The sequence below is a fragment of the Streptosporangium oxazolinicum genome, assembly GCF_039537505.1.
In the GTDB taxonomy this organism is placed as follows: domain Bacteria; phylum Actinomycetota; class Actinomycetes; order Streptosporangiales; family Streptosporangiaceae; genus Streptosporangium; species Streptosporangium oxazolinicum.
Map to the genome: position 1 here is coordinate 1 of NZ_BAABAQ010000011.1, position 57028 is coordinate 57028.

Below are 57028 nucleotides of genomic sequence, written 5' to 3' on the forward strand. Positions count from 1 at the left end.
GTTATGGCGAAGGGGAAACACCCGGTTACATTCCGAACCCGGAAGTTAAGCTCTTCAGCGCCGATGGTACTGCACCGGGGACGGTGTGGGAGAGTAGGTCACCGCCGGACAATCGTTTATGAAGGGCCTCCACCGTTGGTGGGGGCCCTTCATGCTTTTTGCATTACCGGGGTTCGCTGAGCGGCCTTCGGCTCCCCTGGCATCTCAAGGCAATATGTTCGCCGACGAGTCAGATGACTCCGCCGTTCTCTCAGAATCGTCCACGAAGGGTCCGGCGGGATAGCCTTGATCATTTGTGGGTGCCGGGGGAAGGGCGTATGGACTTTCAGAGGCTTGCTAGGCTGGAGAGGCCGGGCCATCCCACCAGCGGGTGGCCTTCGTCGCGCCAGACCACGATAGGGCGGGGCAGCGATAGCGAACGGGGCGCACCCCGCGGCCGGAGACCGCCCGTATAGCGAACGTCCCATCCGATCGAGGAGATGGGGCGTGCTCGCAGAGTGAGCCAACGAAATGGACCAGAAGTGAACAGTGACAACGGGCCTGAGGGCGCGGGCCGACGCGAAGAGGGCGAAAACCGCGGATCTGGTGGCCAGGGAGGCCACCGTAGCGATCGCGCAGGTGGTGACAGGGGACGTCCGGGCGACGGTCCCCGATACGGTGAGCGCCGAGAGGGGCGCTCGAGTGGTTCTTACGGCTCTCGTGATCGTGGCGACCGACCGTCCTACAACCGTGACGACCGTGGGTCCGGCCGTCCCCCGTTCAACCGCGACGACCGTCCACGGAGCGGGCAGAGGCCCTCAGGGCCGCGTGGCGAGGGTCAGCGTCCTTACGGTGACCGTGACCAGTCCCGCGGTGGTTCCTACGGAGCCCGTGATCGTGGCGATCGGCCGTCCTACAACCGTGACGACCGTGGGTCCGGTCGTCCGTCGTTCAACCGTGACGACCGTGGTGAGCGCAGGTCGTTCAACCGGGACGACCGTCCCGGCGGTGGGTATCGCGGTGATCGTCCGTCCTTCAATCGTGACGATCGTGGTGGGGACCGTCCGCCGTTCAACCGTGATGACCGCGGTGGGGAGCGTCGTTCGTACGGTGACCGTGACCAGGCTCGTGGCCGCTATGGGGCGCGTCCCGATGGGGAACGCAGGCCCTTCAACCGCGATGACCGTCCCGGCGGGGGGCGTCCTCCGTTCAATCGCGATGACCGTGGCGGGGACCGGCCGTCGTTCAACCGTGATGATCGCGGGTCCGGCCGTCCGTCGTTCAACCGTGACGACCGTGGGGAGCGCAGGCCGTTTAACCGTGACGACCGTCCTGGTGGGGGGCGCCCTCCGTTCAATCGCGACGATCGTCCCGGGGGTGGGTATCGGGGCGACCGTCCCGCCTCCAACCGTGACGATCGCGGCGGGGACCGTCCGCCGTTCAACCGCGATGACCGTGGTTCGGGTCGTCCGTCGTTCAACCGTGATGACCGGTCGTCGTTCGGCCGTGATGATCGTGGTGGGGATCGTCGTTCGTACGGTGACCGTGACCAGGCTCGTGGCCGCTATGGGTCGCGTCCCGATGGGGAGCGCAGGCCGTTCAATCGCGATGACCGTCCCGGCGGTGGGTACCGAGGCGACCGCGGTGATCGTCCCGCCTTCAACCGTGACGATCGCGGGTCCGGCCGTCCGTCGTTCAATCGCGACGACCGTGGGGAGCGCAGGCCGTTTAACCGTGACGACCGTCCTGGTGGGGGGCGCCCTCCGTTCAATCGCGACGATCGTCCCGGGGGTGGGTATCGGGGCGACCGTCCCGCCTCCAACCGTGACGATCGCGGCGGGGACCGTCCGCCGTTCAACCGCGATGACCGTGGTTCGGGTCGTCCGTCGTTCAACCGTGATGACCGGTCGTCGTTCGGCCGTGATGATCGTGGTGGGGATCGTCGTTCGTACGGTGACCGTGACCAGGCTCGTGGCCGCTATGGGTCGCGTCCCGATGGGGAGCGCAGGCCGTTCAATCGCGATGACCGTCCCGGCGGTGGGTACCGAGGCGACCGCGGTGATCGTCCCGCCTTCAACCGTGACGATCGCGGGTCCGGCCGTCCGTCGTTCAATCGCGACGACCGTGGGGAGCGCAGGCCGTTTAACCGTGACGACCGTCCCGGGGGAGGGCGTCCTTTCGGGAACCGCGACCGTGACGCTGAGGGGTCCCGCACCCGCTATGGCCGGGATGACCGGTCCGGCGGCGGCGAGGCTCCCAGCGGCCAGCGTGAGGAGTTGCCCGAGCTCGCCCCGGACATCACCGCGGAGGAGCTCGACAAGGAGATCCGCGAAGAACTGCGTTCCCTCCCGCTTGACCTCGCGGATCTGATCTCCCGCCACCTCGTGGCGGCCGAGAGGGCCCTTGGCGAGGACGACGCGGAGCGGGCGTACGAGCACACGAAGGTCGCCCGCCGCTTCGCGGCCAGGATCGGAGTGATCCGCGAGGCCGTCGGCATCGCGGCTTACCGGGCCGGTCACTTCTCCGAGGCGCTCAGCGATCTGCGCGCGGCTCGCCGGATGACGGGTTCCGATTCGTTCCTCCCGATCATGGCTGACTGCGAGCGCGGTCTTGGCCGTCCCGAGCGCGCCCTTGACCTGGTCCGCTCCAAGGAGGCCGAGCGGCTCGACCGCATCGGCAAGATCGAGCTCGCCATCGTGGAATCCGGTGCCCGGAGGGATCTCGGCCAGAACGACGCCGCGGTCATCACCCTCCAGCGTCTTCCTGAGCTGCGTGACACCCGTCCCCAGCCCTGGTCGGCCCGCCTCGCCTTCGCCTACGCCGACGCGCTGTCCGCGGCGGGTCACGAGGGGCCGGCCACGGAGTGGTTCGGCCGGGCGATGGCCTTCGACGAGGACGGCGAGACCGACGCGGCCGAGCGCTACGCGGAGCTGACGGGCGCTGTCATCGAGGATCTCGAAGAGGACGACGACGAGGACGGGGAATTTGCCGACGGCGACACCCGCCCTCGCGACGACGCCGGTGCCGAGGGCGATGACGACACCGGTGACGATGACGCCGACATCGACGACGTCGCGGCTCTGGACGCGGAGATCGAGGCCGAAGATGATCTCTTCGACGACGAGTTGAGTGCGAACCGGCCCGCTGCCGGTGATGCTCCGGACAACGGCTCCTCCGGCGAAGGGGGCTCTTCCGGGAATTCCGGGGACTCCGGGGATTCCGGGAACGAGACGGTCGATGTAGAGCGGAAGGCGGAGGAAAAGCCCGGCAAGGTGGAGCGCGCTGTCGGTCCGGCCTTCATCGAGCCTGACTTCGGCGACATTCTCAGTGACGCCTCCGATGTCGGCTCCGATGGAGACGACGAGCTGGACGAGGACGATGAGCAGGGCCGGGGCAAGGCCGAGAAGAAGTAGTCCCGGGGACCTTCACCGCATTCCGGGTGGACGAGCTGTCCACCCGGAATGCGGGAGGTACCTCCATGGCGGTCCCGGACTTCATGGGACGCGTCGTTACGGCTGGATCCGGTCCAGCCAGTGCAGGATTCCCGCCACATTGGACGAGGCGCCGCTCAGTAGTTCGAACTGCTCGGCGGTCGCCTCGTCCGCATGCAGGGCCGCGTAACGCTCGCGGGTGCGCTCCCTGACCATGGCAGCCGCGTGGTCCAGGTCCATGCCCTCCGTACGGGCTTGACGGGTCAGGTCGACCCAGACGCGAAGCTCCTCGGCGGAGCGTCCCAGGATCTCCTCCACCTCCGCGACCGGTCCGTAGTGACTGAAGAGCAGCCTTTGCGGGCCCAGCGCTTTGAACAGGGCGATCGAGTCCAGCGCGGTTCCCAGGTCGAAGTCCGGCGGGGGTGTGGCAGGACGCAGGTCGTTCGTCTCCGGAAGGTAGACCCCGGCCGCGTCGCCGACGTAGAGGTCTCCGGTGCCGGAGTCGATGAGTCCCACGTGATGTCTGGCGTGCCCCGGTGAGTAGTGGCTGTTCAGGGTACGGCCGTTGCCGAGGTCGATCGTGTCGGTGTCGCCGAGCGCGCGAATCCGTGAGGCTTCCGTGGGGGAGAGCTCGCCGAACAGGATGTCCAGCTTGTCGCCCCAGACCATTCGCGCGCTGGCCATCAGCCTGGATGGGTCGGCGAGATGCCGGGCGCCCTTCTCGTGAACCACGATCTCCGCGTCCGGGTAGAAACCGGCGATGTCGCCGACCCCGCCCGCGTGATCCAGGTGGATGTGCGTGACGACGACCGTGGCGAGATCTCTCGGGCCGACGCCCAGCGAGGTGAGGGCGTCGCGCACCACGGGAGCGGAGGTGGAGGTACCGGTCTCCACCAGGCAGGGGCGGTCTCCAAGGATCAGGTATCCGGCCGTGATGCTGGAGTACCCGGCCATCCTCGTGTCGATCTCATAGACGTCCCCGCCGAGGGCGGTGATGTTGTCCACAGGCCACCTCATAACTGGAACCGGTATCCACAGAACGGTATTCGGCCACTTCCGGCGCAGCTCACATCGTAGAGAGTCGTCCTCGACCGGCAGGATCGAGGGAGGATCGCATGGATCGTAACGAGGTCATTCTCGTTGGCCGTCTACCTGAGGTGGCCCACATCAGGTCGTTGCGGAGCGGGAGCACGCTCGGCACCTGGCGGCTGATCGTCCGGCGGCAGCATCGCGGGCGTGGCGCCCGGGTCGACACCATTCCGTGCGCGTCGTTCGAGACCGAGGTCATCGAGGCCGTGGCCGGTTGGCTGCCCGATGACATCGTCGAGGTGACGGGTTCGCTACGCCGCCGCTGGTGGGGAAATGAAGGGGCCAAATCGTCCGGTTACGAGGTCGAGGTGCGTTCCGTGAGACGCCTCGAGCGCAAGGTCACCATGATTTTGACCGGTGACGAGGGGGATCCCGTGGCCGCCCCGCTCCGGTCGGTGCACTCACTTCTGCACGCGAGGAAGGTGGCTGAGGGTCTCCAGACGAGGGAGGAGACCACGGGGCAGGCGGGGGCGGGGAGCGCGGGGCAGACAGGGGAGGAGATCACGGGACAGGCGGGCGAGGGGAGTGCGAGACAGACGGGGGAGGAGGGCGCGGGGCAGGGTGGGGAGTCGCGGATCACCCCGGCCAGACCCGGCCTCACCTCGGTGCCGGACCCCACCATCTCGACCGGGCCTGACCCCGCCACTTCGACCGGCCCGGACCCCACCCCGGTTGGTCTGGATCTCGCCCGGCCGGACTCCGGTTCCTTTGCTCCTCAGGACTCGGTGGTTCTCAGGACTCGGGCTTCTCGAAGGGCGGGTTCTTCCCGGGGGATGTCTGTCCCGGGGTGAGCAGGCGCAGAACGAAGCCGGTCCTGGGCTTCGGGCCGAAGGAGGTGGACTTGCGAGGCACCCGTTCCCCGTGAGCCGCGATCGCGAGCACATCGTCGACCGCCAGTGGGCGCAGCAGCACCGCGGTCCCGCCGGAGGCCTGTGCGAGCCGTACGGCGGCCTCCGGGTCGTGGTGGACGACGCGCACCGACAGTTCGTCGTCCTGTATCCCCCACACCTTCGGCAGGAGAAACTCCGCGAGGATCGAGGTGTTCAGCGCTCGCCACCCGGCCGAGCGCTCGGACGGCATGGCGTGTTCGAGCTGGTCGGGGTCAGGGTTGGTGAGAAGGTGGGTGGACCCGCCGGCGGACAGCAGGTAAGCCGGTCCGCTGGTCTCCTCCAGCGCGGCCAGGCCGTCGGTCAGATCCGCATGGTCGTGCACCTGCCACGAGCCCTTGGCCTTGGCCAGTGCCTCCTCAAGCGGTAGTTCGGGAATGACCCGATGGATGGCCTTCAGGTCCGGTGGGTAGGCGCTGGAGTCCACCAGGAGCGCAAGGCCGAAATCCCACGGCCCAGGTTTCACGGAGCTCACCGGAGCCACCGCTTCCACGGCTGTCACGGGTTCTACGGGCGTGACCGCTTCTAGGGGTTCTACAGGTTCTACGGGTGCGACTGCTTCTGGGGGCTTCACGGGCGTGACCGCTTCTCGGGCTGTCACGGGTTCCACGGATGCCACAGGCGTCACTGTTTCCACATGTTCCACAGGCGTGACCGCTTCAGGTTCCACGGGCGCCACGGGGGTGACCGCTTCCAGGGCTGTCACGTGTTCTACGGGCATGGCTGTCGCGGCATCACTCGTGGTGGAGGCACGGAGTTCCCGCTGGAGCGCGAGGTAGGTGGCGTAGCGGTGGTGCCCGTCGGCGATGAGGGCCTGGCGGGGGCGGAGGTCGGCGTCGATGGAGGCGAGCTCCCCGGTGTCGGTGACGGCCCACAGCCGGTGCCTGACCCCGTCTCCGGTCTCCGCCTCCACCAGCGGGGGCCGGGACGCGGCGATGTGGTCGACGAGGTGGGTGGTGGCGCCGTCCGCGCCGTCGTAGAGCAGGAAGATGGGTTCCAGGTTGGCTTCCGTGGTGCGCATCAGCGCCAGCCGGTCGGCGACAGGTCCGGGCATCACGTTCTCGTGCGGCAGGACGATCCGCAGCTCCGGGTCGGCCAGGCCCACGTCGCCGATGATCCCGCGCTGCAGGACCCCGGGGCCCGACTGCTCGTAGACGTAGACCGCCGGCGTCTCGTCGGCGGCCAGCACCCCGGAGGAGAGCCATCGGTGAAGCGTCTCTCGTGCCTCGACGTATCTGTGGTGGTCGGTGCCGGGAAGGATCAAACGCACCACGTTGTTGGGGTGGGTGTCGAGAAGCTTTCGCACGCCGACCTCGTCGATGAGGTCGTAAGGCGGTGAGGTGACCCCGGCCAGATCGTCGACCGTGAACCGTACGCCCCGGAACGGGCGCAGCACCAGCCCGCCGGGTATCGGCAGTTCAGGATTCGCCATAGAGGGCATGCTGCCATAAAGGCCTGAAACGGCCGGGGGCCGCTTCGAGTCTGCGGTGGTGCCCGGTCCGTCAGGGAATCGGCCAGATCTGTCGTCTGTCGATGAAGGAGGCCTCACATAATGGTCCAAGGACGTGGCGGTCCGTCTGATTCCCCCAGCCCCGAGACGGGCGCTCCGGCCGGGGACGTCTACGAATGGTTTCAACGAGGGATGAGGCTGCTGGCCGAGGGCAGTCCGGCGGCGGCCGCCGCGCTGCTGGAGCGGGCGGCCGACGCGGAGCCGGAGTCGAGGAGCATCCGGGAGGCCCTCGCCCGAGCGCAGTTCAACTCCCGGCAGTACGCCGACGCCGTCGACAGTTTCCGCTGGATCATCGACGCCAATCCGGCCGAGGATTACGCGTATTTCGGCCTCGGGCTCGCCCTGTGGCGTACCGGGGACATGGAGGGGGCTCAGGAACCGCTGGCCATCGCCGTCGCGATGCGGCCGGACCTGCGGCACTACGTTTCCGCGCTGAAAAGCGTTCGCGCCACGTTGCGCGCCCGCAGGATGTGATTGATCCGTACTGACCTGTTGCTGGGATCCCGTATGCCCGCAAGGTGTGACGCGTGCTGTTCCGCCGGATTCCGTGCGTCTGTGAGGTGTGTTTTGTGCGGGTTAGCCGGATTCCGTGCGCTTGCGGGGTGTGCCCCGTACAAGTTCTTAGTGTGATTCCATGCGCCCAGGATGATCCATGCCAACCTGCCGGTGTGGCGCGCAGGGCGCTCGTCGCGGTTCCGCCGGATGTGATCACTGCGGGTGATGGAACGTGGGTGATGAAATAGGCCGGTGGACACGAATACGCTGATCGACCCGTATGACACTCTTCTCCTCGACCTCGACGGGGTGGTGTATCTCGGACGCGACCCCGTACCGGCGGCTCCCGAGGCCCTGAGCCGGGCGGCGGAGCGTGGTGTGCGCCTCGCCTACGTCACCAACAACGCCTCACGCACCCCCGCCGCCATCGCCCAGCACCTGCGCGCGCTGGGCGCCCCCGCGGCCGCCGAGGACGTCGTGACCTCCTCCCAGGCCGCCGCGAGGCTCGTGGCCGAGCGGGTCGAACCGGGCGCCGCGGTGCTGGTGGTCGGCGGGATGGGGTTGCGCACCGCGCTGCGCGCCCACGGGCTGCGCCCGGTCAGCACCGCCCTGGACGGCCCGGTCGCGGTCGTCCAGGGCATCGCTCCCGATCTCTCCTACGGTCTGCTGGCCGAGGGGACACTCGCCGTGAGAGGGGGAGCCCTCTTCGTCGCCGCGAACGCCGACTCGACCATGCCGACCGGCAGGGGAGAGCTTCCCGGCAACGGCTCGATGATCAGGGTCATCGCCACGGCGACAGGGGTGTCGCCGATCGTCGCGGGAAAGCCCGAGCCGCCCCTGCACCGCGAGTCGATGCTCCGTACCGGATCGCAGCGGCCCCTGGTGGTCGGCGACAGGCTCGACACCGACATCGAGGGGGCGACCAACGCGGGGGTGGACAGTCTGCTGGTCCTGACCGGGGTGGCGAGCCCGCTCGACGTGCTGACCGCCGCCCCCCGGCACCGGCCCACCTACGTCGCCGCCGATCTGTCCGACCTGCACCGGCCCTATCCCGAGGTACGGCGGATCGGGGACGGGTGGACCTGCGAGGGGTGGACGGCCCGCTGGGAGGAGGGCGCCCTCACCCTCGAAGGCGGGGGTGAGCCGATCGACGGGCTCCGCGCCGCTTCCGCCGCGACCTGGGAGGCCGCGGGCGAGGGCCGGGCGGACGAGGACGCGGTGAAGGCGGCGCTCGACTCCGCGCTCTCGCCGCGAACCTCGCGCTCCGGCTGAGACGGCGGCCTCAGCCCCCGTGCCCCCGCCACGTGACCCCATGTGATCTCACGTGCCCCCCTGATGCCGAGCCGGACGTCGGTCTCCGGGGCCCTCCGCCCGCGTGATCCCGCCCTCGGGCGGGATCCTCAGAGGAGCTTGCGCAGGCGGAGAAGGTCGCCGAAGCTGGCGTCGACCTTGACCCGGCCGCCGAAAACGGCCCGTCCCATGTCGAGATCCCCGTTGACCAGCGAGACGAGATCGTCGCTGCCGATGGTCAGTTTCACTTCGGCCTGCCTGTCGTCGTCCGGGGACAGATCCTCGAAGGGGCCGAGGCCGCCGTGGTGGATGTGGCCGTAGAAGGTGACGCCGAGATCCTTGACGTGGCAGCTGATGCTGCGCTCGACCACGTGCTTGGCGCGGCTCTCCTGATCAACCTCGTCGAACTGCTCGCCGAGTTTGCGCAGTGCCACCCGGCACTCGTCGACGGTCGCCATCGCGTGGCGCTCCCTTCTCTCCCTGACCGATCCGAATCCCTTTCAGGTACGGACGGTAGCGTTCCACATGGGCACGGCATGCAATCCGGCGCGGGGGTGTGCCGGAGAAAGAGGCTTCTGCCATGGCGTCCGAAACGTCGCGAGACTATGTGTTGGCGGTCGCCGACCTTAATGGAATGACAACGAGCGAGGTCCCCGTGATAGTTCACGGTTTACCCATCTTTGGAGAATCCCTTCCCTCCTCGCCCGTGCTGGACCCGCCCGCGTTGGATTGGCCGGTGCTGGACCGGTCCGTGCTGGGCGGTTCGGCGTCGGAAAGGACAGCGGTGGCCGGGTTCGTGGTGTGGCCCGGGAAAAGGCCATAGAAGCGGGGCGTCCGCGAGTACGGGCACGGGAGGGCAGGAAAGACGGGAAAGCCCGCCGGGGCGACGAGGGGCGCGGGTTCCGATACGGTCGGGGAATTCACCGGCGCGGCGCCGACGAGCGTCGTGCTCGTACGGCGGCGAGGGCCGCGGAGACGGCCATGACGGCCAGGCGGCCAGGAGCGGTTCCGGAGGGGGCGTATGACGGACCTGCTGGAGGAGACGGGCGAGACGGGCGACGAGCGGGCGGACGCCGCGCTGGGCGGGCTCACCCGTCTCGGCGCCCTGCCCGTCTCCGCGCACGCGGACGTCTTCGAGGAGGTGTTCACCGGGCTGGAACAGGCGCTCGCCGCGGTGAACGGCGCCACGGCGCGGGAATCCGCCGTGGCCGACGACATCCCGGGACGGGTGACCGCCTCGCCGGACGATGCCTCAGGGCGGTCCATCGCCCCGGCGCACGGCACCCCAGGGCGGGAAACAGCCTCACCGCACGATGTTCCGGGGCAGGGGGACGACTCGGTGGACGGCCCCTGGGACCGGCGCCCGTGAGCCGCCGGTCACGCCTCGACAGCGAGCTCGTCCGCCGGAAACTGGCGCGGTCCCGGGAACAGGCGGCCCAGCTCATCGAGGCCGGTCGGGTCAGCGTCGGCGGCCAGGTGGCCGCCAAGCCCGCGACCCAGGTCGACACGGCCTCGGCGATCGTGGTCGTGGAGGCGGCGGAGGGCCCCGACTACGTCTCGCGGGGCGCGCACAAGCTCCTCGGCGCACTGGAGGCCTTCGGCCCCCTCGGCCTCACCGTCGAGGGGCGTCGCTGCCTGGACGCGGGGGCCTCGACCGGGGGCTTCACCGACGTGCTGCTGCGCGCCGGAGCGGCCCACGTCCTCGCCGTCGACGTCGGGTACGGCCAGCTCGCGTGGTCGCTGCGGACCGACGACAGGGTCACGGTCATGGAACGGGTCAACGTCAGGGACCTGAAACCCGACATGGTCGGCGAGGCGCCCACGCTGATCGTCGGTGACCTCTCCTTCATCTCCCTGCGCCTGGTGTTGCCGGCCCTGGCCCTGTGCGCCGCGGAGCGGGCCGACTTCGCGATGCTGGTCAAACCCCAGTTCGAGGTCGGCAGGGAGCGAGTCGGCGCGGGCGGGGTCGTCCGCGACCCGGAGCTCCGCGCCGGGGCCGTACGGGACGTGGCCGAAGCCGCGCGGACGCTCGGCCTGACCGTGCGGGGGGTCACCGCGAGCCCGCTGCCTGGTCCGTCCGGCAACGTCGAGTACGTCATCTGGCTGGGCAAGGGAGAGGGTGCTCCGCCGGTCTCCGATCTTGACGCGGAGATCGAGCGAGCGGTGGCGGAAGGCCCTCGATAGGTGGGACTCCCCGGCCCTCCGGCCCTCCGGCCCTCCTGGCCCCGGATCACCTGGTCACCCGAGTCCCTGGACGGTCGCCCGGCCCCGGATGGTCACCCGGCTCCGGACCACCCCAGTCCCGGATACCTGGTCACCCGCCCCCGATGACCCGAGGTCCCCGTAGACCCGAGAAAGTGGAGACTTGACATCCTCCCTTCCCTGGACGGAGGGGATCCCCACGATCACCCCTGAGAGTTCCCGATTCACCACCGGTCGCCCGCCAGGAGAAATCCCTTGAGGTCCCGCACCAGATCCACAGGCGTTTCATCTCTCCATCGGTCCGTCGGCGAGGACATCCCCGGTCGCAGTCGTGGCGGCGGAGATGTCGCCGGTTACGCTCGTGGCGGCGAGGACATCGCCGGTCGCGCTCGTGGCGGCACGGTCGTCGCCGCCGGGGACGGTACCGAACCGCGCGGCGCCGCGCCGCGTTTCCTCCCCCGCCCCGGGGCGGGGGTTTCCACGCTCAAGGAGAGTCGATGACTGCCAAGCGCACCGTGCTGGTCACCGCGCACACCGGGCGGGCGGCGGCCGTCGACAGCGCCCGGATGGTGATCCAGCGGTTCGTGGACGCCGGGTTGATCGTGCGCGTCCTCAACGCCGAGGCCGACGAGATCGCCTGCGCGGGCACCGACGTGGTACCCGCGGGTTCGGCGGCGGTCGACGCCGCCGAGATGATAATCGTGCTCGGCGGCGACGGCAGCCTCCTGCGGGCGGCCGAGCTCGCCCGCCCGGCGGGGGTGCCGCTGCTGGGGGTCAACCTCGGTCACGTGGGCTTCCTGGCCGAGGCCGAGGTGGAGGACCTGGCGGAGGCGGTCGACAGTGTGGTGGACGGCCGCTACGACGTCGAGGAGCGGATGACCATCGAGGTCACCGCCCGCCTCAACGGCAACCTGCTGGCCGACAGCTGGGCGCTGAACGAGGTCACCGTCGAGAAGAGCGAGCGGATGCTCGAGGTGGTCGCCGAGATCGACGGGCGCCCGCTGTCGCGCTGGGGATGCGACGGAGTGATCTGCGCCACACCGACCGGCTCGACCGCGTACGCCTTCTCCGCCGGGGGCCCGGTCGTGTGGCCCGAGGTGGAGGCGCTGCTACTGGTCCCCATCAGCGCTCACGCTCTGTTCGCCCGGCCCCTGGTGGTCTCGCCCCGTTCCAAGCTGGCGCTGGAGGTCCAGACGGAGACGGCGGGCGCGGTGCTGTGGTGCGACGGCCGCCGCAGGTTCGACCTGCCCGCCGGGGCGAGGGTGGAGCTCCGGCGGGCCGAACTGCCGGTACGGCTGGCGCGGCTGCACGGCCTGGAGGACACTGGGGCGCCGTTCACCGACAGGCTGGTCGCCAAGTTCGATCTCCCCGTACAGGGTTGGCGAGGTCGTGTGAGGCCCTAGTTCGTCCGGGCGGGCGACGCCTCAAGCGCGTAGGATCGTGCCCGCGCACCGCACTGATGTTCGGTGAATTCGATGTGACGGGAGGGACCAGTGCGACCTGGAGTCGAGGAGGTCCGCATCCAGGGGCTCGGCGTGATCGATGAGGCCGTCCTGGTGCTGGCGCCGGGATTCACCGTGGTCACGGGCGAGACGGGCGCCGGTAAGACGATGGTGGTGACCGGTCTGGGGCTGCTGTTCGGTGGCCGTGCCGACCCCGCCCGTGTCCGTCCCGGCTCAGGCAAGACCACCATCGAGGGCACGCTGATCGTCGACCCGGCGGGGCGGGTCGCCCAGCAGGTGCAGGACGTGGGCGGCGTGGTCGAGGACGGCGAGCTGATCATTTCGCGGTCGGTCTCCGTCGAGGGGCGCAGCCGCGCCTGGCTGGGCGGGCGGACCGTCCCCGTGGGCACGCTCACCTACCTGGCCGAGGACCTGGTGGCCGTGCACGGCCAGATGGACCAGCAGCGGCTGCTGCAGCCCGGCCGCCAGCGGGCCGCCCTCGACCGCTACGCCGGTGAGGAGCTGGTCAAGCCGCTGCGCGCCTACGAGCAGGCCTACAAGCGGCACCGGAAGACCGCGGAGCAGCTGGCCGAGCTGACCACCAGGGCCAGGGAGCGGGCCCAGGAGGCCGACCAGCTCAGGTTCGGGCTCGGCGAGGTCGAGAAGGCCGACCCCAAGCCCGGCGAGGAGATCGAGCTGCGCGAGGAGGAGGAGCGGCTCTCCCACGCCGACTCCCTCAGGGGCGCCGCGGAGACGGCGCACCGGGCGCTGCTCGGCGACCCGTTCGCCGGTGAGCAGGCCATGCCGGACGCCATCGCGCTGGTCGGCGAGGCCCGCGCGGCCGTGGAGGCGGTGCGCGACTTCGACCCCTCGCTCGCCGGGATCGCCGACCGCCTCGCGGAGGCTGGCTATCTGATCTCCGACGTCGCCACCGAGCTGGCCGCGTACGCCGAGTCGGTCGACGCCGACCCGGGCCGGCTCGCGGTCGTGCAGGAGCGGCGGGCCGTGCTCATCCACGTCATCCGCAAATACGGCCAGGACACCGCGGAGGTGCTCGCCTGGGCCGCGCGGGCCGCCGCCCGGGTGGCGGAGCTCGACGGCGACGACGACCGCATCGGCGAGCTCACCCGCGAGCACGAGGAGCTCACCGAGCGCCTCACCGAGCTGGCCGCCGAGCTGACCCGGGTCAGGACGGCGGCCGCGGAGCGGTTCGGGCGGGCCGTGACCGAGGAGCTCACCGCGCTGGCCATGCCGCACGCCAGGGTGGTGGTCGTCATCACCGCCGCCCCCGAGTTCGGTCCGCAGGGCGTCGACGAGGTCGAGCTGCGCATGGCGCCGCATCCGGCCTCCCCGCTCCTGCCGCTGAACAAGGGCGCCTCCGGAGGTGAGCTGAGCCGGGTGATGCTCGCCATCGAGGTGGTGTTCGCCGGTGCCGACCCGGTCCCGACGTTCGTCTTCGACGAGGTCGACGCGGGGGTGGGCGGCAAGGCCGCGGTGGAGATCGGCCGCAGGCTGGCGCGGCTGGCCCGCACCTCCCAGGTGATCGTCGTCACCCACCTCCCGCAGGTCGCGGCCTTCGCCGACCAACACCTCGTGGTGGAGAAGGCCGACGACGGGAGCGTGGTGCGCAGCGGCGTGATCGCCCTCGACAAGGACGGCAGGGCGCGGGAGCTCTCCCGCATGCTCGCCGGGCTCGAGGATTCCGAGCTGGGCCGCGCGCACGCCGAGGAGCTCCTGTCGATCGCCGCCGCCGACAAGGCGTGACCTGGAACAGGCTGAACAAGCCGGATAAAGGAGTGAAGAGAGTACGCGGGGGGCTGAAGGAGTAATTCTCGTGTTTAAGGGGAGCAGGTGCCGGGGGTCTCGGGTGACGTATCTAACACGCTGCCGACTGTTTGGCTCGCCCGGTCGTTCCCTCTGGCAGGATGGGCGTGATGAAGGTGCCGATTGACGGGCTTCAAGACAGGCTCACGAGGTACCTCCGCCACAGGAAGGTCACGGACCTTCCCGGGGTGACGGCAGTGGCGAGAATCGATCGGCGGACCAAGAGGCTGACCAAGCGCCTCAGGGCCGGGGAAATCGCGATTATCGATCACGTTGACGTTGACCGGGTGAGCGCGGAGGCTCTTGTCGCGTGCGGCGCGGCGGGTGTTGTCAACGTCGCCTCCGGCATCAGCGGCCGCTACCCCAACCTGGGCCCGCAGATCATCGTCGACGCCGGGGTGCCGTTCATCGACAACGCCACCCCCGAGCTGTTCGAGCGGATCAAGGACGGCGACCTGGTCAGGCTGCACGAGGGCGTCATCTACCTCGACGACGAGACGGTCGGCAAGGGCGACGTGCAGACGGCCGAGTCCGTCGAGGCCGCGATGAGCGAGGCGCGGGCCGGGCTGACCGTGCAGATCGAGGCGTTCGCGGCCAACACCATGGAGTACGTCCGCCGCGAGCGCGACCTCCTCATCGACGGGATCGGCGTCCCCGACGTCCGGACCGTCATGGAGGGCAGGCACGTCCTCATCGTGGTGCGCGGTTACCACTACAAGGAGGACATCGCGGCCCTCCGCCCCTACATCCGCGAATACCGTCCGATCATGATCGGGGTGGACGGCGGTGCCGACGCGCTGCTGGAGGCCGGATACCTGCCCGACATCATCGTCGGAGACTTCGACTCGGTCTCCACCAAGGCGCTCACCACCGGCGCCGAGCTGGTCGTGCACGCCTACCGCGACGGCAGGGCGCCGGGGCTGGAGCGGGTCCAGCAGCTGGGCCGCACCGCGGTGCTCTTCCCGGCGATCGGCACCAGCGAGGACATCGCCATGCTGCTCGCCGACGACAAGGGCGCCGATCTCATCGTCGCCGTCGGCACCCACGCGACCCTGGTGGAGTTCCTCGACAAGGGCCGCTCCGGCATGGCCAGCACCTTCCTCACCCGCCTGCGGGTGGGCAGCAAACTCGTCGACGCGAAAGGCGTCAGCCGGCTCTACCGCAGCCGGATCTCCACACCGTCCCTGCTCCTGCTCGTCGCGACCACGCTGATCACCATGGGAGTGGCGATCGTCGTCTCCCCGGTGGGCAAGATCTGGCTGGACAGCGTCCGCGATATCTGGAGCGGCTTCATCTTCTGGCTGGTCGGACTCTTCTCGTGATCGATTTCCGCTATCACCTCGTCTCCATCGTCGCGATCTTCCTCGCGCTGTCGGTCGGTATCGTGCTCGGCACCACCCTGCTCGAAGACCCCGTCATCAAGGCGAGCGAGTCGCTGGCCAACCAGCTCCGCGAGGGCAACAACGAGCTCCGCGACCAGGTGGACGCCCTGCAGAGGCGCGAGGCCGCCAACGACGCCTTCGTGATCGGCGACACCTCCCGGCTGGTCCGGGACGCGCTCGTCGGCAAGAGCATTGTGATCGTCGAGGCCCCGGGCAGCACGGCGAGCGTGCGCGAGGCGGCGCAGCAGGTGATCGAGGAGGCCGGGGGGAGCGTGACCGGCCGGATCACCCTCACCGAGCGGTTCACCGATCCCGCCCAGGCGGGCTTCGTCGACAAGCTGGCCGTCGGGGCCAAGGCCGCCGAGACCGTCTTCTCCGTGGAGGACACGGCGTACGACAAGGCGGCCGAGGTGCTCGCCGGCGCCATCCTGACCAGCGACTCCAGCCAGGTGGGCAAGGAACACCCGGCCGGGGCCGGCATCCTCGACGCCTTCCAGCGCGGCGGGCTGCTCACCGTCACCGACGAGCCCGCCAAGCGCGCGGACGCGGCCCTGGTGATCGCCCCGGCGGAGGCGTACACCGGGGAGACCGCGGGCGAGCAGGCGGGCGCGCTCGTGACGCTGGCGCTCGGCCTCGACGACGCGGGCCAGGGCACCGTGCTGGCCGGTACGCAGACCTCCGCCGCGCCCGGCGGGGTGATCACCGCGCTCCGCGAGGACGCGGCCTTCACGGAGAGGGTCTCCAGCGTCGACACCGCCGATATGCCCTCGGGACGGGTCGTAGTGGTCTACGCTCTCCGAGAGCAACTCACCGGGCTGGCCGGCCAGTACGGCATCGGCCCCGGCGTCTCCGGCATCGAGCCCAGCGCGACGCCGACCCCCACGGCCACCACCACGGCCGCCACGGCCACCTCCGGAGGATGACCCGATGGCTCGTCGCGCTTTTCCCCGCGCCCTCGCGGGTGCCCTCGCCAGCGCTTTCCTCGGCGCGGTCGCCGCGCGTGCCGCGTACGCCGCCTTCACCCGCAGGCCCCCGGTCGGCGACGCGGAGACCTGGGCCCGCACGAACCACCGGGGCGAGCCGATCACCCTGCTCGAAGGTCCGGCGTTCGTCGCCGGAGCCGGTGCCGCCGCGGCCGTGCTCCCCGGGCTGCCCGGCGGCGTCCGCGTGGCGGCGCTGCTCGCGGTGGCGGGCGGCGGTGGGCTCGGAGCCTACGACGACCTGTACGGCGCGACCTCGTCCAAGGGGTTCAGGGGGCATCTGAGCGCCCTGGCCAAGGGCGAGGTCACCAGCGGGGCCGTGAAGATCCTCGGCATTGGCGCGACCGGCCTGGCCGCCGCCGCCCTCACCTCCTCGGGCCCCCTCGACGTCGCCGTCAACGGCGTGTTGATCGCCGGGAGCGCCAACCTGGCCAACCTCTTCGACCTGCGGCCAGGGCGTGCCGTCAAGGTGGGCCTGCTCGCCGGCGCGCCCCTGCTCGCCGCCGGGCTGCTCGGTGACGATCCGGTCCCGGCCACCCTGGTCGCGCTCCCCATGGGGGCCGCCGCCGCGCTGCTGCCCGAGGACCTCGGCGAGCGGGCGATGCTCGGCGACGCGGGGGCCAACGCGCTGGGCGCGCTCCTCGGCCTGGCCGCCGCCGTCACCCTGGGCCGACCCGGGCGTCTGGTCGCCCTCGGCACCGTGGTCGCGCTCACCGCCGCCTCGGAGAAGATCAGCTTCACCAAGGTGATCGCGGGCAACTTCGTCCTGAACCGCCTCGACATGCTGGGTCGTCGCCCTGTGGAGCAGGCACCCACCTCCCGATGAGCACGAGGATCGCGCGGGGAGTGGCGGGAGCGGCACTCCTCATCGGAGTCGTGACCGTCCTGGCCCGGCTCGTCGGCTTCGGCCGCTATCTCGTCCAGTCGCAGAGCGTCGGCAACAGCTGCCTGGGCACCGCCTACAACACCGCCAACTACGTGCCCAACATCGTCTTCGAGCTGGTGGCGGGCGGCGTGCTGGCCGGGATGGTGGTGCCGGTGCTGGCCTCGGCGGCCTCCAGGTCGGACGACGACCCCGAGGCCAGGGCGGAGGTGAGCAGGACCACCTCGGCGCTGCTCACCTGGGCGATGCTCGTCCTGGTGCCGCTGACGCTGCTCATCGTCGCGTTCGCCGGGCCGATCGTCGCGCTGCTCGTGGGCGATCCCGCCCCGTGCGACCTGGCCGGCGTCGTCGAGGCCGGCACCGGCATGCTCGTCGTCTTCGCCCCTCGGATGATCTTCTTCGGCCTGGCCGTGGTGCTGTACGGAGTGCTCCAGGCCCACCGGCGGTTCATGGGCCCGGCCCTGGCGCCGCTGGTCTCCAGCCTGCTCATCGTCGGCTCCAACCTGCTGTTCGAGGTGGTCAACGAGGACGCCGCCAAGGACCTGTCGGCTTTGAACGGCGCCGGGCAGCTGTCGCTCTCCCTCGGCGCGACCGTCGCCGCCGCCGCGATGGTGCTCACCGTCGTCGGGCCGGTGTCCCGGCTCGGGCTCCGGCTGCGGCCCGCGCTGACGTTTCCGCCGGGCGTCGCGGCGACGGCGCGGCGGCTCGCCACCGCGGGTCTCGCCGTGCTGATCGCGCAGCAGGTCACGCTGATCGTCGTCATCCGCCTCGCCAACAACCTGGGCGGCGAGGGTGCGATCGCCGCCTACACCTACGCCTGGGCGCTGTACCAGCTGCCGTACGCGGTGCTCGTGATGCCGATCGCCACCAGTTCGTTCCCGGTGCTGTCCACCCGGGCGGCCGAGGGGGACACCCCGGGGTTCGACGCCCTCACCGCCTCCACCACCCGGATCGTCCTCCTGGTGACGGGGCTCGCGGCCGGGGTGATGGCGGCGGTCGCGGTGCCGGTGTCGCAGGTGTTCCTGAAGGGGACCGCGGGCGGCGACCCGGCCGAGATGGCCAGGGGCGTCGCGCTGTTCGCGCCGGGCCTGCTCGGGTACGCGCTCATGCTGCACCTGGCCCGCGTCCTGTACTCCTGCGGGCGGGGCCGGTCGGCGGCCGTCGCCTCGGTGACCGGATGGGCCGTCGCGCTGGTGGCCCAGATCGTGCTCGCCCACACCGCAGGGGATCGGGCCGATGTGGTCGGGCAGCTGGCGCTGGGCAGCACCGTCGGCATGACCGTCGGCGGGGTGCTTCTCACCGTCGCGGTTCTCCGCGCCAGGGGCGCGTCCGCGCTGGCCGGGACGCCGCGCACCCTCCTGGCGACCCTGACCGGCGGCGCCTCGGCCTGGGGGGCGGGGCTCGCCCTGGTCGGCGTCTTCGGCGCGGTCTCCACGTGGGAGTCCGTGGCGGTCGGGCTCGCCGCGGGTGTGGCCGGGGTGGCCGTGTTCGCGGCCGTGGCGATGACGATCGACAGGCAGGACGCCCAGGCGCTGCTGGCGAGGCTCCGCCGGGGGTCCGCGAGGGAGGGGATCCGTTCCGATGAGTGATCAGGGCAGGCGCGTGGCACTCGTGCTGGGGACGAGCACGGGAGGGGTCGGCCGGCACGTGGCCATGCTGGCCGGAGGGCTGGTGCGCGGCGGCCACCGGGTGGTCGTGGCGGGTCCGCCGAGTACGGAGCGCGCCTTCGGCTTCGCCGCCCTCGGCGCGCGTTTCGTGCCCGTGCCGATCTCCGACCGGCCTCGCCCGGCCGACGACCTGCGGGCGGTCCTCGCGCTCCGGGCACTGCGCGGGGCGGACGCCGTGCACGCCCACGGGCTACGGGCCGGGGCCCTGGCGGCGATCGCGCTGGCCGGGACCGGGACCGGCCTGGTGGTGACCCTGCACAACGCCGTCACCTCGGGCGGTGCGATCGGTGCCGTCTACGGTCTCCTGGAACGGATCGTGGCCCGTCGCGCCGACCGGATCCTGGTCGTCTCCCCGGACCTGGGGGAGCGGATGACCCGCCTGGGGGCCGGGCGGGTCGAGGCCGCCGTCGTTCCCGCGCCCCCGCTGCCCCCTTCGGGGCGCGAACCCGGCGACGTACGGCGAGAGCTCGGCACGGGTGATCGGGTGATCTTCTTGACGGTCGCGAGGCTCGCCCAGCAGAAGGGCCTGGAGACCCTGCTCGACGTCGCGAAGGCCCTGCGGGAGGTTCGTGGGGGCGCGGGGGCCGCGTCGGGTTCGGTGGAGGCCGAGCCGGTGCCGGGCCTGACGGAATCCGTGCGCGGACGGGGCTCGCGGGAGCGGGCGCCCGAGGTCGTGTTCCTGGTGGCGGGGGAGGGTCCGCTGCGGGGGGAGCTGCGAGCGCGGATCGACAGGGAGAACCTGCCGGTGCGGCTGCTCGGCGACCGCGCCGACGTGGGGGATCTGCTCGGGGTGGCGAGGGCGTTGGTGGTGCCGAGCCGCTGGGAGGGACAGCCGCTCACCGTGCAGGAGGCCCTGCGGGCGGGCACTGCGGTCGTCGCCACCGCGGTGGGCGGCGTCCCGGGGATGGTGGGCGAGGCCGGGCTGCTGGTGCCGTACGGGGACGTCGCCGCGATGCGCGACGCGGTCGCGAGGGTGCTCGCCGACGACGGCCTCGCGGAGAGACTGGCCGGTGCCGCCGCCCGGCGAGGCCGTGAGCTGCCGGGCGAGCCGGAGGCGCTTGAGGCGGTGCTCGCGGTCTACACGGGACTCTCGGGCTGAGCGCGCGGACGGTGCTCGCGGTCCGGCCGCGCGTGGGGGGGGGTCGCGGTCCGTGCCGTGTGAGGGTGTTCGCGGTTCGTACCGCGTGCTGCGGTTCGTGGTTCGTACCGCGTGCGGGGTGTGGGGTTCGCGTCGCGTGTCGCGTGTGGGGTTCGTGTCGCGCCTTCCCGCGCGATGTCGTCGCCCGAAGGGGACGCGGTTATCGGGGGCGGTCCGTGCTGTGCCCTTCTCGGGGAACGGGGGGGAATTTGCGGCTTATGTCGGTTTCCTTCGGGGAGCTGGGGAAGCGATGCCCGTGCCCTTCCGGGGCTGAAAGAGCGTGAAGGGGCCGGTGACGGGCGATTCCGGGGTTAGGGGGAACAAGCGAGGGTGTCGCAAGGTTGGATTAGGCGACGCCATGCCGGACGCCTATACTGGCGTGGTTAGGGGGGGAGTATCCCTTCGTGACAGTCTCGTCATCACGGTGTTGCCTCGCTCCACGAGGCCCCCGGGGCTGTCGGTCCGTGACCGTCCACCGATTTCACATCGGCGCGGTCTCACGCGGGCGGGAGAGACCTCCGGCAGTCAGTCGTGCGCGCCGCCGGAGGTTTATCAAACGTGAGTGTTCCCGTGTGGGCATGGTTCGCCGTCATCGGCGGCCTCCTCGTCGTCCTCGCCTTCGACCTGTGGATCGTCGACAGGGGCGAACCCCGAGAGTTCTCCTTCAGGCAGGCCGGGTTCTGGGTCGGCTTCTACGTCACGCTCGCTGTGCTCTTCGGCATCATGCTGTTGATCGTCGCCGGTCCCACCCCCGGAGGCCAGTTCTTCGCCGGGTATCTCACCGAGTACAGCCTGAGTATCGACAACCTCTTCGTTTTCTACATCATCATGACCCGCTTCGCGGTGCCGAAGATGTACCAGCACAAGGTGCTCCTGATCGGCATTCTGATGGCGCTGGTCATGCGCGGCATCTTCATCGCGATCGGCGCCGCGGCCCTGGCCAATTTCGGCTGGCTGTTCTACGTCTTCGGCCTGTTCCTGATCTACACCGCGGTGCAGCTCGTCCGCCAGTTCGGCGAGGAGGAGTCGGTCGAGGAGAACGCGGTCCTGCGGTGGGCCCGGCGGGTGCTGCCGCACACCGACAACTACGTGGGCTCCAAGATCATTGTAAAGGTCGACGGCAAGCGGATGGTCACCCCGCTGCTGATCGTCATGATCGCCATCGGCACCACCGACCTGCTGTTCGCGCTCGACTCGATCCCGGCGATCTTCGGCCTGACCACCGACGCCTTCATCGTCTTCACCGCGAACGCGTTCGCCCTCATGGGCCTGCGCCAGCTTTACTTCCTGCTGGGTGGCCTGCTCCAGCGACTGGTCTACCTCAGCTACGGTCTTGCGTTCATCCTTGGTTTCATCGGGGTTAAGCTGATCCTCGAGGCGCTGCACTCCAGCGGTGTCTCCTGGGCCCCCGAGGTGCCGATCTGGTTGTCCCTGTCGGTCATCGTCGTCACGATGATCGTCACCACCGTGATCAGCCTTGCGAAGGCTCGGCGTGACATCCGCGCGGGCAAGGAAAACACCACCCCGGCGAGTGTCGAGCAGGGCTAGCGAATCGGCGTGTGAGGCGCTTTGCTTGTCTCATTGCGCCTTATAAGGGCTAAGAGATGGGTAACATCCTGCCCCAGAGCAGGTAGACATACCGGTCTAATGCCGCAAGACATCACAAAGGTTCCCTGTGTCCCACGATTCAGCAAGCCACAGGCCAGGCCCACTCGGCCTGGCCCGTGGCGTCTCCCCGTGGTTGCTCCCGACCGTCGCCGCCGCCGCCGCGACATCCCTGCTCAGCCGTCGTGACCGGCGCTGGGCACTGGCGGCGGTGCCGCTGACAGCGCTCACCGGTGGGATGCTCTGGTTCTTCCGCGATCCGGATCGCACTCCGGGCACCGGGCGGATCCTGTCGCCCGCGGACGGCGTGGTGCAGAGCATCGACCCGTGGCCGGACGGCCGCACCCGGGTCGCGATCTTCATGAGCCCGCTCGACGTGCACGTCAACCGGGCGCCGCTGGCCGGCACGGTCACCTCGATGGAGCACGTGTCCGGCGGGTACCTCCCCGCGTTCAACAAGGACAGTGACACCAACGAGCGGGTCGTCTGGCACCTGGACACCGCCCTCGGCGACATCGAGATGGTCCAGATCGCCGGCGCGGTCGCGCGCCGCATCGTGCCCTACGTGGCCGAGGGGGCGAAGGTGGCCAAGGCGGAGCGGATCGGCCTGATCAGGCTCGGCTCGCGGGTCGACCTCTACCTCCCCGAGGGAATCGCCCCGGCCGTCTCCGTGGGCCAGAAGACGGTCGCGGGGGTGACGAGTCTTGACCACGGCTGACGCGAGCTGGCCGATGGACGAGACGGACGACGAGCCACGAGGACCCGTGGGCAAGGCGTTCCGCCTGTCGGCCGCGGACTCCCTCTCCCTCGGCAACGCCCTCTGCGGTTTCCTCGCGGTCTGCGTGCTCGCCTGGTCGGCCATCAGCGCGCTGCAGGAGGACAAGCCCTTCGCGGCCGACCCCCGGTTCTTCGGCACCGCCGTGGTGCTCCTGCTGATCGGCGCCACCTGCGACCTGTTCGACGGCCTGGTGGCCAGGAAGTTCCGCGCCTCGGCCATGGGCGCCGAGCTGGACAACCTCGCCGACGTGATCAGCTTCGGCTTCGCGCCCGCCTTCATGGTGGTCATCTGGGCGGGGTTCAATCAGCAGATCCCTTTTCTGCTGGTGATGGCCGCGGCGTCGTCGGTGCTGCTGGCCGGGGTCGTCCGGCTCGCGCGCTTCGCCTGCGTGAAGACCAAGAGCGGCGACTTCATGGGGCTGCCCATCCCGATGGGCGCGATGACCGTGGTCTCGGTCGTGCTGCTGTTCCCCCCGTCGATCTGGACGATCCTGCCCGTCTTCGGGGTGGCGTACCTCATGGTGAGCCGGATCGAGTATCCCAAGCCCAAGGGCAACCTGGCCGCCGCCGTGCTCGCCTGGATGATGATCAACGTTGCCTGCCTGACCATCTGGGTCGCGGGCCTGGCCGGTGGCGACACGTTGATCAAGGTCGGGGCGGTCATGCAGTTGACGATCGTGGCGGCCATCCCGCTGCGGGTCCTGATGTTCAAGCGGGAGAAGCGCAAGGAGCAGCGCAGGGCGTCCGCCGGGGTCGGCTGAGGCCGACCGCCCGGAGCGAGCCCCCGCCGGTTTCCCGATGGGGCGAGGGCGGCCGACGGTCGCGGATAGGCCATGCCGAGATCCGTTCTTGCCCCGGAATGTCCCGCTCCGCTTCCCCTGCCCGGCGCGGCTGCGTTCAATTGCCTCATGGCACCCGAGCCGCATGAGCACACGCGCACCTACTTCCTCGGCATGCTCGCCCGCGAGCTGGAGCTGAGAGGCATGAGCGTGACGCTCAGGCGGAACCCGCCGTCGCTGCGGGTCAGCGATCCGGAGGCGGCGATGTTCAGCGAGACCCTCGACTGCGTGCCGCTGGCCGAGGGCTGGTTCTACCGCTGGTCCTGGGGCGATCTGGTCGAGCGGGTGGAGGATCCGTCCAAGGCCGCGGATCGGATCCTCCGGGTCTTCGGCGGCTGACTCCCGCCTTCTCGCCGCGAGCGGTCACCGGCCGCGTTCGGGCGGTACTTCAGGCGGTACGGGGCCGGTCGCCTGTCACTCCCGCGCCCGGCGGTACCGGGAAAACGATTGCCCGCACCGCCCGTGCCCGGTGGTACCGGGGGCGTGGCGGGCGGTGCGGGGCCGGTCGCCCGCCACCGCCCGGCGGGGTGTCAGTGGCCCGTCACCAGCCGCGTTCGCGCCACTCGGGCAGTGAGGGGCGCTCGGTGCCGAGAGTGGTGTCCTTGCCGTGGCCCGGATAGACCCAGGTGTCGTCCGGCAGCCGGTCGAAGATCCGTTCCGAGACGTCGGCGAAGAGCTGGGCGAACCGCTCGGGATCCTTGTTGGTGTTGCCGACGCCGCCGGGGAAGAGCGAGTCGCCGGTGAACAGGTGGCCCGGGTAGTGCAGGGCGATCGAGCCGGGAGTGTGCCCGCGCAGGTGAATCACCTCCAAGCTGACCACGCCGACGGTGATCCCGTCGCCGTCCTCCACCTCCAGGTCCACCGGCACCGGCAGCGCCCCCGCGTCGAGCGGGTGGGCGATCACCGAGGCGCCGGTCGCCTCGGCGACCTCCTCCAGGGCCTGCCAGTGGTCGCCGTGCTGGTGGGTGGTGACGATCTTGCTGATCGGCTGGTCGCCGATGAGCTCCAGCAGCCGGTCGGGCTCGGCGGCGGCGTCGATGAGCGCGCCGTCGCCGGTCTGGGTGCACCGGATCAGGTAGGCGTTGTTGTCGAACGGGCCGACGGCCAGCTTGGCGATCGTCAGGGCGGGCAGCTCGCGCAGGTCGGCGGGGCCGCCGACCTGTACATCACCGGTGTACGTCACGGATTCTCCTCGGATCGGACGGGGTCGCGGGAAGGCGGGGCGGCGCTCGTCCCGCCCTCGTCACCATCATCATTCCGCCCGGCGGGCGGTGAGGGGCATAAGGGGGGTGTTCACATCGTTGAAACCGTGGGCCACCTGCGATATCCGAGGGGAGTCCGTAGTCTGGAGGGGGCGGGGAAGCGACTCCGGACGCCGGTCCGGAAAATTGTCGGTCCTCCTCGCTAGTCTTCCCGCGACCGCTTCCAACCCTCTACCAACGACGTCGGGACTGCTGTGGCTGACCGCCTCATCGTGCGTGGTGCACGTGAACACAACCTCAAGGACGTCTCGCTGGACCTTCCGCGAGACTCTCTGATCGTCTTCACCGGGCTGTCCGGCTCGGGCAAGTCAAGCCTGGCCTTCGACACGATCTTCGCCGAAGGCCAGCGCCGCTATGTCGAATCGCTGTCGGCGTACGCGCGGCAGTTCCTCGGGCAGATGGACAAGCCCGATGTCGACTTCATCGAGGGGCTCTCGCCCGCGGTGTCGATCGACCAGAAGTCGACGAGCCGCAACCCCCGGTCCACCGTCGGCACGATCACCGAGGTGTACGACTACCTGCGCCTGCTCTGGGCGCGCATCGGCAAGCCGCACTGCCCGCAGTGCGGGCGGGCGATCGCCAGGCAGAGCCCCGAGCAGATCGTCGACCGGGTCATGGAGCTGGAGGAGGGCACCCGCTTCCAGGTGCTCGCCCCGGTGGTCCGCGGCCGCAAGGGCGAGTACGCCGAGTTGTTCAGCCAGCTGCAGGCCAAGGGCTTCGCCCGCGCCCGCGTCGACGGCACCGTGGTCAGGCTGGACGAGCCGCCGACGCTGAAGAAGCAGGAAAAGCACGACATCGAGGTGATCGTCGACCGCCTCTCCGTGAAGGAGGGGGCGAGTAGCCGCCTGACCGGCTCCGTGGAGACCGCCCTGGGCCTGTCGGGCGGGACGATCACCCTGGAGTTCGTCGACCTGCCCGAGGACGACCCCAACCGCGAGCGTTTTTACTCGGAGCACCTCTACTGCCCCTACGACGACCTGTCGTTCGAGGAGCTGGAGCCCCGCTCGTTCTCGTTCAACTCGCCCTTCGGGGCCTGTCCCGAGTGCACGGGCCTGGGGGTGCGCATGGAGGTCGACCCCGACCTGATCGTGCCCGACCCCGAGAGGCCGCTGGGCGAGGGCGCGCTCTCCCCGTGGGCCGGTGGCCATACCAGCGATTACTTCGTCCGTCTGGTCGAGGCGCTCGGCCTGACCATGGGGTTCGGTCTCGACACCCCGTGGGAGCGGCTCCCCAAGAAGGCGCAGAAGGCCCTGTTGTACGGCCACGACGAGCAGGTCCACGTCCGCTACAGCAACCGCTACGGCCGCCAGCGCTCCTACTACACCACGTTCGAGGGGGTCATCCCCTGGGTGCAGCGCCGCCACGGCGAGTCCGACAGCGACGGCATGCGCGAGAAGTACGAAGGCTACATGCGGGAGATCCCGTGCCCGGCCTGCAAGGGGGCGAGGCTCAAGCCGGTCTCGCTCGCCGTCACGGTCGAGGACCGCTCGATCGCCGAGGTCTCGTCGATGTCGATCGGCGACTGCGCGACGTTCCTCGCCGGGCTGAAGCTGTCCGACCGCGACATGCAGATCGCCGAGCGGGTGGTCAAGGAGATCAACGCCCGGATGGGCTTCCTGCTCGACGTGGGCCTCGACTACCTGACCATGGACCGGGCCTCCGGCACCCTCGCCGGTGGCGAGGCGCAGCGCATCCGGCTCGCCACCCAGATCGGCTCGGGCCTGGTCGGGGTGCTGTACGTCCTGGACGAGCCCTCCATCGGCCTGCACCAGCGGGACAACCAGCGGCTGCTGGAGACCCTGATCAGGCTGCGCGACATGGGCAACACGCTCATCGTGGTCGAGCACGACGAGGACACCATCGCCGCCGCCGACTGGGTGGTCGACATCGGCCCCGGGGCCGGGGAGCACGGCGGCCAGGTCGTCGTCTCCGGCACCGTGGCCGACCTGCTGGCCTCGGAAGACTCGATGACCGGCGCCTACCTGTCCGGCCGCAAGACGATCGCGATCCCCGCCGCCCGCCGCAAGCGCGACAAGAAGCGGCAGATCACCGTGAAGGGCGCCCGCGAGCACAACCTCAAGGGCGTCGACGTGGAGTTCCCCCTGGGGCTGCTGACCGCGGTCACCGGCGTCTCGGGGTCGGGCAAGTCCACCCTGGTCAACGACATCCTCTACAACGCGCTGGCCAAGGAGCTGAACGGCGCGCGCACCGTCCCCGGCCGCCACGCGCGGGTCAACGGGATGGACCTGGTCGACAAGGTCGTGCACGTCGACCAGTCGGCGATCGGCCGCACGCCCCGGTCCAACCCGGCGACCTACACCGGCGTCTTCGACAAGGTCCGCGACCTGTTCGCGCAGACCACCGAGGCGAAGGTCCGCGGCTACCAGAAGGGCCGGTTCAGCTTCAACGTCAAGGGCGGCCGGTGCGAGGCCTGCTCGGGAGACGGCACCCTCAAGATCGAGATGAACTTCCTGCCCGACGTCTACGTGCCCTGCGAGGTCTGCCACGGGGCGCGTTACAACCGGGAGACCCTGGAGGTCCACTACAAGGGCAAGACGATCTCCGAGGTGCTCGACATGCCGATCGAGGAGGCCCTGGGCTTCTTCGACTCCATCCCGGCCATCAAGCGCTACCTGAAGACGCTCAACGACGTCGGCCTGGGGTACGTCAGGCTCGGCCAGCCCGCCACGACCCTGTCCGGCGGCGAGGCCCAGCGCGTCAAGCTCGCCTCCGAGCTGCAGCGCCGCTCCACCGGCCGGACGATCTACGTGCTCGACGAGCCCACCACCGGCCTGCACTTCGAGGACATCCGCAGACTGCTCGGCGTCCTGGGCAAGCTCGTCGACGGGGGCAACACGGTCATCGTCATCGAGCACAACCTCGACGTGATCAAGACCGCCGACTGGCTGATCGACATGGGCCCCGAGGGGGGCTCCCGGGGCGGCAGCGTGCTCGCCGTCGGCACGCCCGAGGAGGTCGCGCTGGTCGACGAGAGCCACACCGGCCGCTTTCTGCGCAAGATCCTCGGCAGCTGAGGGCCGGATTCCGGACCGGGTTCCCCCGTCAATACCCTTGACGCGGGAGCCCGGTTCCGCCGGGGATGACATTGCGAGAAGGGCCGCGATGAGCACGCAGGAGACCTCCGCCATGCCCGCGCGCAGGCAGGTGATCGCCGCCGCGGGGGCCGTGGCGTGCGGGGCGGCGCTGGTGGGGTGTGGCGGGGGGGAGTCCGCCGCCGCCGTCGTGCCGCCGGGGATCAAGGGGAAGGCCATCGCGCGGACCGCCGACATCCCGGTGGGCGGCGGCAAGGTGATCGGCAAGTGGAAGATCGTGATCACCCAGCCGACCTCGGGGGTGTTCAGGGCGTTCACGGCGAGCTGCCCGCACCGGGGGTGCGCGGTCGGCAGGATCGGGGACGGCGTCATCCGCTGTCCCTGTCACGGCAGCGAGTTCGCCGTCGACTCGGGGAAGTGCCTCAAGGGCCCGGCGGAGGCGCCGCTGGCCCAGTACGCCCTGAAGGTCGAGGGCGACGAGATCATCATGGTCTGACGGCCCGCGCCGCCTCCTTCCTCCGGGGAGGCGCGGGCTCACCGGGTTCGCCGGGGCCGGTGCGCCGGGTCCGGGCGGGTCCGAAAGCCCGCGACGAGGGTTTCCGGAGGGATTCTCCGGGTGGCCCGGAAAGAGCGCCGAGGGGGTAATTCTTCACAGTCTCCTGACGCGATGTGCGGCATGCTGAACCGTCATCGGGGTGCCAGCCGTACCTGAAGATGATGATTCTGGAGGATATACATGACTGAGACGACGCGTCGTACGGTGATATTGAGCGCCGGTGGGGCCGGGATGGCCGCGGTGCTGACCGCGTGCGCGGGGTACGGGGAGCCCGCGTCGGACGGCGGGGACACGTCCTCGACCGCCTCCTCGCAGGCGCCGGAGGCGGCCGAGACGAGCGCGGGCGCCGACTCGGGCGGCTCCGGGGCGAACGCCCTGGCCAAGACCGCGGACATCCCCGAGGGGGGCGGCAAGGTCTTCAAGGACGAGAAGATCGTGATCGTTCAGCCGGCCGCGGGGGAGTTCAAGGCGTTCAGCTCCGTCTGCACCCACCAGGGGTGCGACGTCGACACGATCGCGGACGGCACCATCGACTGCCCGTGCCACGGCAGCAAGTTCAAGATCGCTGACGGTTCCGTGGCGAACGGCCCGGCCACCAAGCCGCTGGCGGAGAAGGCGATCAAGGTGGACGGCGACTCCATCGTCCTCGCCTGAGGCTCGGCCGCGCGCCCACCGCCGGGAGGAACGTTCCGGCGGGGGCCGCGGGAGGCCGTACGGCGCGCGGGACGGCCCCACGGCGCCGGGCCATCCGGCGGCGGAGCGGCATGGAACGGCACGGAGCGGTACGACCGCCGGGTGGGGCCGTCCCGGCCCCGGGCCGGTGGGAAGGCCGGGTCATCGTGTTCCCGTCCTGGCGTCGGGCCGGAAGGTTCCCGTCCTGGCGTCGGGCCGGAAAGCCGGGCCGCGTGAGGCGCGGAGTCCCGTCGCCTCCCGGCCGCGTGCCGTCCGGGAATCTGTAAGGAAAGCTGTCGGTCCGGGCCGATAGGCTTTTCATGTGGCGAGATCTGTGGGTGGCCCCGCGAGTTTCCGGCCGAAGCCGGGGTCCATCCCCGAGTTCCCAGGCGTCTACCGGTTCAAGGACGCCGACGGCCGGGTCATCTATGTCGGCAAGGCCAAAAGCCTGCGTCAGCGGCTCAACTCCTACTTCGCCGACTTCGCGGGCCTGCATCCGCGCACCCAGACCATGCTCACGACCGCCGTGGGCGTCGACTGGACGGTCGTCGGCACCGAGGTCGAGGCCCTCCAGCTCGAATACTCCTGGATCAAGGAGTACGACCCGCGGTTCAACGTCAAATACCGCGACGACAAGTCCTACCCCTACCTCGCGGTCACCATGGGGGAGGAGTTCCCCAGGGTCCAGGTGCTGCGCGGCGCCAAGCGCAAGGGCACCCGCTACTTCGGCCCCTACTCCCACGCCTGGGCGATCCGGGAGACCGTCGACCTGCTGCTGCGGGTCTTCCCGATCAGGAGCTGCTCGGGCGGGGTGTTCAGGCGGGCCGCGCAGATCGGCCGCCCCTGCCTGCTGGGTTACATCGACAAGTGCTCCGCCCCCTGCGTCGGGCGGGTCACCGCCGAGGAGCACCGGGAGCTGGCCGACGACTTCTGCGAGTTCATGGCGGGCAACACCGGCCGGTTCATCAGGCGGCTGGAGCGCGAGATGCGCGAGGCCGCCGTCGAGCAGGAGTACGAGCGGGCCGCCAGGCTGCGCGACGACATCCAGGCGTTGCAGCGGGCGATGGAGAAGCAGGCCGTGGTCCTCGGCGACAACACCGACTGCGACGTGGTCGCCCTGGCGGAGGATCCGCTGGAGGCCGCCGTCCAGGTGTTCTACGTCCGGAGCGGGCGCATCAGGGGCCAGCGCGGCTGGGTGGTCGACAAGGTCGAGGAGGCCGCGCCGGGCGAGCTGGTCGAGCAGTTCCTCCTGCAGATGTACGGCGACGCGGCCGCCGAGGCGCTGCCCAGGGAGGTGCTGGTGCCCGTCCTGCCCCCCGACGCCGAGGCGGTCACCGAGCTGCTCGGCGAGCAGCGCGGGGCGCGGGTGGAGATCAGGGTCCCCCAGCGCGGCGACAAGAGATCGCTGATGGAGACCGTCGAGCGCAACGCCGTCGAGTCCCTGAAGCAGCACAAGCTGAGGCGGGCCAGCGACCTGACCGCGCGCAGCAGGGCGCTGCAGGAGGTCGCCGACGCCCTCGACCTCGACCAGGTGCCGCTCCGCATCGAGTGCTACGACGTCTCCCACATCCAGGGCACCGACGTGGTGGCCTCCATGGTGGTGTTCGAGGACGGCCTGGCCCGCAAGAGCGAATACCGCAGGTTCTCCGTGCGCTCCACCGAGGGTGACGTCGCCTCCATCCACGAGGTGATCTCCCGCCGGTTCAAGCGCTACCTGGAGGAGCGCTCCGCCACCGGGGAGCTCGACGCGGCCACCGGGATCGAGCTCGAGGAAGAGCCCGCCGAGGGGCCGGATGAGGAGCCGCGGACGCCCGGCGTCGACCCGGAGACCGGCAGGCCGCGCAAGTTCGCCTACCCGCCCAACCTCGTCGTCGTCGACGGCGGTCCCGCGCAGGCCGCGGCGGCCCGCAGGGCGCTCGACGAGCTGGGCGTGGACGACGTCGCGGTGTGCGGCCTGGCCAAGCGGCTGGAGGAGGTCTGGCTGCCCGGCGAGGACCTGCCGGTGATCCTCGCCCGCTCCAGCGAGGCCCTTTACCTTCTTCAGCGGGTGCGCGACGAGGCCCACCGCTTCGCCATCACCTACCATCGATCCAAGCGGTCGAAGAGCGTCAGGGAAAGCGCTCTGGACGAGGTCCCCGGCCTCGGCCCGGCCCGCAGGCAGGCGTTGATCAAGCATTTCGGATCGGTGAAACGGCTGCGGGAGGCGACCGCGGCGCAGATCTGCGAGGTTCCCGGGATCGGCCCCTCGACGGCCGAGACGATCGTGTCGGCCTTGAAGGGGCAGAACCCATGAGCGAAAGAGAGCCCGCGTTCGTCCTCGTCACCGGAATGTCGGGGGCGGGGCGGAGCACCGCCGCCAAGGCCCTGGAGGACCTGGGGTGGTTTGTCATCGACAACCTGCCGCCCGGGTTGCTGTTCGCCATGGCCGAGGAGGCGGGCCGGGTCAAGCTCGCCGCCGACAAGGTGGCCGCGGTGGTCGACGTGCGCAGCCTGGCCTTCACCAGCGACCTCAACAGCGCGATCGAGGAGCTGGAGGGGCGCGGCGTCGCCGTGCGCGTGGTGTTCCTGGAGGCCAGTGACGAGGAGCTGGTCCGCAGGTTCGAGAACGTCCGCCGCCCGCACCCGCTGCAGGGCGACGGCCGCCTGGTCGACGGGATCGCCCGCGAGCGCGGCATCCTGCGCGAGGTCAGGGCCAACGCCGATCTGGTGATCGACACCTCCAACCTCAACGTCCACGAGCTCCGCGGGAAGATCGTCGCCTTCTTCGGCGGGGAGGACCGCCCCGGCCTGCGGGTCAACGTCGTCTCCTTCGGCTACAAGTACGGCCTGCCCGTCGACGCGGACCTGGTCGTCGACTGCCGGTTCCTGCCCAATCCCCACTGGGTTCCCGAACTTCGCCCCATGAACGGACTGGACGCTCCCGTACGGGAGTACGTTCTCAACCAAGCGGGTGCGAAGGAACTCCTCGACGCCTACGAGGAGGTGTTCGCCATCATCGCCTCCGGCTACACCCGCGAGGGCAAGAGCTACGCCACGCTCGCCGTCGGCTGCACCGGCGGCAAGCACCGCAGCGTCGCCATGGCCGAGCAGATCGGCGGCCGGCTGCGCGACAGGGGTGGCATGGAGGTGCAGGTGAGCCATCGGGATGTGGGCCGGGAGTGAATGAGGGTCTCAAGATCGTCGCGCTGGGTGGGGGACACGGGCTGTACGCCTCGCTGTCGGCATTGCGGAGGGTCACCTCCCGGCTGACGGCGGTGGTCACCGTCGCCGACGACGGGGGGTCGAGCGGCCGTCTCCGCCGCGAGCTCGGTGTGCTTCCCCCGGGAGACCTGAGGATGGCCCTGGCCGCGCTGTGCGGTGACGACGAGTGGGGGCGCACCTGGAGCGAGGTCGTCCAGCACCGCTTCCGCAGCGAGGGCGACCTGCACGGCCACGCGATCGGCAACCTGCTGATCGTGGCGCTGTGGGAGCGGCTCGGCGACACGGTCTCCGGGCTCGACTGGCTCGGGCGGCTGCTCGGCGCGCACGGGCGGGTGCTGCCGATGTCCTCGGTGCCGCTCGACATCGCCGCCGAGGTCGAGCTGGACGGCGAGGTGAGCACGGTACGCGGCCAGGTGGCCTGCGCGCTCACTCCCGGGAGGGTCCGGGCCATCTCGCTGCTGCCCGAGGACCCGCCGGCGTGCCCCGAGGCCGTCCAGGCGGTCCTCGACGCCGACTGGGTGGTGTTCGGCCCCGGCTCCTGGTTCACCAGCGTGCTGCCCCACCTGAAGGTGCCCGAGCTGGCCGAGGCGCTGCACGCCACCCGCGCCCGCCGCCTGGTCGCGCTGAACCTCGCCCCGCAGGCGGGGGAGACCGACGGCTTCTCCCCCCAGAAGCACCTGGAGGTGCTGCGCCAGCACGCGCCCTCCCTGGAGATCGACGTCGTCGTCGCCGACACCGGGGTGATCGACGACCGCGACGAGCTGGAGAAGGCCGCGGCCGACCTCGGCGGGAGGCTGGTCCTCGCCTCCGTGGCGGACGAGGACGGCTCCCCGCGACACGATGCACAACGTCTTGCCTCCGTCCTGGACGAGATTTTCCGTGAGAAGCGTTGATCCTGGTCAGCGGTGCTCAGGAGTGCGAGAAACTTCTGTGAGCCCGATTTATCTCGGGCCGCATGGGGTCTGTATGGGGGAGGACGAACGCGCATGGCGATGACAGGTGTGGTCAAGGACGAGCTGAGCAGGCTGCCGGTCCTGAAGCCTTGCTGCCGTAAGGCCGAGGTGTCGACGCTGCTGCGGTTCGCGAGCGGGTTGCACCTGGTGAGCGGCCGGATCGTGATCGAGGCCGAGCTCGACACCAACGTCACCGCCCGACGGTTGATCAAGGACATCGGTGAGGTCTTCGGGCACAAGGCGGAGGTGCTCGTCCTGGCCCCGGCCGGATTGCGCAAGGGTTCGCGCTACCTCGTGCGGGTCTACCGCGACGGGGAGGCGCTCGCCCGCCAGACCGGTCTGATCGACAACCACGGGCGCCCGGTCCGCGGCCTGCCCCGCCAGGTCGTCGCGGGGGCGACCTGCGACGCCGAGGCGGCCTGGCGGGGGGCGTTCCTGGCGCACGGCTCGCTGACCGAGCCGGGCCGTTCGATGTCGCTGGAGGTCACCTGTCCCGGGCCCGAGGCGGCGCTCGCGCTGGTCGGCTCCGCGCGGCGGTTGAAGATCCACGCCAAGGCCAGGGAGGTGCGCGGCGTCGACCGGGTGGTGGTCCGTGACGGTGACGCCATCGGCGCGCTGCTGACCCGGCTGGGCGCCCACGACAGCGTGCTGGCCTGGGAGGAGCGGCGGATGCGCCGCGAGGTCCGTGCGACGGCCAACCGGCTGGCCAACTTCGACGACGCCAACCTGCGCCGTTCGGCCCGCGCCGCGGTCGCCGCGGGGGCCAGGGTCCAGCGGGCCCTGGAGATCCTCGGGGAGGAGGCCCCCGAGCATCTGGTGATCGCCGGTCGCCTGCGGGTGGAGCACAAGCAGGCGTCCCTGGAGGAGCTCGGCCAGCTCGCCGACCCGCCCCTGACCAAGGACGCCATCGCCGGTCGCATCCGCCGCCTGCTGGCCATGGCCGACAAGCGGGCTCAGGACATCGGCATTCCCAACACCGAGGCCAATCTCACCGTCGACATGCTGGCCCCGTAGGTCTCCCCGCCGGAAAAGCCCTCGCTCAGGGCTGCTTCCTGGGCTCGAAGTAGTTCACGCGGTCGGCGGCCTCGTCCGGTTGCGGGACGGACGAGGCGGCGCGGCTGTCGTGGGCTTCGCGGGCGCTCTTGACGCGCCTGTTCACGAAGCTGAAGCCCACGTAGGCGGCCACCACCCAGAACAGCAGCGAGATGGGCTCGCGGCGGAGGTCCTCGGGGAAGGCGTCGAGCGCCTGGACGAAGACGGGACCGTACTCCTCGCCCGACGCCCGAGCCCAGCCGACGGCGGATCCGACGACCTGGCCGAGCGCGGCGCCGACGAGGGAGAGGAGGGCGGCCAGCGGCGGCAGCACCGGGCTGGCCGGCCTGACCGCGATCATGGCGAAGCCGACGAGGAGACCGACGCCGATGGCGGCGAAGCCGATCTCGTACCCGCTGAAGGCGATGAGCGCGCCGTAGCCCGCGGCGCCGGCCACGGTGGCGAGGAGACCGGTGAGAACGCCTGGCAGGAGACCGTTCGCCAGGTGCGGATCGTTGTCTGTCATGGCAGGTCCTCGTGGGGTTGAGGGTGTTTACAGTGACGAGTCGGGCACTTTACTTGAATGGTGCGATACCTGCTCGTGGGTTGGGGAATAACGAAGGCCCCCTCAAGTGGTCTAGGCCAATTTGGGTCCGATAAGGTTCGTGGTTGAGGTTTCAGCCCGCCCCAAGTCGCCGATCCCGAGAGACCGGCGCATCGACGTACGAGGAGATCGGCACCGTGACCATCCGCGTAGGCGTCAACGGATTCGGCCGCATCGGCCGCAACTTCTGGCGCGCGGTCGCTGCCAGCGGCAAGGACATCGAGATCGTCGCGGTCAACGACCTGACCGACAACGCCACGCTCGCCCACCTGCTGAAGTACGACAGCATCCTCGGCCGCCTGCCGTACGAGGTGAAGAGCACCGCCGACGAGATCATCGTGGACGGCAAGACGATCAAGGCGTTCGCCGAGCGCGACCCCGCCAAGCTGCCCTGGGGCGACCTGGGGGTGGACGTCGTCGTCGAGTCGACCGGCTTCTTCACCGACGCCAACAAGGCCCGCGTGCACGCCGAGAACGGCGCCAAGAAGGTCATCATCTCGGCTCCGGCCAAGAACGAGGACGTCACCGTCGTGATGGGCGTCAACCACGACAAGTACGACCCGGCCAGCCACACGGTCATCTCCAACGCCTCCTGCACCACCAACTGCCTGGCGCCGATGGCCAAGGTCCTCAACGACACCTTCGGTATCGAGAAGGGTCTGATGACCACGATCCACGCCTACACGCAGGACCAGAACCTGCAGGACGCCCCGCACGGCGACCTGCGCCGCGCCCGCGCCGCCGCGATCAACATCGTGCCGACCTCGACCGGCGCCGCCAAGGCCATCGGCCTGGTGCTGCCCGAGCTCAAGGGCAAGCTCGACGGCTTCGCGCTGCGCGTGCCGATCCCCACGGGCTCGGCCACCGACCTCACCGTCGAGGTCGGCCGCGAGACCACCGTCGAGGAGGTCAACGCCGCCCTCAAGGCCGCCGCCGAGGGTGAGCTCAAGGGTTACCTCACCTACAACGAGGACCCGATCGTCTCCTCCGACATCGTGACCGACCCGGCGTCCTGCATCTTCGACGCGCCCCTCACCAAGGTGATCGGCAACCAGGTCAAGGTCGTCGGCTGGTACGACAACGAGTGGGGTTACTCCAACCGTCTCGCCGACCTCATCGAGCTGGTCGGCGCCGACCTCTGATGAAGGACATCTCCGAGTTCGACGTGGAGGGTCGGCGCGTCCTGGTGCGCGCCGACCTCAACGTCCCCCTGGAGGGGGACGTCATCACCGACGACGGCCGCATCCGCGCCTCGGTGCCGACGATCAAGGAGCTCGCGGGCAGGGGTGCCCGCGTGGTCGTCGTCGCGCACCTGGGACGCCCCAAGGGCAAGCCGAACCCGGAATACTCCCTGGCCCCCGTCGCGAAGCGGCTGGGTGAGCTCCTGGGCGCCGATGTCGCCTTCGCCACGGACGTGGTCGGCAAGTCCGCCCAGGACGTCGTGGAGGGCCTCCAGGACGGCCAGGTGGCCCTTCTGGAGAACCTGCGCTTCGAGCCGGGCGAGGAGTCCAAGGACGACGAGGAGCGGGCCGCCTTCGCCGCGAAGCTGGCCGCCTTCGCCGACGCCTACGTGGGCGACGGCTTCGGCGCGGTGCACCGCAAGCACGCCAGCGTCTACGACGTGCCCGGCCTGCTGCCGCACGCCGCGGGCCGTCTGGTCGGGGCCGAGGTCGAGGTGCTCAGGAAGCTGACCGACGAGACCGAGCGGCCGTACGTCGTGGTGCTCGGCGGTGCCAAGGTCTCCGACAAGCTCGGCGTCATCGGCAACCTGCTGACCAAGGTCGACCGGCTCCTCATCGGCGGCGGCATGGCCTACACCTTCCTGGCGGCCCAGGGCTACGAGGTCGGAAACTCGCTCCTCCAGGAGGACCAGCTCGACACGGTGCGCGGCTTCCTCGACGAGGCGGGCAGGCGCGGCGTGGAGATCGTCCTGCCGGTCGACGTGCTGGCGGCCGTGGAGTTCGCCGAGGACGCCGAGTACGAGGTGGTCGACGCCACCGCGATCCCGGCCGACCGCGAGGGGCTCGACATCGGCCCGCGCACCCGCGAGCTGTTCGCGGGCAAGCTGGCCGACGCCAGGACCGTGTTCTGGAACGGCCCGATGGGCGTCTTCGAGTTCGAGGCCTTCTCCGGCGGAACTCGCGCGGTCGCCGAGGCGTTGATCGCCTCGGAGGCCTTCACGGTCGTCGGCGGGGGAGACTCGGCCGCCGCCGTGCGCAGGCTCGGCCTGGCGGAGGACGGGTTCTCCCACATCTCCACCGGTGGCGGGGCCAGCCTCGAATACCTGGAGGGCAAGACCCTCCCCGGACTCGTGGCGCTGGAGCGGTAGAAGTGAACCCACGCGGTGAGCGGAGCGGCCGGTCGACGACCGACGCCGTCCGCGCAGTCAACAAGGAGTGGTGAGCGAACGATGAGCACACCTCGTAAGCCGCTCATGGCAGGCAACTGGAAGATGAACCTCAACCACCTCGAGGCCATCGCGCACACCCAGAAGCTCGCCTTCGCGCTGAACGACAAGGACTTCGACAGGGTCGAGGTGGCCGTGCTGCCGCCGTTCACCGACCTGCGCAGTGTGCAGACCCTGGTCGACGGCGACAAGCTGCGGATCGTCTACGGCGCGCAGGACCTGTCGCAGCACGACGGCGGCGCCTACACCGGTGAGATCTCCGGGGCGATGCTCGCCAAGCTCGGCTGCACCTTCGTCCTCGCGGGTCACTCCGAGCGCCGCCAGTACCACCGCGAGGACGACGACGTCGTCAACGCCAAGGTGCAGGCGGCCTACCGGCACTCGCTCACCCCCATCCTGTGCGTGGGGGAGGGCCTGGAGGTGCGCCGGGCCGGTGGCCAGGTGGCCCACAGCGTCGCGCAGCTCGACGGCGCGCTCCGCAAGGTCACCGCCGAGCAGGTCGCGTCCGTCGTGCTCGCCTACGAGCCGGTGTGGGCGATCGGCACCGGCGAGGTGGCCACCCCGGACGACGCGCAGGAGGTCTGCGGGGCACTGCGGACGCGACTCGCCGAGCTGTACGACGCCGAAGTGGCCGCCGGTGTCCGTATCCTTTACGGTGGGTCGGTCAAGTCTGACAACATCGCGGGCATCATGGCGCAGCCTGATGTCGACGGTGCCCTGATCGGTGGCGCGAGCCTCGACCCCGGGGAGTTCGTCAAGATTTGCCGTTTTGGCGAATTGTCGAGCTGACTGAGCCATTCGGTGGGTACGACTTGACAGCACGTCATACCCTCTTAGAGCAAGTTTGAATCGTCACGCCTTCGGCGTACACAAGGGTCGTGCCCGGACGCGGGTCACGCGCACATAGGGAACAGGTCAACGGTGACAATCGGAATCTCCATCGCCCTCATCCTGTCGAGCTTGCTGATGATGCTGCTCGTCCTGCTCCACAAGGGCAAGGGCGGCGGCCTCTCGGATCTGTTCGGTGGCGGTTTCTCGTCGTCGTTCGGAGGCTCCTCCGTGGTGGAGCGCAACCTCGACAGGCTCACCGTCATCACCGGTGTCGTCTGGTTCGTCTGCATCATCGCGCTGGGCCTGCTTCTGCGGCCCTGACCCGGCTTCGACAGGCGTGACAGTGGTTCAGTCCCCGCATCCCCAAGCGGCGGGGCCATCGAGCAAGGAGTTCATCCGTGGGTAGTGGCAACGCGATCCGTGGCAGCCGTGTCGGTGCCGGCCCGATGGGGGAGGCGGAGCGCGGCGAGGCGGCCCCCCGTGTGCGGGTGCCTTTCTGGTGCGCGAACATGCATGAGACGCGCCCCAGTTTCGCCAGTGACGCGGCCGTTCCCGAGTTCTGGGACTGCCCCCGGTGTGGCCTCCCCGCCGGTCAGGACGAGGCCAACCCGCCCGCCCCGCCGCGCAACGAGCCTTACAAGACGCACCTCGCGTACGTGAAGGAACGCCGCAGCGACAAGGACGGCGCGCAGATCCTGGCCGAGGCACTGGAGCGGCTGCGCTCCTCCTCGCGCCCGATCTACTAGCCGGGCTCTCGCGTACGGTCCGGCACGACTGACACGCACGCCTGAAAGGCCCCCGAGGGAGACCCCCGCGGGGGCCTTTCGCGCGCCACGGCCTCGGAACCCGCCGGGACGATCCCTCGCCACCGCGCGATGCCACTCTGACCTAGGGCCTGTGGGGCATGTCCGGCCTGTTGGGCATGTTCGGCATGTCCGACCTGTTGGACGAGTCTCCCCGGTGAGTGACGTCTCTCCTCTGTGACATGCCGGGCATCCTCTTCGAGCCCACCGCCACGGCTCCCAGGCCGAGAAGGAGGATGACGATACCGGTGACGACGTTGTTCCAGATGCTCCCCCTCGTCGCCGAGCCGGTGATCCAGGGCGACACTATGGTCCAGATTCCGATGACCGGTACGACCCAGCTGATCCCGTACGTCCGGCCGTAGGCGGACGCGAGGGCGATGGCCATGGCGGCGACCGCGATGCCGGTGACGATGTTGCTCACGGAGAGCCTGGGCAGGTTGTTGAAGCCGACCACCCAGGGAGAGATCGCCAGGTACAGGCCCGCCAGGAGGCCCAGTCCGTCGATGACCTGGGCTATCGAACTGGAGCCCGCTCGTTCGTACCGTTCCCGCATTTCGATGAGATCGGGATGTTGTTCCAGGCTTGCAGGTCGTGTCATGACCCTTCCCCCTTACCGATTTCATGCAAATTCGATTTCCGGTGAAAGCGAATTTATGCTTGCATACCCGATATAAGCTCCAAACAGCCCAAAGTAGTACAAATCTAGCTAATGAAATCTTCGGGACGTGGAGATCCGGCGTACTCACCCCTCGTCGTGGCCTCTCTCGGGGGCGGTGACCTGCGGTGATCGGTGTGATCGCGCCGGGGTGGTGGGGCGAGCCTTGGGTACAAAACGGGACATACCCCCTCGCGGAAACAGGGAGAGCCGAGGGGAAAACGGGGTTGCCCGGAGGTGACCTTATGGACGAGAAGTCAGGAACGCATGATCACCCGAGGAGCGCGCTGAATCTGCGGCTTTTCCTGGCGAGCTTCGGTCTGGTGGTGTGCGCGGCTCTGGCGATTCTCTCGGCGTGGGCCGGGATCACCGCGCTCGCCGTGAGCCTGGCCGTGCTGGCGGCCGTCGCCGTGGTGGACATCGTGGTGCTCGGGATCCGGATCGCCCGCAGACGGCGGGGTGGTGAACAGCACACCCTGTTCGAATAGTTCGCATAGTTCGAGTGGTTCGAACAGGGCGTGCTCGGCCCTGTCAGGGGGATCCGGCGGCCGGAGACGATCCGGGCGCGCGGGGGAGGGCGGGCGTGACGCGGAGCTTCCGGGAGGGGACGCTCGGGGCGGCAGGCCCAGGCTCAGGCCAGGAAGAAGCGCGTGAGGACGGGGGCGAGGACCTTCGGGTCGACCACGTGCTCGTACACGTCGATGACCAGACGCTCGGCGCCGGGGACGTGGGAGGTGATCACGTCGGCGGCCTGGCCGAAGAAGTCGACCCGCAGCCCGGCCATGTGGGAGGCGAGGCCCGCGCCGGTGGCCACCAGCGTCGGCTGGGTGATCGTCGCCAGCCGGGTGACGGGCGGGGGCCCGTCTCCCAGGCAGACGGCGTCGTAGGCGAGGGTGGGCGCGAGGTCGAGGAGCGGCGGCCACATCGGGGAGGCGCTCGCCGCGGCGATGTCGTCGTCCGACGAGCCCGCCAGCCGCATGAACAGCGAGAGCGCCTCCTCGCGCCGCCCGTCGCCGAGCGCCGCCCGCAGCCGCGTGAGGTAGTCCTGCCAGGTCTGGACGGCGTCGTCACCGATGCTGTAGGGCACGTCGTACACCGCGATCCTGCCGATCGGCAGCCCGGCCGCCGCGGCCTCCAGCGCGAGGGCACCGCCGGAGGAGGCGCCGAACAGGTGCGCGGAACCGCCGACCGCGGCGATCAACGCCGCGAGATCCTCGAACTCGCGTTCCAGCGCGTACGGCGACGTGTCGCCGCTCTTCCCTCGTCCGCGGCGACTGTAGTTGACGATCGTGAAATCCTCCGCCAGCTCCGGGACGAGGGGAGCGTTCTCCGAGCCGTCGTCCAGGCCGCCACCCACCAGGATGACGGCCGGACCGCTGCCGGCCCGCTCGTAGACGATCGGCGTGCCGTCACGCGATATCACCTGTGTCATTCCCTGACCGTAGCTTTACCCACCGACAATATTCCGCGCGCCGAACGGTTCCGTGGTGACGCGATGACGAGGGGCGCGCGGGGTTAGGAAGATCCGTAATATATGGGTTTTCCTGATACGTACGTGACACGGGGGTCACCAGTGACGACAAGCATGACCGGGCTGACACGCCGCCGGCTCCTCCAGGTGGGCGCCGAGGCCGTACCCGCCTTCGCCCTGGGGGCGGGGCCCGCTCGGGCGGATCATCGAGAAGGTCTCCGGCATGGGCTACGAGTCGTACGTCGGCCAGAAACTCCTCGCGCCCGCGCGGTGACCTCGTGGCCGACGGTCGACCTCACCTCGAAGTACTTCTGATCCCGGGCTTCGAGGCTCTCCCGGAGCTTCCCGGGTGAGAGACCGGAACCCCTTTCCCGGCTTCTCATCCGGGGTTCCGCTCCGGCTCTCTCATCGGCGAGGAGCCCGTCTCACCCGGCTCGATCGTCCAGGGCGTAGGACAGGTAGCGGTCGGCGGAGCGGCGGACGGCCTCGGCGCCGTCGGTGTGCACGATCCGCTTCCACCAGCCGCCGTAGACGCGGTCGAAGGAGTACGGCTCCAGCAGCGACAGGGCGCGGTGGATCGTGCCGGGGCGCTCGGGGATGAGGTTGGGGTAGCTGTACATGAAGCTCACCCAGCGGCGGTCCTGGACCACCTGGAGGATGTCGCCGGAGAACAGGGCGCCCCGGCCCTCCTCGCCGTCGCGCCAGTGCAGGACCTGGCCGCCGTCGAAGTGGACGCCCGCGTTGATCAGCGTCAGCCCCTCGCGGATCTCGTGGGTGTCGCCCTCCCAGAACACGACGGAGTCGTCGGGGCGGCCCACCCAGTCGCGGTCGGCCGCGTGGATGTGGATCGGCACGTCGAAGGCGTGCGCCCACTCCACCATCGAGCCGTAGAAGTGCGGGTGGCTGATCGCGATGGCGTCGATCCCGCCGAGCTCGGTGACCTGCCTGATCAGCTCGTCGTCGAGGTGGGTGACCATGTCCCACAGCACGTTGCCGCCGGGGGTGCGGACCAGCAGCGCCCGCTGGCCGATGGCCGTGGCGGGGTCGCTGCCGACCCCGACCACCCCGGCGCCCTCCTCGGCGATCAGCGGCTTGTGCCCTGTCGCGCGCAGCTCGTTCAGGGAGGTCCAGCGCTGCCCCTCCCAGCCGACGTACTGCCGCTCGTCCTCACAGATCGGGCAGTTCTCCCGGGGGGCGGCGTACTGGACCCCGCAGGTGACGCAGATGGGCAGATCGTTCACGGCAGCTCCTCGGATCGCGTTCGTCTCCCACCATAAGATCGCCGACAGCGATTCCCGCCCGGAGCGGTTCCGGACGGTCACGGCTCCCGGAGGAGACGGGCCGAGCGGCGGCCCAGGTGCGGCAGAGGCGGGCAGGTCAGACGGGTGCCCCAGCGGGTGGGGAGGGCGAAGGCGACGGCCTTGGCCGGTGCGTCGGTGGTGAAGGTCGTCGTGGGGTAGGCGCGGCAGTGCCCCCGGGAGAGCTCCCGGACCAGCGGCAGGCCACGGCCGTGCTCCGCGAGCGGGTCCGGCGTGACCTGCGGACGGGAGGTGTCGAGGACCGCGGGAATCCAGCCCAGGTCGGGGTCACCGTCGACGAGCTCGCACCACGCGGGGACCCCCGCCAGGCTGAAGACGCGGATCTCGTACGGCGGACGGGCGTGCCGCTCGCAGTTGGCGGCCAGCTCGGCCGCGACCGCCTCGGCGTCGGCGACGTCGTCGCCGGGCAGGCCCTCGGCCGTCAGCACCTCGCGCACGACGGCGCGGGCCCGGCGGGAGGCCGAACCCGGACGCAGGACGGCCACCAGCAGGCCGACCTCGCCGAGGGCCTCCTCCGGGGCTCCCACGCTGGTGACGGTGATCCCCTCGCGGGGGACGTCCGGTGGGTCCACCGGGCCGTGGAAGGTTGACCGCATGTGCTCACTCCGTCGCTTTCGGTGACTGTTCCAGCAGGAAACGCCACAGGAGGGGCGGCGGCCAGGTTCGGGTGCGGGCATTGCGAAGCTCCGTGCGGGACACGGGAGCGGGGCGTCGCCGCCGTACCCCGCGAGGATCATTCTGTCGGCTGGTCGTTTCCTGGTCGTTTCCGTCGGCGGGCGAGCCGCGCGAGCCGCCCTCATTGACAATGGGTTGATGATTCATCGCTCCGGGTGATGGAGGTTGCCGTGGGTGGTCGCGTAGGTGGTGAGGGACGTCCGGAACTGGTGCGGGCCCGCCGGCGGATGGGCATGAGCCAGGACGCGATCGCGGCGGCGCTGTGGGTGTCGGCGACGACGTGGAGCCGGTGGGAGCGGGGACGTCAGGAGATCCGGCCGGTCTACCGGGCGCGGATGGCCGAGGTGTTCGGGGTGGACCCGGTCGAGGTCGAACGGTGGATCGAGGGCACCGCCCCGGTCGATACGGAAGCCTGGCTGGTGCCGGACTTCAGCGACCTGTCGCTCGGGGCTACCGTCGAGGCGGCCGGACGACTGTGGAGGTGCGACGTGGATCCGGAACGACGACACGTGCTGGCCGCGCTGCCGTTCGTCCCGGCAGCACTGGGCGGATGGCTGTCGGAGTGGAGCTACGGCGCCCCGAACACCTCGGCGGCCTACCAGGGCTCCGGGGCGGCGGTGGGGTTGTCGGACGTCCGGCGAATCGTCGAGGCACGGCAGGCGTTCGGGGAGATGGATCACCGTTTCGGGGCCGGATTGGTACGTCCCGCTGTGGTCGACTATCTGAACACCGCCGTGGCGCCGTTGCTTCGGGGCCGGTACGACGACAAGGTCGGGGCCGAGTTGATGACGGCAGCGGCGGCGATGACTCAGATGGCAGGCTGGACAGCCTTTGATCTCGGTCGTCATGGGCAGGCCCAGCAATACTTCGGTCAGGCGCTCAAACTGGCGAAAGCCGGTGACGACGTGTTGACGGGTGTATGGGTGCTGACCAGTTTGACCCAGCAGGCGATATACCTGGAGCACACCTCCCAGGCGGTGTGGCTCGCTCGCGCTGCGGTGGACGCGGCCCGCCGAGCGCAGGCACCGCCCCAGGTCATGGGGCTGCTGTTGGTCAGAGAGGCATGGGCGACCGCCCTGCAGGCGATGCCGTCCGAGACCCGGGACGCACACCACGCGAAGCGAGTCGAAGAACTGCTCGCCGAAGCCGAACGGGTGTACGCCCAAGGAGGCACCGACCGTGATCCGGCGTGGATCGGATGGCACGACGAACCGGAACTGGGCTCGGAGATAGGGCTCTGCTGGGAACTGCTCGGCAGGTACGAGCGGGCGGCCGACTGCGCAGAGTCGGCGATACGTGCGTTCATGGAGAAGCGTCCCCGTTCAGCCCAGATCAACCGAATGAACGCCGCCGAGGCGTACATCGGCATGGGCGAGGTGGAACAGGCCGTCGAGTCGGCGCGGGCCGCGATTCCGATGGCCAGGTCACTGACATCCGTACGCTCGGTGGAACGCATCAGGAAGTTCTCCGACCGCCTTGAGCCATACGAGACGACCGTCCAGGTCAGGGAGTTCCGCGCCTACCTGGACAGTGAGCTCGCTTCCTGAGGAGGTGCTCCCCGATCCGGAGCGCATCGGCACCCGGAGATTCGCGAGTCCCCGAGGCCGGGCCGCCGTTCCGATTCCGACGCCGCGCCGGGTTCCGCGCTCCAAGCTGGTCGCTCCGGGAGGAGTCGAGAGCGCCGTACTCCAGGCCTCCTACCAGCTCCTTCGACAAGTTCTGGCGCGACGTCGAACGCCTGCTACGGGGCGGTCCGTAGGCGACCGGGCTCGCGGGGTCAGCGACGGTAGACCTCCCGGCCTTCGACGAAGGTCATGGCGACCCTGGTGCGCCAGATGTCGGCGGCGGGTTCGGTGAACGGGTCGCGGTCCAGGACGACGAGGTCGGCGCGGTTGCCGGGGACGATGGTTCCCGCGTCGTCGTCGCGGTTGATCCGGGCCGAGCCCGCGGTGTAGGCGGTCAGCGCGGTGGCCAGGGTGAGGCTCTGGCCGGGCAGGAACGGAGTCTGTGCCGTCGGGTAGCCCGCGTGCACCGAGCCGCCGGGTTCGGTGCGGTTGACGGCCACGTGCATGCCCTGGATCGGGTCGGCGTCGGAGACCGGCCAGTCGCTGCCCGCGCAGAACAGGGTGCCGTGGCGCAGCAGGTCGGCGAACGGGTACTGCCAGGCGGAGCGCTCCTCGCCCAGGAAGGGGAGGGTCAGCTCGTCCATCTGGGCGTGGTGGGTGGCCCAGAGCGGCTGCAGGTTGGCGGTCACGCCGAGCCTGGCGAAGCGCGGCACGTCGGACGGCTCGACGATCTGCAGGTGCGCGATGTGGTGCCGGTTGGCCGGGTCGGTCCCCTCCAGGCTGTCCAGCGTCTCGCGGACGGCCCGCTCGCCGATGGCGTGGAAGTGCACCTGGAAGCCGTGCCGGTCCAGCTCGGCGACGTACCCCTTCAGCAGCGAGGGGTCCACGTACGACAGGCCGGTGCCGCCGCAGCGGCAGTAGGGCTCGATCACCGCGGCGGTGAAGTTCTCGGCGATGCCGTCCTGCATGATCTTCACCGAGGTGGCGCGGAACCGCTCCAGGCCCTCGGCGGAGCGGCGCCGCTCCAGCAGTTCGGGGATCTGCTCGGCGCCGCGCGTCCGGTCCCACCACAGCGCGCCCACCACCCGGGCCCGCAGCGCGCCGGAGGCCGCCGCCGAGACGTACGTGGGCAGCTGGTCGTCGGAGCCCGCGTAGGAGCCGACGATGGCGTCCTGCCAGCCGGTGACGCCGAGGGAGAACAGGTGGTCCTGGGCCTCCATCAGCGCGTCGTGCAGGTCACCGGCCGTGGGGCGAGGGGTGAGCAGGCCGACCAGGTCCATCGCGCCCTCGTGCAGCACGCCGCTCGGCGTGCCGTCGGCGTCGCGCTCGATCCTGCCGTCGGCGGGGTCGGGGGTGTCACGGGTGATCCCGGCCAGTTCCAGGGCCCGGCTGTTCACCCAGGCGGCGTGGTGGTCGCGCTGGATCAGGTAGACCGGGCGGTCGAGGACGTCCAGCTGGGAGCGGTGCGGCAGGCCGCCGGGGAAGGCCGCCATGTCCCAGCCGCCGCCGTCGATCCACTCGTGGCCGGGGTGGGAGGCGGCGTAGGCGGTGATCCGCCCCAGATACTCCGGCAGGCCGTAGACCCCGGACAGGTCGCACTTGGCCCGCTCCAGGCCCGCCAGGACCGGGTGGATGTGCGCGTCGGTGAACCCGGGCGTCAGCAGCCCGCCGTCCAGGTCGACGGTCTCGTGACCGGGGGCGGCCAGCCGTGCGACGTCGGACTCCGCGCCCACGGCGGCGACGCGGCCGCCACGGACCAGCACCGCGTCGGCGAAGGCGTCGGCGGCGAGGAAGACCCTGCCGCCGCGGAAGAGGATGTCGTTCACTCGTTTCCCACTCGGGTGTCGGGCGGGCAGGTCATGGCTCTCCTCGGCGTTCCTGGCGTTCTCGGTGTTCCCGACATTCTCCGTGCTCCCAGCGTTTCCGGCGTTCCCGGGGTACGGCGACGGTCTCAGCGTCCGGTGATGGAGTCGGCGACGCGGGCCAGCACCGAGGTGCGGCCGAGTCCCGCCTTCTCCCTGGCGTCGGCCCGGCGGTAGAGGTCGTACATGGTGTGCACGCCGATCCACCGCAGCGGCTCCACCTCCCAGCCTCGTACCTTGCGGTCCACCCAGGGCAGGGACGCCAGCTCGGTGTCCTCGCGCAGGATCAGGTCGCGCAGGGTACGGCCGGCGAGGTTGGTCGTGGTCACCCCGTGGCCGGTGTAGCCGCCCGCCCAGCCGATGCCGGTGGTGTGGTCGACGTGCACGGTGGCGCACCAGTCGCGGGGCACGCCGAGCACCCCGGACCAGGCGTGCGCCACGCGCGAGGCCCTGATCGCGGGGAACATCCCGGTCAGCAGCTCCCAGAGCGCCTCGATCGTCCACTCGTGGGTGTGGCCCCGGTCGTCCACGCGGGATCCGTACAGGTAGGGCTTGCCGCGCCCGCCGAACGCGATCCGGCCGTCGGCGGTGCGCTGGGCGTACATGTAGTAGTGCGCCATGTCGCCGAGCAGCTCGCGGCCCTCCCAGCCGATCTCGTCCCACAGCCCGCCCAGCGGCTCGGTGACGATCATGGAGCTGTTCATCGGCAGCCACGTCCGGTGGTACTGCCTCAGTTCGGCGGTGAAGCCCTCGGTGGCGCGGATGACGTATTCGGCGCGGACCGTCCCGTACGGCGTGCGGGCCTCGCGCGGGGCGATCTCGGTGACCGGGGTGCGCTCGAAGATCTCCACCCCGAGGTTCCGCACGGTCTCTGCCAGGCCCCGGGCCAGCTTGGCGGGCTGGATCCTGGCGCAGTGCGGGCTCCAGATCGCGCTGACCGCGCCGTCCACCCGCAGGCGCTCCTCGCGCTCGGCGGGGTCGAGCAGCCGCACGTCCTCCTCGGTCCAGCCCCAGTGGCGCTCGTGGGCGAGCAGCCGGTGCAGCCGCCGGTCCTGGGCGGTGTTGGTGGCGACGGTGGTGACGCCGCCCTTGACGATGTCGGCGTCGATGCCCTCGTCCCCGGCGACGGTGACGACCTCGTCGATCGTCTCGAACATCACCCGCTGCAGCCGCCTGGCCGCGTCCGCGCCGTGCGTCCTGGCGTAGCGCTCGGGGGTGCCCGCCAGCTCGCCGACCAGCCAGCCGCCGTTGCGCCCGGAGGCGCCGTACCCGGCGAACTCCTTCTCCAGCACGACGACCCGCAGGCCGGGGCTCGCCTTCTTCAGGTAGTAGGCGGTCCACAGGCCGGTGTATCCGGCGCCGACGACGGCCACGTCGGCGTCGAGGTCGCCGCCGAGGGGGGCGCCGGGCAAGGGGATGCCGAGGGAGCGGTACCAGAAGGAGACATCCCCGTTGACGAAGTCCCCAGCCAGGGGAACACGCGTGCTCATGGCCTCATATCCTGCTATATCCGTCTATAGGGGTGCAGCTGCCAACGGAAATCGTTGTAGAAGCGCCGTACTGCCGCGTAATGAGTGATCTTCCCGGACGTAACGATGGGCTCACTCATGTGTAGCAGTCCCGTAACAGTGTCAGGTAAGGCTATCCCTCGACAGAGGGAGCATTTGATGGGGTTTCTGAGGATTCGTACGACCGTTGACGAGCGGCCCGGACGGCTTGCCTCGCTGGCCGCCGCGCTCGCCGCCAAGGGCGGCAACATCCTGGGCCTGAGCGTGCAGACCGACGTGGACGGCACGGTCGACGAGTTCGTCACGGACATCCCCGCCGGAGCCGAGGCGGTGCGCGAGGCGCTGGAGGCCGCCGGGGGACGCCGGGTCCAGGTCGTCACCGCCACCGCCCACGAACTGACCGACGAGCCCACCCGCATCCTCCTGCTCGCCTCCCGGCTGCGCATGACGCCCTGGCGCCTGCCGGAACTGCTGGGAGAGCTGCTGCGCGCCGACGACTCCCGCTGGGTCTACGGTTCGGAGATGAGCGATCTTCCGGACCCGACCCTGCTGACCGTGCCCGTGGCCCCGCGCCGCGCGATCAGGGTCCGCCGGGCCGAGCTGCCGTTCACCCTGACCGAGGCCGCCCGTGCGGCCTCCTTCGTACGCCTGGCGCAGCCCCCCGTCGAGCAGTCCGGGGCCGACCGCGAGATCACGCTCTCCGACGGCGTCGAGGTCGAGGTCCGCCCGCTCACCCGCCTCTACCGCGAGGCCGTACGCGACCTGCACGACCGCTGCTCGCCCGAGGCCCGCAGGTTCCGCTACTTCACCTCGATGCCGGTGCTGCCGCCGAAGGTCTTCGACCGGCTCTGCGACCGTACCCGGGGTCAGTCGATCGTCGCCGGGTACGACGGCCAGGTCGTCGGCCTCGCCAACCTGATGTTCACCCCCGATCCCGGCATCGCCGAGATGGCGTTCCTCGTCGAGGACCGCTGGCAGGGCAGGGGGCTCGGGACGGCCCTGGCCGGGATGCTCGTCCGCCAGGCCCGCGACCTGGGCTTCGCCGAGGTGAGGGCGACCCTGCTGTCCGACAACGTCCGCATGCGCAGGCTCCTGGTCTCGCTCGGCGCGACCCTGAACTACACCGAGGACCCCGGTGTGGTGGAGGCCAGGCTGGCCGTGGGCGCGATGGCGACGGCGTCTTCGAGCTGACCCCAACACGTGGCCTTCCCGTTTCGAGATCGCTCAGGGATCCCGAAACGGGAAGGTCGCACTCTCGCGCGTTCCCTCAGGAGGTCTGTTCCCCCTGGGGTGGGGACTGCGGGGCGCGGGGCGTTCCGGTGTCGTCGTCCCCGTCGGTGGCCGGGGCGTCGCGGGAGGTGCCGAGGGCGTCCAGTCTGCGCTCGATCCGGTCGAGGCTCTCCTGGACACGGTCCAGCCTGGCCGAGAGCATCGCTCCCATCACGCGGAGGTTCTCCTCCGCCGCCACCGCGCGGTCGGGGACGCGCGGTCCGAGCAGCCCGATCACCTGGGCGCGTACGGCCTCCAGGCGCGCGCCCTGCCGGGTCAGCACCTGGGCGGCCACGCCTTCGCCCTCGCGGAGCAGGCCGAGCAGAATGTGCTCGGTGCCGATGTAGGTGTGGTGCAGGCCGAGTGCCTCGCGCAGGGACAGTTCGAGCACCTTCTTGGCGCGCGGGGTGAACGGGATGTGGCTGCCGGGGACCTCGTCGCCCGTGCCGACGATCTCCTTCACGTCGTCCCTGACGCGCTCGCCGCCGATGCCGAGGGCCCACAGGGCGCGATTGGCGACGCCGTCCCCCTCAAGGATCAGGCCGAGCAGGATGTGCTCGGTGCCGATGTGGTCGTGGCTGAGCCCGCGAGCCTCCTCCTGGGCCAGGACCACGACGCGGCGGGCACGGTCGGTGAAGCGCTCGAACACGGGAAGCCTCCGTGAAGGGTGTCGAGGTGCCTGCCCCCACTATGCGTCAGACGGCCGGTGAGCGGGAGGACATCGTCCCGGGCAATTCCCGATCCGTTCATCGTGGCCGTTCTTCTCTGATCGGTGAAAGCTCACATTTTACTGTCAGCTTCACCGTAAATGCCTTTCGCGTCCGGAGGCGGCGTGCGTAAGGTCCCCGCATGACGATCGACGCCTTCATCGACGCCCTCCCCAAGGTCGAGCTCCACGTCCACCTGATCGGCTCCGCCTCGGTCCCCACCGTGCTGGAGCTCGCCCGCCGCCACCCCGACGGCGGCGTCCCCACGGACGAGGAGGAGCTGCGCGCCTTCTACAGGTTCACCGACTTCCCGCACTTCGCCCGGATCTACCAGGCGGTCAACGCCCTGGTCCGCGAGCCGGAGGACGTGGCGACCCTGGTGCTCGGCCTCGCCGCCGACCTCGCCGGGCAGAACGGCCGCTACGTCGAGCTGACCGTCACGCCATACGCCCACCACGTCGTGGGCATGCCGATGCGGGAGGTCACCGAGGCGCTCGACCTGGCCGCCCGGCGCTCCCGGGAGGAGCACGGGGTGCGGATGGCGTACGTGTTCGACATCCCCGGCGAGTACGGCGTCGAGGGGACCCGGGTCACCCTGGACCACGCGCTGCAGGAACCTCCCCAGGCGCTGGTAGGTTTCGGGCTGGCTGGTATCGAGCAGGAACGCCCGAAATATCGTGACATCTTCGCGGACGCCTTCCGCGCCGCCACCGCCGCCGGGCTGCGCAGCCTGCCGCACGCGGGGGAGATGACCGGCCCCGAGACCATCTGGGAGGCCCTCGACCTCCTGGGCGCCGAGCGGATCGGCCACGGCACCTCCTGCATGCACGACCCCCGCCTGGTCGCCCATCTGCGCGAGACCCGGATCCCCCTGGAGGTCTGCCCCACCTCCAACGTCTGCACCGGCCAGGTCGCCCGCGTCGAGGAGCACCCCCTGCCCCGCATGATCGAGGCGGGCCTGTTCGTCACCCTCAACAGCGACGACCCGCCCATGTTCGCCACCACCCTGAGCCGCGAGTATCGCGTCGCCGCCGACCACCTGGGCCTGGACCGCGCGACCCTCACCACCCTGGCCCGCAACGCCGTCGAGGCCTCCTCCATGGACCCGGAGGGCAAGCGGGAGATCCACGCCGAGATCGACGCCCTCGCCGCCCAGTCCTCCGGGACGACGCTCTGACCGCGCGGTGCGGTCACGACGGTCGAGGCGGGCCGGGCTCAGGGAAGGTTCAGGGGGAGGAGATCCGGCTCAGGGAGGAGGGGATCTTGGAGGCGGCGGCCCTGTCCAGGAGGAAGAGGGTGCGCCGGCTGCCACGGGCCCCGGCGGCGGGGACCTGCATCGTTCCCGAGTCCGACAGCGCCAGCCGCACCGCTCCCGCCTTCTCCTCACCGGCGGCGATCACCCACACCTCGCGGGAGCCCTGGATGACCGGCAGCGTCAGCGAGATACGGGTGGGCGGGGGCTTGGGGGAGCCGTGCACCGCCACCACCGGGCGGGTGTCGTACAGGGCGGGCAGTTCGGGGAAGAGCGAGGCGATGTGGCCGTCAGGGCCCATGCCCAGCATCATGAGGTCGAACGACGGGGCCGGGCCGTGGTCCTCGGGGCGCGCGGCGCGGCGCAGCTCCTCGGCGTACGCCTCGGCCGACTCCTCGGCGGTCATGCCCGAGTCGGGGCCGCGCATCACGTGGACCCGCTCGGGGTCGAGGTCGAGGTGGTCGAGCAGGGCCTTGCGGGCACCGGTCTCGTTGCGCTCGGCGTCACCGTCCGGCAGGAAACGCTCGTCGCCCCACCAGATGTCCACCTTGCGCCAGTCGACGGCGTCCCTGGCGGGAGAGGCGGCGATCTCGGCGAGGGTGGTGATGCCGAGGGTGCCGCCGGTCAGGACCAGGTGAGCCGAGCCCTTGGCGGACTGGGCGTCGACGGCTCGGACGATCACCCGGGCGGCGACGGCCTTGGCGAGCACGTCGGCGTCGCGGTGGGTGATCACAGTGGGAACGCTCACGGGATTTCTCTTTCGAAAGGAGTGCCCCGCGGCCGTGGCCGCGGGGCACCCACGGCTCAGGACTTGTGGGTCCGGGCGAGTTTCTGGATCGCGGACGCGTAGATCTCGTCAGGATCCAGCCGCCGCAGCTCCTCGGCGAGGAGCTCCGACGTCGGGCGCCGGGTCAGGGCGACCCTGCGGTCCGGCTGGCCGGGGCGCGACAGCGTGGCCATCCGGCCGTCACCCCGGGTGATGGTGATGTCTCCGTCGGCCGAGCTCAGCTTGACGGCGGTCAGGCCGGGCCCGGGGGAGTCGGAGACCTTCACGGACGCGCCGAGGCGCTCGCCGAGCCAGGCCGCCAGCAGCAGGGCGCTGGCATGGCCGGGCACGGCCTCCACGGTGCCCCGCTTGACCTTGCCCACCGGCTGGTCGAACGCGGCGGCCAGCAGGCTCCGCCACGTCGTCAGCCGGGTCCAGGCCAGGTCGGTGTCGCCGGGCACGTAACCGCGGCCCCGGCCGGTGATCGCCTTCACCGAGTCGGCCGCCGACCGCGCGTCGATGATGCGGCGCTGGGCCAGCATGCCGATCGGATCCTTGGCCGGGACCTCGGGGCAGTCGCTGGGCCACCAGGCCACCACCGGGGTGTCGGTGAGCAGCAGCGGGCTCACCACCGAGTCGGCGTGCCTGGTCAGCTCCCCGTACAGGCGGAGCAGGATCACCTCGCCCGGGGTCGACTCACCGAACCGGATCTCGGCGTCGAGCCGGTTCGGCTCCTCCGAGTCGCGAGGGATGACGACCAGGATCCGGGAGGGATGCTCCCTGGCCGCCTCGGTCGCGGCCCGGACCGCGTCGTACTGGTCGCTCTCACCGCAGACCACCACGAGGGTGAGCACCATGCCGACCGCCGGGGTGCCCATCTGGTGGCGCAGGTGGGTGAGCTGAGAGGAGATCTTCGAGGCGGTCGTGCCGCTGAGCATGAAGCTGGTCATCTACAGCCGCCTCCAGACGCGCCCGTCGCGGGCCATCATCTCGTCGGCCGAGGCCGGCCCCCACGTGCCCGCGGGATACTCCTCCGGCGGGCCCTGGGAGCTCCAGAAATCCTCGATCGGGTCGAGGATCTTCCACGACAGCTCGACCTCGCGCTGGTGCGGGAAGAGCGGCGGGTCGCCGATCAGCACGTCCAGCAGCAGCCGCTCGTAGGCCTCGGGAGAGGACTCCATGAACGACTCGCCGTAGGCGAAGTCCATCGAGACGTCCCTGACCTCCATCGCGGTGCCCGGCACCTTGGAGCCGAACCGCACCGTGATGCCCTCGTCCGGCTGCACCCGGATGACCAGGGCGTTCTGCCCCAGGATCTCGGTGTCGTCCTTGCTGAACGGCAGGTGCGGCGCCCGCTGGAACACCACGGCCACCTCGGTGACCCGGCGGCCGAGCCGCTTGCCGGTGCGCAGGTAGAACGGCACCCCCGCCCAGCGCCGGTTGGCGATCTCCACCTTGACGGCCGCGTACGTCTCGGTGATGGAGTCGGGCGGGATGCCCTCCTCCTGCGTGTAGCCGATCACCGGCTCGCCGCCCTGCCAGCCCGGCCCGTAGCGGCCGCGCGCGGTGGCCAGCGACAGGTCCGACGGCAGCCGCACCGCCTTGAGGACCTTCTCCTTCTCCCTGCGCAGCGAGTCGGCCCCGAACGACGTCGGGTCCTCCATGCCGACCAGGGCGAGCAGCTGCAGCAGGTGGTTCTGGATCACGTCGCGGGCCGCGCCGATGCCGTCGTAGTAACCCGCCCGGCCGCCGATGCCGATGTCCTCGGCCATCGTGATCTGCACGTGGTCGACGTAACCCCGGTTCCAGATCGGCTCGAACAGGTTGTTGGCGAACCGCAGCGCCAGGATGTTCTGGACGGTCTCCTTGCCCAGGTAGTGGTCGATGCGGAACACCGAGCTCTCCGGGAAGACCGCGCTGGTGATCGCGTTGAGCTCCTGGGCGCTCTTCAGGTCGTGCCCGAAGGGCTTCTCGATCACCACCCGGCGCCACGACCCGGCGGGGGCGTCGGCCAGGTCGGTCCGCTTCAGCTGCTGGACCACGACCGGGAAGAACTTCGGCGGCACCGACAGGTAGAAGCCGTAGTTGCCGCCGGTGCCCCGGGTCTGGTCGATCTCCTTGAGCATCATCGCCAGCGTGTCGAAGGCGCCGTCGTCGGTGAACTCGCCCCGGCAGAAGAAGATGCCCTCCGACAGCTGCTTCCAGACCTCCTCGCGGAACGGCGTCCGCGCGTGCTCCTTGACGGCGTCGTGGGTCAGCTGCGCGAAGTCCTGGTCCCTCCAGTCGCGGCGGGCGAAACCGACCAGGGAGAAGCCCGGGGGCAGCAGCCCGCGGTTGGCCAGGTCGTAGATCGCCGGCAGCAGCTTCTTACGGGCCAGGTCGCCGGTCACGCCGAACAGCACCAGCACGCACGGCCCCGCCACGCGCGGCAGGCGCTTGTCGCGCGGGTCGCGCAGCGGGTTGGCCTCGATCAGGGCCTCGGTGATGCCGGTGGTCGCCGCGGCGGTGGCGGTGGTGACCGTGGGCGTCACCTGCTCCCCCGCGACCGTCGCCGAGGTGGTCGTGGTGCCCTCGGCGGCGTCCGCCTGGACACTCTCCCCGGCGCTCCCCCGGGAGTTCTCCTTGCTCATGCGAACCTCCAGCGGCCCATCAGACCTCCCGTGCGGCGGCGAGCAGGCGCGCGACCCCGGCGGCGCGGTCGGTCAGGTGCAGCCGCACGGCGGGACGCCCGCGGCTGGCCAGCGCGCCCAGGTCGCCCAGTGCCTGGGCGAGCTGGAGGCGGCCCAGGGTGTAGGGCTTGCCGGGCACCTCGACGTCGTCGGTGACGGCCCCGGTGATCTGCAGGAACACCCCGTTCTGCGGGCCGCCCTTGTGGTACTGGCCGGTGGAGTGCAGGAAACGGGGGCCCCAGCCGAAGGTGACCGGGCGCTCGGTGCGGATCGCGAGCATCCCGCGCAGCGTGGCCGGGTCGGCCCCGCTCCACACGTCCGTCATCTCCTCGAACGAGGCGCCCTCGGCGTACGGGGCGTCGAAGGCCGCCTCACGGTCGAGGTAGGCCATCACCGCGAGGTAACCGCGCTCGGGGATCGCCTCCAGCAGCCGGGTGAACACGTCCGACAGGTCCTTGACGTCCTCGGAGCCGGGGAACTCGCCGTACACCTCCACCGGGCCGTCGACCAGGATCGGCGTGCCGACCGGCAGCTCGGCCCGGTCGAGCAGCTGGGCGGTGTTCTCCTTGGACTCGGCCACGTTCGGCTGGTTGAACGGGTCGATGCCGAGGACGCGACCGGCGACGGCCGTGGCGTACTCCCAGACGAGGAACTGCGCGCCCAGCGGGCCGACGACGGTCACCGCGCCGTCGGTGTCGATCCCGGCGAGCAACTCGTCGTCGGCGTCACCCGGGTCGGCGCCCACGACGGGCAGGATGCCCTTGCCGGACTTGCCGGTGGACTCGGCGACCAGCTGCTCGATCCAGTCGGGCAGGCCGTTGATCTCCGACAGACCGTCCTCGATCACGAGCTTGTCGCGCCCGTTCGCCGCGGCGGCGCCCAGGGCGGCACCGAGGTCGAGACCGGGGTTGCCCTCGGTCCGCGACAGCAGCGGCGCCACCTCGGCCGCGTCGTCGAGCAGCCGCTCGACGTCGGCGCCCGCCAGCGCGCTGGGCACCAGGCCGAACGCCGTCAGGGCGCTGTAGCGGCCGCCCACGTTCGGGTCGGCCAGGATCACCTGGTAACCCGCCTCGCGGGCGCTCAGCTCCAGGGGGGAGCCGGGGTCGGTGACGACGACGATCCTGCTCACCGGGTCGATCCCGGCGTCGCGGAAGGCCTTCTCGTAGATCCGCCGGTGGCTGTCGGTCTCGACCGTGCCGCCGCTCTTGCTGGCGACGACCAGGATCGTGCTCTCCAGCCGGTCCTCCAGCGCGCGGCGCACCTGGCCGGGGTCGGTGGTGTCGAGCACGGTCAGGGGCACGTCGGCGGAGGCGGTGATGACCTCGGGGGCGAGGGAGGAGCCGCCCATGCCCGCCAGGACCACGTGGTCCAGGCCCTCGGCGCGGGCCCGCTCCACCAGCGCGCCGATCTCGGGGAGCAGCCGCCTGCTCGTCAGCGGCAGGTCGAGCCAGCCGAGGCGGACCGCCGCCTCGGCCTGGGCCTCCGGGCCCCACAGGGTGGAGTCGCCGGAGGCGAGCGCCTGGGGGACCCCCTCGGAGGCGAGCTGACCGGCGGTCTCCGCGGCCTGCTCGGTGAGGTCGTCCTCGCCGAACGTTACGGACACTGACATGTGGTCCTCACGCCTTCTTCAGCTCGGAGGAGACGGTCTCCAGCAACTCGGTCCAGGAGGCCTCGAACTTGCTCAGGCCGTCCCTTTCGAGGAAGCTCACGACGTCGTCGTAGTCGATGCCGGCCTCCTTGAGGGCGGCCATGGTGTTCCAGGCCTCCTCGTAGGAGGAGCGGACCGTGTCACCGGCGATCTTGCCGTGGTCGGCCGTCGCGTCGAGGGTCTTCTCCGGCATCGTGTTGACCGTGCCGGAGGTGACCAGCTCGTCGACGTAGAGGGTGTCGGGGTAGTCGGGGTTCTTGGTCCCGGTGGAGGCCCACAGCGGGCGCTGCGGCCGGGCCCCGGCCTCGGCCAGCGCCTGCCAGCGCGGGGAGGCGACGACCTCCTCGAAGGCGGCGAAGGCCAGGCGGGCGTTCGCGATCGCGGCCTTGCCCCGCAGCGCCAGGGCCTCGGGAGTGCCGATCTTGTCCAGGCGCTTGTCGATCTCGCCGTCCACGCGGCTGACGAAGAACGAGGCCACCGACTCGATGTTCGCCAGGTCCAGGCCGTTGGCCTTGGCCTGCTCCAGGCCGGTCAGCCAGGCATCCATCACGGCGCGGTAGCGCTCCAGGGAGAAGATCAGCGTGACGTTGACGCTGATGCCCTCGGAGATCGCCTGGGTGATCGCGGGCAGACCCTCGACGGTGGCGGGGATCTTGATGAACAGGTTGGGCCGGTCGACCAGCCACCACAGCGCGCGCGCCTCGGCGACGGTCTTGTCGGTGTCCTTGGACAGGCGCGGGTCGACCTCGATCGACACCCGGCCGTCCACCTGGCCGCTGGCGTCGAAGACCGGCCTCAGCACGTCGGCGGCCCAGCGGATGTCGTACGTGGTGATGGCCCGCACGGCCTCCTCGACGTCGACACC

The 57028-nt window shown here is 70.4% G+C and carries 49 protein-coding genes, 1 rRNA gene and 1 pseudogene (1 of these 51 cut by a window edge); 33 read left to right on the forward strand and 18 right to left on the reverse strand.

All coding sequences use genetic code 11. The features are described 5' to 3' along the window. A 5S ribosomal RNA gene (gene rrf, locus ABD817_RS26275) occupies window positions 1-110 on the forward strand; the annotation flags it as partial. Window positions 111-797: 687 nt separating this feature from the next. On the opposite strand, the gene ABD817_RS26280 is transcribed toward rrf, so the two are convergent. Further along, window positions 798-2417, reverse strand: coding sequence for a hypothetical protein (locus ABD817_RS26280; protein WP_344920825.1), 1620 nt, complete (start codon window positions 2415-2417; stop codon window positions 798-800). Here ABD817_RS26280 and ABD817_RS26285 point away from each other — a divergent pair. After that, window positions 2364-3392: a hypothetical protein gene (locus ABD817_RS26285; protein ID WP_344920826.1), complete on the forward strand. Its 1029-nt coding sequence runs from the start codon at window positions 2364-2366 to the stop codon at window positions 3390-3392. The two genes, ABD817_RS26280 and ABD817_RS26285, sit on opposite strands and share 54 nt — an antisense overlap. 96 nt (window positions 3393-3488) lie before the next feature. Here ABD817_RS26285 and ABD817_RS26290 read toward each other — a convergent pair whose 3' ends face one another. Together ABD817_RS26290 and ABD817_RS26295 are read right to left on the reverse strand one after the other, a co-directional pair. Continuing rightward, window positions 3489-4427: an MBL fold metallo-hydrolase gene (locus ABD817_RS26290; RefSeq protein WP_425583410.1), complete on the reverse strand. Its 939-nt coding sequence runs from the start codon at window positions 4425-4427 to the stop codon at window positions 3489-3491. Window positions 4428-5231: 804 nt separating this feature from the next. Beyond that, window positions 5232-6827 carry a DUF1015 family protein gene (locus tag ABD817_RS26295; protein ID WP_425583411.1) on the reverse strand — a complete coding sequence of 532 codons (1596 nt, stop codon included), beginning with the start codon at window positions 6825-6827 and terminating at the stop codon, window positions 5232-5234. A gap of 111 nt (window positions 6828-6938) precedes the next feature. On the opposite strand from ABD817_RS26295, the gene ABD817_RS26300 reads away from it, so the two are divergent. Both ABD817_RS26300 and ABD817_RS26305 read left to right on the forward strand, forming a co-directional pair. Next, entirely contained in the window at window positions 6939-7370 is a 432-nt protein-coding gene (locus ABD817_RS26300) for a tetratricopeptide repeat protein (protein ID WP_344920829.1), read from the forward strand. 273 nt (window positions 7371-7643) lie between these two features. Next, on the forward strand, window positions 7644-8663 hold the full coding sequence (locus ABD817_RS26305; protein ID WP_344920830.1) for an HAD-IIA family hydrolase: 1020 nt from the start codon (window positions 7644-7646) through the stop codon (window positions 8661-8663). A 128-nt stretch (window positions 8664-8791) separates the two neighbouring features. Here ABD817_RS26305 and ABD817_RS26310 read toward each other — a convergent pair whose 3' ends face one another. After that, on the reverse strand, window positions 8792-9139 hold the full coding sequence (locus ABD817_RS26310; protein ID WP_344920831.1) for an SCP2 sterol-binding domain-containing protein: 348 nt from the start codon (window positions 9137-9139) through the stop codon (window positions 8792-8794). A 563-nt stretch (window positions 9140-9702) separates the two neighbouring features. Here ABD817_RS26310 and ABD817_RS26315 point away from each other — a divergent pair. The 13 genes from ABD817_RS26315 to ABD817_RS26375 all read left to right on the forward strand — a co-directional run bounded on the left by ABD817_RS26315 (window position 9703) and on the right by ABD817_RS26375 (window position 23759). Next, window positions 9703-10050, forward strand: coding sequence for a hypothetical protein (locus ABD817_RS26315; protein WP_344920832.1), 348 nt, complete (start codon window positions 9703-9705; stop codon window positions 10048-10050). Continuing rightward, a complete protein-coding gene (locus tag ABD817_RS26320) occupies window positions 10047-10865 on the forward strand; it encodes a TlyA family RNA methyltransferase (protein ID WP_344920833.1) in 819 nt (272 codons plus the stop codon). The genes ABD817_RS26315 and ABD817_RS26320 overlap by 4 nt, the downstream gene beginning before the upstream one ends. 515 nt (window positions 10866-11380) lie before the next feature. Next, the gene (locus ABD817_RS26325) at window positions 11381-12286 is read left to right on the forward strand and encodes an NAD kinase (RefSeq protein ID WP_344920834.1); all 906 of its coding nucleotides are present in this window, start codon (window positions 11381-11383) and stop codon (window positions 12284-12286) included. A gap of 90 nt (window positions 12287-12376) precedes the next feature. After that, window positions 12377-14089, forward strand: coding sequence for a DNA repair protein RecN (gene recN / locus ABD817_RS26330; RefSeq protein WP_344920835.1), 1713 nt, complete (start codon window positions 12377-12379; stop codon window positions 14087-14089). Between the two features lie 170 nt (window positions 14090-14259). Continuing rightward, complete coding sequence (gene steA / locus ABD817_RS26335; protein ID WP_344920836.1) at window positions 14260-15471, forward strand: putative cytokinetic ring protein SteA; 1212 nt, start codon at window positions 14260-14262, stop codon at window positions 15469-15471. Next, the gene (locus ABD817_RS26340; protein ID WP_344920837.1) at window positions 15468-16454 is read left to right on the forward strand and encodes a copper transporter; all 987 of its coding nucleotides are present in this window, start codon (window positions 15468-15470) and stop codon (window positions 16452-16454) included. Before steA ends, ABD817_RS26340 begins: the two co-directional genes overlap by 4 nt. Before the next feature lie 4 nt (window positions 16455-16458). After that, window positions 16459-17337, forward strand: a complete 879-nt coding sequence (locus ABD817_RS26345) for a hypothetical protein (protein ID WP_344920838.1) — start codon at window positions 16459-16461, stop codon at window positions 17335-17337. Next, complete coding sequence (murJ, locus tag ABD817_RS26350; RefSeq protein ID WP_344920839.1) at window positions 17334-18983, forward strand: murein biosynthesis integral membrane protein MurJ; 1650 nt, start codon at window positions 17334-17336, stop codon at window positions 18981-18983. The genes ABD817_RS26345 and murJ overlap by 4 nt, the downstream gene beginning before the upstream one ends. Continuing rightward, window positions 18976-20160 (forward strand): glycosyltransferase family 4 protein, encoded by a 1185-nt coding sequence (locus ABD817_RS26355; protein WP_344920840.1) that lies wholly within the window; start codon window positions 18976-18978, stop codon window positions 20158-20160. Before murJ ends, ABD817_RS26355 begins: the two co-directional genes overlap by 8 nt. A 597-nt stretch (window positions 20161-20757) precedes the next feature. Beyond that, a complete protein-coding gene (locus ABD817_RS26360; RefSeq protein ID WP_344920841.1) occupies window positions 20758-21747 on the forward strand; it encodes a TerC family protein in 990 nt (329 codons plus the stop codon). A gap of 127 nt (window positions 21748-21874) precedes the next feature. Next, complete coding sequence (locus ABD817_RS26365) at window positions 21875-22522, forward strand: phosphatidylserine decarboxylase (protein ID WP_344920842.1); 648 nt, start codon at window positions 21875-21877, stop codon at window positions 22520-22522. Continuing rightward, window positions 22509-23342 (forward strand): CDP-diacylglycerol--serine O-phosphatidyltransferase, encoded by an 834-nt coding sequence (gene pssA, locus ABD817_RS26370; protein WP_344920843.1) that lies wholly within the window; start codon window positions 22509-22511, stop codon window positions 23340-23342. The genes ABD817_RS26365 and pssA overlap by 14 nt, the downstream gene beginning before the upstream one ends. A 147-nt stretch (window positions 23343-23489) precedes the next feature. Then, complete coding sequence (locus tag ABD817_RS26375; protein WP_344920844.1) at window positions 23490-23759, forward strand: hypothetical protein; 270 nt, start codon at window positions 23490-23492, stop codon at window positions 23757-23759. Window positions 23760-23961: 202 nt separating this feature from the next. Here the strand turns inward: ABD817_RS26375 and ABD817_RS26380 are convergent, their stop codons facing one another. Further along, the gene (locus ABD817_RS26380; RefSeq protein ID WP_344920845.1) at window positions 23962-24603 is read right to left on the reverse strand and encodes an MBL fold metallo-hydrolase; all 642 of its coding nucleotides are present in this window, start codon (window positions 24601-24603) and stop codon (window positions 23962-23964) included. A 273-nt stretch (window positions 24604-24876) separates the two neighbouring features. Between ABD817_RS26380 and uvrA the strand changes: the two genes are divergently transcribed. The 7 genes from uvrA (at window position 24877) to whiA (ending at window position 34131) form a co-directional block, all read left to right on the forward strand. Continuing rightward, on the forward strand, window positions 24877-27717 hold the full coding sequence (uvrA, locus tag ABD817_RS26385; protein WP_344920846.1) for an excinuclease ABC subunit UvrA: 2841 nt from the start codon (window positions 24877-24879) through the stop codon (window positions 27715-27717). An 88-nt stretch (window positions 27718-27805) separates the two neighbouring features. Next, window positions 27806-28231, forward strand: a complete 426-nt coding sequence (locus tag ABD817_RS26390) for a Rieske (2Fe-2S) protein (protein WP_344920847.1) — start codon at window positions 27806-27808, stop codon at window positions 28229-28231. A gap of 240 nt (window positions 28232-28471) precedes the next feature. Beyond that, window positions 28472-28945 (forward strand): Rieske (2Fe-2S) protein, encoded by a 474-nt coding sequence (locus tag ABD817_RS26395; RefSeq protein WP_344920848.1) that lies wholly within the window; start codon window positions 28472-28474, stop codon window positions 28943-28945. A gap of 352 nt (window positions 28946-29297) precedes the next feature. Then, a complete protein-coding gene (gene uvrC, locus ABD817_RS26400; RefSeq protein ID WP_344921177.1) occupies window positions 29298-31256 on the forward strand; it encodes an excinuclease ABC subunit UvrC in 1959 nt (652 codons plus the stop codon). After that, entirely contained in the window at window positions 31253-32125 is an 873-nt protein-coding gene (rapZ, locus tag ABD817_RS26405) for an RNase adapter RapZ (protein WP_344920849.1), read from the forward strand. The genes uvrC and rapZ overlap by 4 nt, the downstream gene beginning before the upstream one ends. Window positions 32126-32139: 14 nt before the next feature. Beyond that, a complete protein-coding gene (locus ABD817_RS26410; protein WP_329093993.1) occupies window positions 32140-33057 on the forward strand; it encodes a gluconeogenesis factor YvcK family protein in 918 nt (305 codons plus the stop codon). Between the two features lie 93 nt (window positions 33058-33150). Continuing rightward, window positions 33151-34131 (forward strand): DNA-binding protein WhiA, encoded by a 981-nt coding sequence (gene whiA, locus ABD817_RS26415; protein WP_329079024.1) that lies wholly within the window; start codon window positions 33151-33153, stop codon window positions 34129-34131. Between the two features lie 25 nt (window positions 34132-34156). On the opposite strand, the gene ABD817_RS26420 is transcribed toward whiA, so the two are convergent. Then, a complete protein-coding gene (locus ABD817_RS26420) occupies window positions 34157-34675 on the reverse strand; it encodes a hypothetical protein (protein WP_344920850.1) in 519 nt (172 codons plus the stop codon). 215 nt (window positions 34676-34890) lie between these two features. Here ABD817_RS26420 and gap point away from each other — a divergent pair, with 215 nt between their 5' ends. The 5 genes from gap (at window position 34891) to ABD817_RS26445 (ending at window position 38737) form a co-directional block, all read left to right on the forward strand. Then, a complete protein-coding gene (gene gap / locus ABD817_RS26425; protein ID WP_344920851.1) occupies window positions 34891-35895 on the forward strand; it encodes a type I glyceraldehyde-3-phosphate dehydrogenase in 1005 nt (334 codons plus the stop codon). Further along, a complete protein-coding gene (locus ABD817_RS26430; protein ID WP_344920852.1) occupies window positions 35895-37082 on the forward strand; it encodes a phosphoglycerate kinase in 1188 nt (395 codons plus the stop codon). Before gap ends, ABD817_RS26430 begins: the two co-directional genes overlap by 1 nt. An 81-nt stretch (window positions 37083-37163) precedes the next feature. Next, the gene (tpiA, locus tag ABD817_RS26435; protein ID WP_344920853.1) at window positions 37164-37949 is read left to right on the forward strand and encodes a triose-phosphate isomerase; all 786 of its coding nucleotides are present in this window, start codon (window positions 37164-37166) and stop codon (window positions 37947-37949) included. 132 nt (window positions 37950-38081) lie between these two features. Further along, complete coding sequence (gene secG, locus ABD817_RS26440; RefSeq protein WP_030905020.1) at window positions 38082-38312, forward strand: preprotein translocase subunit SecG; 231 nt, start codon at window positions 38082-38084, stop codon at window positions 38310-38312. Window positions 38313-38389: 77 nt separating this feature from the next. Beyond that, a complete protein-coding gene (locus tag ABD817_RS26445) occupies window positions 38390-38737 on the forward strand; it encodes an RNA polymerase-binding protein RbpA (RefSeq protein ID WP_012892502.1) in 348 nt (115 codons plus the stop codon). Between the two features lie 142 nt (window positions 38738-38879). Here ABD817_RS26445 and ABD817_RS26450 read toward each other — a convergent pair whose 3' ends face one another. After that, complete coding sequence (locus ABD817_RS26450) at window positions 38880-39395, reverse strand: SPW repeat protein (protein WP_344920854.1); 516 nt, start codon at window positions 39393-39395, stop codon at window positions 38880-38882. Between the two features lie 302 nt (window positions 39396-39697). Between ABD817_RS26450 and ABD817_RS26455 the strand changes: the two genes are divergently transcribed. Further along, window positions 39698-39940, forward strand: a complete 243-nt coding sequence (locus ABD817_RS26455) for a DUF6343 family protein (RefSeq protein WP_344920855.1) — start codon at window positions 39698-39700, stop codon at window positions 39938-39940. Between the two features lie 143 nt (window positions 39941-40083). Here the strand turns inward: ABD817_RS26455 and ABD817_RS26460 are convergent, their stop codons facing one another. The 3 genes from ABD817_RS26460 to ABD817_RS26470 all read right to left on the reverse strand — a co-directional run bounded on the left by ABD817_RS26460 (window position 40084) and on the right by ABD817_RS26470 (window position 42838). Beyond that, entirely contained in the window at window positions 40084-40884 is an 801-nt protein-coding gene (locus tag ABD817_RS26460) for an alpha/beta fold hydrolase (RefSeq protein WP_344920856.1), read from the reverse strand. A gap of 464 nt (window positions 40885-41348) precedes the next feature. Further along, window positions 41349-42164 (reverse strand): MBL fold metallo-hydrolase, encoded by an 816-nt coding sequence (locus tag ABD817_RS26465; RefSeq protein WP_344920857.1) that lies wholly within the window; start codon window positions 42162-42164, stop codon window positions 41349-41351. A 77-nt stretch (window positions 42165-42241) separates the two neighbouring features. Further along, window positions 42242-42838 (reverse strand): ATP-binding protein, encoded by a 597-nt coding sequence (locus ABD817_RS26470; protein ID WP_344920858.1) that lies wholly within the window; start codon window positions 42836-42838, stop codon window positions 42242-42244. Between the two features lie 249 nt (window positions 42839-43087). On the opposite strand from ABD817_RS26470, the gene ABD817_RS26475 reads away from it, so the two are divergent. Next, a complete protein-coding gene (locus ABD817_RS26475) occupies window positions 43088-44464 on the forward strand; it encodes an NsdA family TPR-like regulatory protein (RefSeq protein WP_344920859.1) in 1377 nt (458 codons plus the stop codon). Window positions 44465-44694: 230 nt separating this feature from the next. Here ABD817_RS26475 and ABD817_RS26480 read toward each other — a convergent pair whose 3' ends face one another. Both ABD817_RS26480 and ABD817_RS26485 read right to left on the reverse strand, forming a co-directional pair. Then, window positions 44695-46308 (reverse strand): amidohydrolase, encoded by a 1614-nt coding sequence (locus ABD817_RS26480; RefSeq protein WP_344920860.1) that lies wholly within the window; start codon window positions 46306-46308, stop codon window positions 44695-44697. 125 nt (window positions 46309-46433) lie between these two features. After that, window positions 46434-47834, reverse strand: coding sequence for an NAD(P)/FAD-dependent oxidoreductase (locus ABD817_RS26485; protein WP_344920861.1), 1401 nt, complete (start codon window positions 47832-47834; stop codon window positions 46434-46436). 177 nt (window positions 47835-48011) lie between these two features. On the opposite strand from ABD817_RS26485, the gene ABD817_RS26490 reads away from it, so the two are divergent. Then, the gene (locus ABD817_RS26490) at window positions 48012-49043 is read left to right on the forward strand and encodes a GNAT family N-acetyltransferase (protein ID WP_344920862.1); all 1032 of its coding nucleotides are present in this window, start codon (window positions 48012-48014) and stop codon (window positions 49041-49043) included. A gap of 301 nt (window positions 49044-49344) precedes the next feature. Here the strand turns inward: ABD817_RS26490 and ABD817_RS26495 are convergent. Continuing rightward, window positions 49345-49770: pseudogene (locus ABD817_RS26495) on the reverse strand (Clp protease N-terminal domain-containing protein); the annotation flags it as partial. A 200-nt stretch (window positions 49771-49970) separates the two neighbouring features. Between ABD817_RS26495 and add the strand changes: the two are divergent. Beyond that, the gene (gene add, locus ABD817_RS26500; protein WP_344920863.1) at window positions 49971-51005 is read left to right on the forward strand and encodes an adenosine deaminase; all 1035 of its coding nucleotides are present in this window, start codon (window positions 49971-49973) and stop codon (window positions 51003-51005) included. 49 nt (window positions 51006-51054) lie between these two features. On the opposite strand, the gene pgl is transcribed toward add, so the two are convergent. The 5 genes in view from pgl to tal are tightly spaced (at most 56 nt apart) and all read right to left on the reverse strand, a layout consistent with a single transcriptional unit that may run on beyond the window. After that, the gene (pgl, locus tag ABD817_RS26505) at window positions 51055-51828 is read right to left on the reverse strand and encodes a 6-phosphogluconolactonase (RefSeq protein ID WP_344920864.1); all 774 of its coding nucleotides are present in this window, start codon (window positions 51826-51828) and stop codon (window positions 51055-51057) included. Window positions 51829-51884: 56 nt separating this feature from the next. Beyond that, complete coding sequence (locus ABD817_RS26510; RefSeq protein ID WP_344920865.1) at window positions 51885-52796, reverse strand: glucose-6-phosphate dehydrogenase assembly protein OpcA; 912 nt, start codon at window positions 52794-52796, stop codon at window positions 51885-51887. Then, window positions 52797-54476 carry a glucose-6-phosphate dehydrogenase gene (gene zwf / locus ABD817_RS26515; RefSeq protein ID WP_344920866.1) on the reverse strand — a complete coding sequence of 560 codons (1680 nt, stop codon included), beginning with the start codon at window positions 54474-54476 and terminating at the stop codon, window positions 52797-52799. Window positions 54477-54495: 19 nt separating this feature from the next. Next, the gene (locus ABD817_RS26520; protein WP_344920867.1) at window positions 54496-56124 is read right to left on the reverse strand and encodes a glucose-6-phosphate isomerase; all 1629 of its coding nucleotides are present in this window, start codon (window positions 56122-56124) and stop codon (window positions 54496-54498) included. A gap of 7 nt (window positions 56125-56131) precedes the next feature. Next, on the reverse strand, window positions 56132-57028 hold the 3' portion of the coding sequence (tal, locus tag ABD817_RS26525) for a transaldolase (protein WP_344920868.1). The gene runs 207 nt beyond the window's last position; only the last 897 of its 1104 coding nucleotides appear in the window; its start codon lies beyond the right edge, outside the window; the stop codon is at window positions 56132-56134.

What these genes read in the sequence shown, in the direction of transcription:
- ABD817_RS26310 (WP_344920831.1), bottom strand. Translation starts at nt 9,139, where the DNA reads ATGGCGACCGTCGACGAGTGCCGGGTGGCACTGCGCAAACTCGGCGAG.
- ABD817_RS26450 (WP_344920854.1), bottom strand. Translation starts at nt 39,395, where the DNA reads ATGACACGACCTGCAAGCCTGGAACAACATCCCGATCTCATCGAAATG.
- ABD817_RS26325 (WP_344920834.1), top strand. Translation starts at nt 11,381, where the DNA reads ATGACTGCCAAGCGCACCGTGCTGGTCACCGCGCACACCGGGCGGGCG.
- ABD817_RS26315 (WP_344920832.1), top strand. Translation starts at nt 9,703, where the DNA reads ATGACGGACCTGCTGGAGGAGACGGGCGAGACGGGCGACGAGCGGGCG.
- ABD817_RS26355 (WP_344920840.1), top strand. Translation starts at nt 18,976, where the DNA reads ATGAGTGATCAGGGCAGGCGCGTGGCACTCGTGCTGGGGACGAGCACG.
- steA (WP_344920836.1), top strand. Translation starts at nt 14,260, where the DNA reads ATGAAGGTGCCGATTGACGGGCTTCAAGACAGGCTCACGAGGTACCTC.
- ABD817_RS26295 (WP_425583411.1), bottom strand. Translation starts at nt 6,827, where the DNA reads ATGCCCTCTATGGCGAATCCTGAACTGCCGATACCCGGCGGGCTGGTG.
- whiA (WP_329079024.1), top strand. Translation starts at nt 33,151, where the DNA reads ATGGCGATGACAGGTGTGGTCAAGGACGAGCTGAGCAGGCTGCCGGTC.
- ABD817_RS26460 (WP_344920856.1), bottom strand. Translation starts at nt 40,884, where the DNA reads ATGACACAGGTGATATCGCGTGACGGCACGCCGATCGTCTACGAGCGG.
- ABD817_RS26390 (WP_344920847.1), top strand. Translation starts at nt 27,806, where the DNA reads ATGAGCACGCAGGAGACCTCCGCCATGCCCGCGCGCAGGCAGGTGATC.
- ABD817_RS26290 (WP_425583410.1), bottom strand. Translation starts at nt 4,427, where the DNA reads ATGAGGTGGCCTGTGGACAACATCACCGCCCTCGGCGGGGACGTCTAT.
- ABD817_RS26345 (WP_344920838.1), top strand. Translation starts at nt 16,459, where the DNA reads ATGGCTCGTCGCGCTTTTCCCCGCGCCCTCGCGGGTGCCCTCGCCAGC.
- add (WP_344920863.1), top strand. Translation starts at nt 49,971, where the DNA reads ATGACGATCGACGCCTTCATCGACGCCCTCCCCAAGGTCGAGCTCCAC.
- ABD817_RS26430 (WP_344920852.1), top strand. Translation starts at nt 35,895, where the DNA reads ATGAAGGACATCTCCGAGTTCGACGTGGAGGGTCGGCGCGTCCTGGTG.
- ABD817_RS26455 (WP_344920855.1), top strand. Translation starts at nt 39,698, where the DNA reads ATGGACGAGAAGTCAGGAACGCATGATCACCCGAGGAGCGCGCTGAAT.
- zwf (WP_344920866.1), bottom strand. Translation starts at nt 54,476, where the DNA reads ATGAGCAAGGAGAACTCCCGGGGGAGCGCCGGGGAGAGTGTCCAGGCG.
- ABD817_RS26420 (WP_344920850.1), bottom strand. Translation starts at nt 34,675, where the DNA reads ATGACAGACAACGATCCGCACCTGGCGAACGGTCTCCTGCCAGGCGTT.
- ABD817_RS26470 (WP_344920858.1), bottom strand. Translation starts at nt 42,838, where the DNA reads ATGCGGTCAACCTTCCACGGCCCGGTGGACCCACCGGACGTCCCCCGC.
- ABD817_RS26395 (WP_344920848.1), top strand. Translation starts at nt 28,472, where the DNA reads ATGACTGAGACGACGCGTCGTACGGTGATATTGAGCGCCGGTGGGGCC.
- ABD817_RS26490 (WP_344920862.1), top strand. Translation starts at nt 48,012, where the DNA reads ATGGGGTTTCTGAGGATTCGTACGACCGTTGACGAGCGGCCCGGACGG.
- murJ (WP_344920839.1), top strand. Translation starts at nt 17,334, where the DNA reads ATGAGCACGAGGATCGCGCGGGGAGTGGCGGGAGCGGCACTCCTCATC.
- ABD817_RS26375 (WP_344920844.1), top strand. Translation starts at nt 23,490, where the DNA reads ATGGCACCCGAGCCGCATGAGCACACGCGCACCTACTTCCTCGGCATG.
- ABD817_RS26485 (WP_344920861.1), bottom strand. Translation starts at nt 47,834, where the DNA reads ATGAGCACGCGTGTTCCCCTGGCTGGGGACTTCGTCAACGGGGATGTC.
- rapZ (WP_344920849.1), top strand. Translation starts at nt 31,253, where the DNA reads ATGAGCGAAAGAGAGCCCGCGTTCGTCCTCGTCACCGGAATGTCGGGG.
- ABD817_RS26510 (WP_344920865.1), bottom strand. Translation starts at nt 52,796, where the DNA reads ATGACCAGCTTCATGCTCAGCGGCACGACCGCCTCGAAGATCTCCTCT.
- ABD817_RS26300 (WP_344920829.1), top strand. Translation starts at nt 6,939, where the DNA reads ATGGTCCAAGGACGTGGCGGTCCGTCTGATTCCCCCAGCCCCGAGACG.
- ABD817_RS26520 (WP_344920867.1), bottom strand. Translation starts at nt 56,124, where the DNA reads ATGTCAGTGTCCGTAACGTTCGGCGAGGACGACCTCACCGAGCAGGCC.
- tpiA (WP_344920853.1), top strand. Translation starts at nt 37,164, where the DNA reads ATGAGCACACCTCGTAAGCCGCTCATGGCAGGCAACTGGAAGATGAAC.